This window comes from Streptococcus mitis, from assembly GCF_047459985.1.
In the GTDB taxonomy this organism is placed as follows: Bacteria; Bacillota; Bacilli; order Lactobacillales; family Streptococcaceae; genus Streptococcus; species Streptococcus mitis_DZ.
Genome location: NZ_JASHHD010000002.1, coordinates 115,344 through 173,014 on the forward strand (window position 1 = coordinate 115,344; position 57,671 = coordinate 173,014).

General features: G+C 39.8%; 54 protein-coding genes (2 of these 54 cut by a window edge). 16 read left to right on the top strand and 38 right to left on the bottom strand.

Features of this window, described 5'->3' with window-relative positions; all coding sequences use genetic code 11:
• A protein-coding gene (locus tag QM959_RS02110; RefSeq protein ID WP_414371113.1) for a DegV family protein crosses the window boundary here: on the bottom strand, positions 1 to 100 show its start. It extends 740 nt beyond the left edge of the window; only the first 100 of its 840 coding nucleotides appear in the window; it begins with the start codon at positions 98 to 100; its stop codon lies off the left edge, out of view.
• 141 nt (positions 101 to 241) lie between these two features.
• On the opposite strand from QM959_RS02110, the gene QM959_RS02115 reads away from it, so the two are divergent.
• Positions 242 to 1,090 carry a YitT family protein gene (locus QM959_RS02115; RefSeq protein WP_247934277.1) on the top strand — a complete coding sequence of 283 codons (849 nt, stop codon included), beginning with the start codon at positions 242 to 244 and terminating at the stop codon, positions 1,088 to 1,090.
• A gap of 179 nt (positions 1,091 to 1,269) precedes the next feature.
• On the opposite strand, the gene QM959_RS02120 is transcribed toward QM959_RS02115, so the two are convergent.
• The 5 genes from QM959_RS02120 to eno all read right to left on the bottom strand — a co-directional run bounded on the left by QM959_RS02120 (position 1,270) and on the right by eno (position 6,817).
• On the bottom strand, positions 1,270 to 2,130 hold the full coding sequence (locus QM959_RS02120) for a methionyl aminopeptidase (protein WP_000631543.1): 861 nt from the start codon (positions 2,128 to 2,130) through the stop codon (positions 1,270 to 1,272).
• A gap of 15 nt (positions 2,131 to 2,145) precedes the next feature.
• On the bottom strand, positions 2,146 to 3,423 hold the full coding sequence (gene spxR, locus QM959_RS02125) for a CBS-HotDog domain-containing transcription factor SpxR (RefSeq protein ID WP_414371115.1): 1,278 nt from the start codon (positions 3,421 to 3,423) through the stop codon (positions 2,146 to 2,148).
• Positions 3,416 to 3,967 carry a GNAT family N-acetyltransferase gene (locus QM959_RS02130; RefSeq protein WP_414371402.1) on the bottom strand — a complete coding sequence of 184 codons (552 nt, stop codon included), beginning with the start codon at positions 3,965 to 3,967 and terminating at the stop codon, positions 3,416 to 3,418. Before QM959_RS02130 ends, spxR begins: the two co-directional genes overlap by 8 nt.
• Positions 3,968 to 3,982: 15 nt before the next feature.
• Complete coding sequence (locus tag QM959_RS02135) at positions 3,983 to 5,242, bottom strand: UDP-N-acetylglucosamine 1-carboxyvinyltransferase (protein ID WP_414371116.1); 1,260 nt, start codon at positions 5,240 to 5,242, stop codon at positions 3,983 to 3,985.
• A 270-nt stretch (positions 5,243 to 5,512) separates the two neighbouring features.
• Complete coding sequence (gene eno, locus QM959_RS02140; RefSeq protein ID WP_000022825.1) at positions 5,513 to 6,817, bottom strand: surface-displayed alpha-enolase; 1,305 nt, start codon at positions 6,815 to 6,817, stop codon at positions 5,513 to 5,515.
• Positions 6,818 to 6,980: 163 nt separating this feature from the next.
• Between eno and QM959_RS02145 the strand changes: the two genes are divergently transcribed.
• On the top strand, positions 6,981 to 7,427 hold the full coding sequence (locus QM959_RS02145; RefSeq protein ID WP_414371118.1) for a YueI family protein: 447 nt from the start codon (positions 6,981 to 6,983) through the stop codon (positions 7,425 to 7,427).
• Here the strand turns inward: QM959_RS02145 and QM959_RS02150 are convergent.
• The 11 genes from QM959_RS02150 to QM959_RS02200 all read right to left on the bottom strand — a co-directional run bounded on the left by QM959_RS02150 (position 7,424) and on the right by QM959_RS02200 (position 23,808).
• Complete coding sequence (locus QM959_RS02150; protein WP_414371120.1) at positions 7,424 to 8,539, bottom strand: glycerate kinase; 1,116 nt, start codon at positions 8,537 to 8,539, stop codon at positions 7,424 to 7,426. The genes QM959_RS02145 and QM959_RS02150 overlap by 4 nt on opposite strands.
• Before the next feature lie 8 nt (positions 8,540 to 8,547).
• Positions 8,548 to 9,192 (bottom strand): phosphoserine phosphatase SerB, encoded by a 645-nt coding sequence (gene serB / locus QM959_RS02155; protein WP_414371122.1) that lies wholly within the window; start codon positions 9,190 to 9,192, stop codon positions 8,548 to 8,550.
• Positions 9,193 to 9,403: 211 nt separating this feature from the next.
• Positions 9,404 to 10,837 (bottom strand): glycogen synthase GlgA, encoded by a 1,434-nt coding sequence (gene glgA / locus QM959_RS02160; protein ID WP_414371124.1) that lies wholly within the window; start codon positions 10,835 to 10,837, stop codon positions 9,404 to 9,406.
• On the bottom strand, positions 10,834 to 11,973 hold the full coding sequence (gene glgD / locus QM959_RS02165; RefSeq protein ID WP_247934752.1) for a glucose-1-phosphate adenylyltransferase subunit GlgD: 1,140 nt from the start codon (positions 11,971 to 11,973) through the stop codon (positions 10,834 to 10,836). Before glgD ends, glgA begins: the two co-directional genes overlap by 4 nt.
• Positions 11,963 to 13,105: a glucose-1-phosphate adenylyltransferase gene (locus QM959_RS02170; protein ID WP_247934753.1), complete on the bottom strand. Its 1,143-nt coding sequence runs from the start codon at positions 13,103 to 13,105 to the stop codon at positions 11,963 to 11,965. Before QM959_RS02170 ends, glgD begins: the two co-directional genes overlap by 11 nt.
• Positions 13,095 to 15,023 carry a 1,4-alpha-glucan branching protein GlgB gene (gene glgB / locus QM959_RS02175; protein ID WP_414371126.1) on the bottom strand — a complete coding sequence of 643 codons (1,929 nt, stop codon included), beginning with the start codon at positions 15,021 to 15,023 and terminating at the stop codon, positions 13,095 to 13,097. The genes QM959_RS02170 and glgB overlap by 11 nt, the downstream gene beginning before the upstream one ends.
• A 319-nt stretch (positions 15,024 to 15,342) precedes the next feature.
• The gene (gene pulA / locus QM959_RS02180; protein ID WP_414371127.1) at positions 15,343 to 17,622 is read right to left on the bottom strand and encodes a type I pullulanase; all 2,280 of its coding nucleotides are present in this window, start codon (positions 17,620 to 17,622) and stop codon (positions 15,343 to 15,345) included.
• A 111-nt stretch (positions 17,623 to 17,733) separates the two neighbouring features.
• A complete protein-coding gene (gene ligA, locus QM959_RS02185) occupies positions 17,734 to 19,692 on the bottom strand; it encodes an NAD-dependent DNA ligase LigA (RefSeq protein ID WP_414371129.1) in 1,959 nt (652 codons plus the stop codon).
• Positions 19,693 to 19,783: 91 nt separating this feature from the next.
• Positions 19,784 to 20,962 carry an MFS transporter gene (locus QM959_RS02190; protein ID WP_414371130.1) on the bottom strand — a complete coding sequence of 393 codons (1,179 nt, stop codon included), beginning with the start codon at positions 20,960 to 20,962 and terminating at the stop codon, positions 19,784 to 19,786.
• Positions 20,963 to 21,040: 78 nt separating this feature from the next.
• On the bottom strand, positions 21,041 to 21,904 hold the full coding sequence (locus QM959_RS02195; RefSeq protein ID WP_414371404.1) for a MutR family transcriptional regulator: 864 nt from the start codon (positions 21,902 to 21,904) through the stop codon (positions 21,041 to 21,043).
• A 2-nt stretch (positions 21,905 to 21,906) separates the two neighbouring features.
• Positions 21,907 to 23,808, bottom strand: a complete 1,902-nt coding sequence (locus QM959_RS02200) for an ABC-F family ATP-binding cassette domain-containing protein (RefSeq protein ID WP_414371132.1) — start codon at positions 23,806 to 23,808, stop codon at positions 21,907 to 21,909.
• A gap of 153 nt (positions 23,809 to 23,961) precedes the next feature.
• On the opposite strand from QM959_RS02200, the gene QM959_RS02205 reads away from it, so the two are divergent.
• Positions 23,962 to 25,680: a phospho-sugar mutase gene (locus tag QM959_RS02205; RefSeq protein WP_000121686.1), complete on the top strand. Its 1,719-nt coding sequence runs from the start codon at positions 23,962 to 23,964 to the stop codon at positions 25,678 to 25,680.
• 111 nt (positions 25,681 to 25,791) lie between these two features.
• Complete coding sequence (locus tag QM959_RS02210; RefSeq protein WP_414371134.1) at positions 25,792 to 26,139, top strand: thioredoxin; 348 nt, start codon at positions 25,792 to 25,794, stop codon at positions 26,137 to 26,139.
• A 32-nt stretch (positions 26,140 to 26,171) separates the two neighbouring features.
• Here the strand turns inward: QM959_RS02210 and QM959_RS02215 are convergent, their stop codons facing one another.
• The 12 genes from QM959_RS02215 to QM959_RS02270 all read right to left on the bottom strand — a co-directional run bounded on the left by QM959_RS02215 (position 26,172) and on the right by QM959_RS02270 (position 39,779).
• Positions 26,172 to 29,426 (bottom strand): DEAD/DEAH box helicase family protein, encoded by a 3,255-nt coding sequence (locus QM959_RS02215; protein WP_414371136.1) that lies wholly within the window; start codon positions 29,424 to 29,426, stop codon positions 26,172 to 26,174.
• Positions 29,423 to 31,300: an Eco57I restriction-modification methylase domain-containing protein gene (locus QM959_RS02220; RefSeq protein ID WP_414371138.1), complete on the bottom strand. Its 1,878-nt coding sequence runs from the start codon at positions 31,298 to 31,300 to the stop codon at positions 29,423 to 29,425. The genes QM959_RS02215 and QM959_RS02220 overlap by 4 nt, the downstream gene beginning before the upstream one ends.
• Before the next feature lie 181 nt (positions 31,301 to 31,481).
• Positions 31,482 to 31,736, bottom strand: coding sequence for a type II toxin-antitoxin system RelE family toxin (locus tag QM959_RS02225; RefSeq protein ID WP_004239453.1), 255 nt, complete (start codon positions 31,734 to 31,736; stop codon positions 31,482 to 31,484).
• Between the two features lies 1 nt (position 31,737).
• Positions 31,738 to 31,980 (bottom strand): type II toxin-antitoxin system RelB family antitoxin, encoded by a 243-nt coding sequence (relB, locus tag QM959_RS02230; protein WP_007284772.1) that lies wholly within the window; start codon positions 31,978 to 31,980, stop codon positions 31,738 to 31,740.
• Between the two features lie 90 nt (positions 31,981 to 32,070).
• Positions 32,071 to 32,880, bottom strand: a complete 810-nt coding sequence (locus tag QM959_RS02235; RefSeq protein ID WP_049531713.1) for an MBL fold metallo-hydrolase — start codon at positions 32,878 to 32,880, stop codon at positions 32,071 to 32,073.
• Between the two features lies 1 nt (position 32,881).
• On the bottom strand, positions 32,882 to 34,231 hold the full coding sequence (vicK, locus tag QM959_RS02240; RefSeq protein WP_414371141.1) for a cell wall metabolism sensor histidine kinase VicK: 1,350 nt from the start codon (positions 34,229 to 34,231) through the stop codon (positions 32,882 to 32,884).
• Positions 34,224 to 34,931, bottom strand: coding sequence for a response regulator YycF (gene yycF, locus QM959_RS02245; protein WP_033681745.1), 708 nt, complete (start codon positions 34,929 to 34,931; stop codon positions 34,224 to 34,226). Before yycF ends, vicK begins: the two co-directional genes overlap by 8 nt.
• Before the next feature lie 54 nt (positions 34,932 to 34,985).
• Positions 34,986 to 36,161, bottom strand: coding sequence for an A/G-specific adenine glycosylase (gene mutY, locus QM959_RS02250; RefSeq protein ID WP_414371143.1), 1,176 nt, complete (start codon positions 36,159 to 36,161; stop codon positions 34,986 to 34,988).
• Positions 36,162 to 36,394: 233 nt separating this feature from the next.
• Positions 36,395 to 37,369, bottom strand: a complete 975-nt coding sequence (pta, locus tag QM959_RS02255; RefSeq protein WP_414371145.1) for a phosphate acetyltransferase — start codon at positions 37,367 to 37,369, stop codon at positions 36,395 to 36,397.
• Between the two features lie 43 nt (positions 37,370 to 37,412).
• Complete coding sequence (locus QM959_RS02260) at positions 37,413 to 38,309, bottom strand: RluA family pseudouridine synthase (RefSeq protein ID WP_414371147.1); 897 nt, start codon at positions 38,307 to 38,309, stop codon at positions 37,413 to 37,415.
• The gene (locus tag QM959_RS02265; RefSeq protein ID WP_218493459.1) at positions 38,306 to 39,124 is read right to left on the bottom strand and encodes an NAD kinase; all 819 of its coding nucleotides are present in this window, start codon (positions 39,122 to 39,124) and stop codon (positions 38,306 to 38,308) included. Before QM959_RS02265 ends, QM959_RS02260 begins: the two co-directional genes overlap by 4 nt.
• Entirely contained in the window at positions 39,108 to 39,779 is a 672-nt protein-coding gene (locus tag QM959_RS02270) for a GTP pyrophosphokinase (protein WP_414371149.1), read from the bottom strand. Before QM959_RS02270 ends, QM959_RS02265 begins: the two co-directional genes overlap by 17 nt.
• A gap of 128 nt (positions 39,780 to 39,907) precedes the next feature.
• Between QM959_RS02270 and QM959_RS02275 the strand changes: the two genes are divergently transcribed.
• The 7 genes from QM959_RS02275 to QM959_RS02305 all read left to right on the top strand — a co-directional run bounded on the left by QM959_RS02275 (position 39,908) and on the right by QM959_RS02305 (position 44,680).
• Positions 39,908 to 40,477, top strand: coding sequence for a CYTH domain-containing protein (locus QM959_RS02275; RefSeq protein WP_414371150.1), 570 nt, complete (start codon positions 39,908 to 39,910; stop codon positions 40,475 to 40,477).
• A gap of 112 nt (positions 40,478 to 40,589) precedes the next feature.
• A complete protein-coding gene (locus tag QM959_RS02280; protein ID WP_247934816.1) occupies positions 40,590 to 41,549 on the top strand; it encodes a ribose-phosphate diphosphokinase in 960 nt (319 codons plus the stop codon).
• A gap of 9 nt (positions 41,550 to 41,558) precedes the next feature.
• Positions 41,559 to 42,674 (top strand): cysteine desulfurase family protein, encoded by a 1,116-nt coding sequence (locus tag QM959_RS02285; RefSeq protein WP_414371153.1) that lies wholly within the window; start codon positions 41,559 to 41,561, stop codon positions 42,672 to 42,674.
• A 4-nt stretch (positions 42,675 to 42,678) separates the two neighbouring features.
• Positions 42,679 to 43,026, top strand: a complete 348-nt coding sequence (locus tag QM959_RS02290) for a DUF1831 domain-containing protein (RefSeq protein ID WP_414371155.1) — start codon at positions 42,679 to 42,681, stop codon at positions 43,024 to 43,026.
• Positions 43,027 to 43,033: 7 nt separating this feature from the next.
• Complete coding sequence (locus QM959_RS02295) at positions 43,034 to 43,249, top strand: DUF4649 family protein (RefSeq protein WP_414371157.1); 216 nt, start codon at positions 43,034 to 43,036, stop codon at positions 43,247 to 43,249.
• A gap of 82 nt (positions 43,250 to 43,331) precedes the next feature.
• On the top strand, positions 43,332 to 43,973 hold the full coding sequence (locus QM959_RS02300; RefSeq protein WP_000653417.1) for a redox-sensing transcriptional repressor Rex: 642 nt from the start codon (positions 43,332 to 43,334) through the stop codon (positions 43,971 to 43,973).
• Positions 43,974 to 43,990: 17 nt separating this feature from the next.
• Positions 43,991 to 44,680: a gamma-glutamyl-gamma-aminobutyrate hydrolase family protein gene (locus QM959_RS02305; RefSeq protein WP_414371159.1), complete on the top strand. Its 690-nt coding sequence runs from the start codon at positions 43,991 to 43,993 to the stop codon at positions 44,678 to 44,680.
• Here the strand turns inward: QM959_RS02305 and radC are convergent.
• The 3 genes from radC to QM959_RS02320 all read right to left on the bottom strand — a co-directional run bounded on the left by radC (position 44,677) and on the right by QM959_RS02320 (position 49,563).
• Complete coding sequence (gene radC / locus QM959_RS02310) at positions 44,677 to 45,357, bottom strand: RadC family protein (protein WP_414371161.1); 681 nt, start codon at positions 45,355 to 45,357, stop codon at positions 44,677 to 44,679. The genes QM959_RS02305 and radC overlap by 4 nt on opposite strands.
• Positions 45,358 to 45,399: 42 nt before the next feature.
• Positions 45,400 to 47,691 carry a DNA helicase PcrA gene (pcrA, locus tag QM959_RS02315; protein WP_414371163.1) on the bottom strand — a complete coding sequence of 764 codons (2,292 nt, stop codon included), beginning with the start codon at positions 47,689 to 47,691 and terminating at the stop codon, positions 45,400 to 45,402.
• A 201-nt stretch (positions 47,692 to 47,892) separates the two neighbouring features.
• Positions 47,893 to 49,563 (bottom strand): formate--tetrahydrofolate ligase, encoded by a 1,671-nt coding sequence (locus tag QM959_RS02320; protein ID WP_414371165.1) that lies wholly within the window; start codon positions 49,561 to 49,563, stop codon positions 47,893 to 47,895.
• 232 nt (positions 49,564 to 49,795) lie between these two features.
• On the opposite strand from QM959_RS02320, the gene coaB reads away from it, so the two are divergent.
• From coaB to QM959_RS02345, 5 genes are all read left to right on the top strand, one after another.
• The gene (gene coaB / locus QM959_RS02325) at positions 49,796 to 50,485 is read left to right on the top strand and encodes a phosphopantothenate--cysteine ligase (protein WP_414371167.1); all 690 of its coding nucleotides are present in this window, start codon (positions 49,796 to 49,798) and stop codon (positions 50,483 to 50,485) included.
• A gap of 11 nt (positions 50,486 to 50,496) precedes the next feature.
• The gene (gene coaC / locus QM959_RS02330; RefSeq protein WP_414371168.1) at positions 50,497 to 51,048 is read left to right on the top strand and encodes a phosphopantothenoylcysteine decarboxylase; all 552 of its coding nucleotides are present in this window, start codon (positions 50,497 to 50,499) and stop codon (positions 51,046 to 51,048) included.
• Complete coding sequence (locus QM959_RS02335; RefSeq protein ID WP_414371170.1) at positions 51,032 to 51,595, top strand: ECF transporter S component; 564 nt, start codon at positions 51,032 to 51,034, stop codon at positions 51,593 to 51,595. The genes coaC and QM959_RS02335 overlap by 17 nt, the downstream gene beginning before the upstream one ends.
• A 176-nt stretch (positions 51,596 to 51,771) precedes the next feature.
• Positions 51,772 to 52,299 carry an ECF transporter S component gene (locus tag QM959_RS02340; protein ID WP_247934823.1) on the top strand — a complete coding sequence of 176 codons (528 nt, stop codon included), beginning with the start codon at positions 51,772 to 51,774 and terminating at the stop codon, positions 52,297 to 52,299.
• A gap of 11 nt (positions 52,300 to 52,310) precedes the next feature.
• Positions 52,311 to 52,826, top strand: a complete 516-nt coding sequence (locus QM959_RS02345) for a transcription repressor NadR (protein ID WP_414371172.1) — start codon at positions 52,311 to 52,313, stop codon at positions 52,824 to 52,826.
• Here QM959_RS02345 and QM959_RS02350 read toward each other — a convergent pair.
• The 6 genes from QM959_RS02350 to uvrB all read right to left on the bottom strand — a co-directional run.
• Positions 52,823 to 53,290, bottom strand: coding sequence for an 8-oxo-dGTP diphosphatase (locus tag QM959_RS02350; RefSeq protein ID WP_414371174.1), 468 nt, complete (start codon positions 53,288 to 53,290; stop codon positions 52,823 to 52,825). The two genes, QM959_RS02345 and QM959_RS02350, sit on opposite strands and share 4 nt — an antisense overlap.
• Before the next feature lie 12 nt (positions 53,291 to 53,302).
• Positions 53,303 to 53,836, bottom strand: coding sequence for a hypothetical protein (locus QM959_RS02355; protein WP_414371176.1), 534 nt, complete (start codon positions 53,834 to 53,836; stop codon positions 53,303 to 53,305).
• A 492-nt stretch (positions 53,837 to 54,328) separates the two neighbouring features.
• Positions 54,329 to 54,772, bottom strand: coding sequence for a hypothetical protein (locus QM959_RS02360; RefSeq protein ID WP_414371178.1), 444 nt, complete (start codon positions 54,770 to 54,772; stop codon positions 54,329 to 54,331).
• 74 nt (positions 54,773 to 54,846) lie between these two features.
• Positions 54,847 to 55,473, bottom strand: coding sequence for an NAD(P)H-dependent oxidoreductase (locus QM959_RS02365; RefSeq protein ID WP_414371180.1), 627 nt, complete (start codon positions 55,471 to 55,473; stop codon positions 54,847 to 54,849).
• Between the two features lie 94 nt (positions 55,474 to 55,567).
• Positions 55,568 to 56,065: a GNAT family N-acetyltransferase gene (locus tag QM959_RS02370; protein ID WP_414371182.1), complete on the bottom strand. Its 498-nt coding sequence runs from the start codon at positions 56,063 to 56,065 to the stop codon at positions 55,568 to 55,570.
• Positions 56,066 to 56,079: 14 nt separating this feature from the next.
• Positions 56,080 to 57,671: the 3' portion of an excinuclease ABC subunit UvrB gene (gene uvrB / locus QM959_RS02375; protein ID WP_414371184.1), read on the bottom strand. 397 nt of this gene lie beyond the right edge of the window; 1,592 of the gene's 1,989 nt are visible here — the last part of the coding sequence; its start codon lies beyond the right edge, outside the window — the gene reads right to left on this strand; it ends in the stop codon at positions 56,080 to 56,082.

The following is a 57,671-nucleotide window of genomic DNA, read 5'->3' on the forward strand; positions in this document are numbered from 1 at the left end:
CAATCATTACAGATAATGGAATAATTGTGATATCTAATTGCTTTACTAGTTCTGGTTCAATAGTAACAGATGAATCGGTTACAATCTTAATTTTAGTCATAGTATCAATCTTTCTATTTTAGGATTCAGATTGGTTTTCTTACTTTTAATTATATCAAAAAAAGATTAAAAATCCTAATGGAGTCATTCAAATTTTCCCTAAAAATTTGATATAATCTACTTATAAGAAAAGAGGTGTCCTATGATTAAAAAAATTTATCCCATTTTAACCATTTTACTAGGTGCTGCTATTTATGCTTTTGGTCTGACTTATTTTGTAGTTCCTCATCATCTCTTTGAAGGAGGTGCGACAGGTATTACCCTTATCACTTTTTATCTTTTTAAAATCCCTGTTTCTCTCATGAATCTGCTGATTAACATTCCCCTTTTCATTCTAGCTTGGAAAATCTTTGGAGCTAAATCCCTCTATTCTAGTTTACTAGGAACCTTAGCTTTGTCCGCTTGGTTGGCTGTTTTTGAGCGTATTCCCCTTCATATTGATCTTCAAGGTGATTTACTAATCACTGCCCTTATAGCTGGGATTCTATTGGGAATTGGTCTTGGAATTATCTTTAATGCTGGTGGTACAACTGGTGGAACTGATATTCTAGCTCGTATTCTCAACAAATATACACATATATCCATGGGAAAGTTGCTCTTTATCTTAGATTTTTGTATTCTCATGCTTATTCTCTTAATCTTCAAAGATTTGAGATTGGTTACCTACACGCTCTTGTTTGATTTTATCGTTTCTCGTGTTATTGATTTGATTGGCGAAGGTGGCTATGCAGGTAAAGGATTTATGATTATCACAAAGCGTCCTGATCAACTTGCTAAGGCGATTAATGATGACCTAGGAAGAGGTGTTACTTTTATATCAGGACAAGGCTACTATAGTCAAAAAGATTTGAAAATCATCTACTGCATTGTCGGACGAAATGAAATTGTGAAAATGAAGGAAATGATTCATCGAATCGATCCTCAAGCCTTTATAACTATTACAGAAGCCCATGAAATCCTTGGAGAAGGATTCACCTTTGAAAAAGAATAAAAGACCTCAAAAGTTAGGCTCAATAATATTGGTAGTGGGTAAATCCCCTATGGATATTATTGAGCCTATTTTGTTGTCTTCAAAAGTCTGAAAACATCAAAATAATGCATCTATTTAATATAAAAAGATCTACTGGATTTTTTATCAAAATAAACATCCAGTAGCCTTTTTACTTTTTATTAATAAGTCCCTTCTTCACCTTGACTAGTCAAGATAACAGGTCCATCTTTCGTAATGACAAATTGGTGCTCATACTGACATGACAATCCACCGTCAATGGTCTTATGCGCCCACCCTGTTTTCATATCTGTATCAATTTCCCAGTCACCTGTATTGATCATCGGTTCAATGGTCAAGACCATTCCTTCACGGAGACGAAGCCCACGACCAGCAATACCATAGTTGGGAACCATTGGTTCTTCGTGCATGGTTGGGCCAACACCATGACCAACCAAATCACGCACTACACCGTAACCACGACTTTCAGCGTATTCTTGAATCGCTGCTCCAATATCACCGATACGGTTTCCAACAACAGCTTGTTCAATCCCCTTGTACATAGCTTCTTTAGTTACATCCATCAAGTTTTTCACTTCTTCGGACGGTGTACCAACAGCATATGCCCAACAAGAGTCTGCTAGGCCACCAGAGTAACTCTGGGTGTATTTTTTCATTTGCTCAACATTGTTAAAGTTTAATTTTGAGACATTCAGGTCAGATTTAGCAATTGGGCCTCCCAAAACCATATCAACTTTGAGCAAATCACCATCTTTCAAGATATAGTGACGAGGAAAAGCGTGAGCCACTTCATCATTAAGAGAGCAACAGGTAGCATAAGGATAGTCCATCATTGCACCGTCAACTCCAATCTGAAGCGGAAGGAAATTTTCTTCCTTACAACGACGGCGGACATACTCTTCAACTTCCCACATATCTACGCCAGGCTTAATCAAATCACGTAAGCCGATATGAATACTTGCTAGAAAATCACCGGCCTTATCCATAGCTTCGATTTCACGAGCTGATTTTAATGTTATCATTTTTTCTCCTAGTTTCTAATTAATTTTAACGGTTACATTTGCTTTTGAAACAATCTGATGACCATGATAAATATCGTAGTCAATAATAGCTGACCGTCTAGTATGATGAATAATGCGTGCTTGAATGCGCAATATATCATCTATTTGAACCGCTTGCAAAAAGTAGATTAGCATCTGCTCGATGATAAGATTACGACCACTATTAACAACTAAATCTTGGGTCATATGGGTCAAAATTTCTGCCAATATACCATTAGCCAAAACTCCGTTCTTCTCAAGCATAAAGGGTTCAACTGTAATTACCACCTCGTCGTGGTGATAAGAAAGCTTCTGTCCAATCTGCTCAGAAAAAGTTGGGAGAGCAGAAACTTGAGAACGACTCATCTTCTCCATAACATCTCGTCTAGTTACAACGCCAAGCAAAGTTTGATTGCTTCGAACAACTGGTACCATTTCAAAGTCTTCAGCAATCATCCGTTGACTCACATTGGCAATATTTGTCGATAATCCAACCAAAAATAAACTACGAGACATGACTTTGTCAATTGTCGTACTTGGTGACTTATCACCAGCATCTCTCATGGTAACAACTCCAACAACAACCTGATGTTGATTGATAACAGGGAAACGACTGCTACGATTCTTACGTACCAAATCTAAATAATCTTTAACAGTATCTGTCTCTCTCAAAAAACCATATTCATGACTCGGGCGATAAAGTTTCTCAACTGTCAGAATATCAGTCTTAATTTGGACATTTGACAAGGCTTTATTGATCATGGTCGCAACGGTGAAAGTGTCGTGCTTGCTTCTTAAAACTGGAATTCCTTTTTGATTGGCCAGTTTAAGCACATCATCATGGATCTGAAATCCACCTGTAACCAGAACTGCATTTTCATTTTCCAGCGCTAATAATTGGATACGGGTACGGTCTCCGACAATCAAGAGTCCCCCATCATGAAGGTAAGACAAGATATTCTGTTCGGTCATGGCACCGATTGAGAACTTACTAAATTCTCTCTCTAAACCTTCTTGCCCAGCCAGAACTTCAGAAGAAGTCACTTCTGCAATTTCAGCAAAAGTTAATCTCTCTATAGCAACTTTCTGAGATTTAACACGGATAGTACCACTTCTTGGGCGAGTCTCTACAATTCCACGGTTTTCAGCTTCTTTGATGGCCCGATAAGCCGTTCCATCACTGACTCCTAGATGGTTGGAAATGCTACGAACACTGACCCTTTTACCAACGGGTAATTCTTCCAAATAGCTTAGAATTTCTTGGTGTTTACTCATTGAATTCTCCTTTTACATATCGAAACTCAAGATAATCACGCATTTTCCTTGTATAGCGATCACTTCCTTTAAACTGACGAATCAATCGAAATCCAGACTTAAGAGCAACTCTTTGACTAGCTTCATTTTCAAGGTGGGTTATGATGGATAATTGTTTTAAACCAAATTCCTCAAAAGAAAGCTGACAAATTTTTCTAACAACCTCTGTCATAAATCCTTGAGACCATGCATCTTTTCTCAAAAAATAGCCAAGTTCTGCTTCTTTTTTAATTTCATCTAGCTTTTCAAACTTAATTGAACCAATCATTTTTTCAGTTTTCTTATCACAAATAGCCCATACTCCTAAAGGAGACTTCATAAAATAATTGGCCAGTGCATACTGACTCTCTTGCAAGCTAGCTTGACTTGGAAAAATGAACTGTAAATTTTCTGGATTTGAAGCTATCTCATAGAAGTCCTTACTATCACTAAAAAAGAAAGGACGCAAATACAAGCGATCCGTTTCAAAAAAAGAAAACATAGCTAATTTGGTCCAAATATTCATAAACACCTCTACGGTTTAATCCTCAACAAGTGTAATATCCGCTCCTAGATTACGTAATTTTTCAATAATATCTGAATAACCACGTAAGATAAACTCAATATTTGTAATTTCAGTTTTACCTTCAGCCATCAAACCAGCAATGACAAGTGCAGCCCCAGCTCTAAGGTCAGTAGCTTTTACATTTGCACCGTGTAAACTACGACCACCGGTATATAAAATATGGTCGTTTGTAGTCGTAATATCCGCGTCCATCTTTGCTAGTTCAAAAACATGGTTTACTCGTTTTTCATAAATGGTATCAATAATGGTACCACGCCCTTCTGCTGTTAACAAAAGAGGAGTAATTGGTTGTTGCAAGTCAGTAGCAAAACCAGGATAAGGAGCTGTCTTAATATTGATTGCTTTCAAATTAGACTGCTCCTCAACAAAAATGCTGTCTTCAGATACAGTCATTCTCACTCCCATTTCTTCCAACTTAGCAATGAATCCTTCTAAGTGTTCATAAAGAACATTATTAATACGAATTCCCTTACCAACTGCAGCAGCTAGGGAAATATATGTTCCTGCTTCAATACGATCTGGAATCACCTGATGACGAGTTCCATGTAATCTTTCAACACCATCAATAATGATAATATTGGTTCCAGCACCACGGATATGAGCACCCATATTATTCAAAAGAGTAGCAACATCAATAATCTCAGGTTCACGGGCTGCATTTTCAATAATAGTACGTCCCTTTGCTTTAACAGCAGCAATCATCGTATTAATCGTTGCACCGACACTAACTGTATCCATGTAAATACTTGCGCCATGAAGTCCTGTTTCTTTAGCAGATAACTTCATGTTATCTCCCTCGTAGCTAACAGTAGCACCCATAGCTTCAAAAGCCTTAAGGTGTAAGTCAATCGGACGAGGACCAAGATCACATCCTCCCGGCAAGCCAACAGTGGCTTCACCAAAGCGTCCTAAAAGACTTCCATAAAAATAATAAGATGCACGAAGACTATTGATTTTTCCATAAGGCATTGGAATATTTTGAACACCTCTTGGATCAATCTCTAACACATCGTCATAACGCTTAACGGTAGCACCCATTAACTCCATGATTTCGACAAGACTAGCAACATCAGAAATATCTGGTACACAATCCAAAGTTACAATATCGTCTGCTAAAATAATAGCCGGAATCAAAGCTACTACACTATTTTTTGCGCCACTAATGGTAATCTCACCTTGCAGGGGCAAGCCACCATTGATAAGAATTTTTCTCATTTTAAATTTTTTATACTCTTTCAAAATTTCTAAAAAGGTCCTATACTAGAGTATATCATAAATTCACCTTTTTTTCCATCATTTTCAATTATATTAGCTGAATCGTATTTATTGCGTAACTGAGCTTTCTTAAAAAGTTATGCCCCTTTTTTGCCTCCTGAACAGAAAAAAGGCCCTCCGGATAAAATCCGAGGGGCTAGAAACGTTGTTAAATCAACGGCCGAACTTTTGAGTTTCAAGGTTCGGAATAAAATAGTTCACTGAACTATTTTATTTTTTCAAGTTGTAGAATGATTTCAATCCACGGTATTCAGCTACTTCACCAAGTTGGTCTTCGATACGAAGCAATTGGTTGTATTTAGCGATACGGTCTGTACGTGAAAGTGAACCAGTCTTGATTTGTCCTGCGTTAGTTGCAACTGCGATATCAGCGATTGTTGAATCTTCAGTTTCACCTGAACGGTGTGATACAACGGCAGTGTAACCAGCTTCTTTAGCCATTTCGATAGCGTCGAATGTTTCAGTAAGAGTACCGATTTGGTTAACTTTGATAAGGATTGAGTTAGCAGCGCCTTCAGCGATACCTCTTTCAAGGTAAGCAGTGTTTGTTACGAAGAAGTCGTCACCAACCAATTGAACTTTACCACCAAGACGTTCAGTAAGAGCTTTCCATCCATCCCAGTCGTTTTCGTCCATACCATCTTCGATAGTGATGATTGGGTATTTGTTTACCAATTCTTCAAGGTAGTCGATTTGTTCTGCAGAAGTACGAACAGCAGCTCCTTCACCTTCGAATTTAGTGTAGTCGTATACTTTACGTTCTTTATCGTAGAATTCTGATGATGCACAGTCAAATCCAATAAATACGTCTTTACCTGGAACATAACCAGCAGCTTCGATAGCAGCAAGGATAGTTTCAACACCGTCTTCAGTTCCTTCGAAACGAGGAGCGAATCCACCTTCGTCACCTACGGCTGTTTCAAGACCACGAGATTTAAGGATTTTCTTAAGAGCGTGGAAGATTTCAGCACCCCAACGAAGAGCTTCTTTGAATGTTGGTGCACCAGCAGGTACGATCATGAATTCTTGGAAAGCGATTGGAGCATCTGAGTGAGAACCACCATTGATGATGTTCATCATTGGAGTTGGAAGAACTTTAGTGTTGAATCCACCAAGGTAGCTGTAAAGTGGGATTTCAAGGTAGTCAGCAGCAGCACGAGCTACAGCGATTGACACACCAAGGATTGCGTTAGCACCCAATTTACCTTTGTTAGGAGTTCCGTCAAGTGCGATCATAGCACGGTCGATAGCTTGTTGATCACGTACATCGTAGCCAATGATAGCTTCAGCAATGATGTTGTTTACGTTGTCAACAGCTTTTTGTGTACCAAGACCACCGTAACGAGATTTGTCACCGTCGCGAAGTTCAACTGCTTCGTGTTCACCAGTAGAAGCTCCTGATGGAACCATACCACGTCCGAAAGCACCTGATTCAGTGTAAACTTCTACTTCAAGTGTTGGGTTACCGCGTGAGTCTAGGACTTCGCGAGCGTAAACATCAGTAATAATTGACATTTTTTACTCTCCTTATGAGTTAAATTTTTTACACCTCTATAATACCTTAAAACCCCTCCTTTTTCAAGAAAAAACGTTATCTTTGTGCAAATTTTCCTTAACTTTATAAAGTAATCGCTTTCTTTTGTCTGTTTTATTCTAACTTTTATGATATACTGTTTTCATGACAGATTTATCAAAACAATTACTTGAAAAAGCTCATGGTGGGCCAAAATTAAATCCGGATGAGCAAAGACGCTATCTTGGTACTTTTGAGGAAAGAGTTCTTGGATATGCAGATATTGACACAGCAAATAGCCCTCAGCTAGAAAAAGGCTTTTTATCTATTTTAGAAAGCCTTCAGGAAAAAGCAGAGCCACTATTTGTGAAGATCTCACCAAATATCGAATTTGATAAGCAAGTTTTCTACTTAAAAGAAGCAAAAGAAACTGATAGTCAAGCAACCATAGTATCTGAAGAGCATACTTCTTCTCCTTTTGGCCTGATTATCCATAGTAATGCACCAGTACAAGTAGAAGAAAAGGATCTTCGACTTGCTTTTGCAAAACTTTGGGAAGTTAAAAAGGAAGAACCAGCCAAAACATCCTTATGGAAGAAATGGTTTGGCTAAATATTGCGCATACTTAATAAACGCCCAATATTGGCAGCTGAGTGCTCCAGATAGAGACTGGCATTTCTCAAACTATCTTCCAAAGGTTCACATTTCTCCAAAATTGAGAAGGCAGCTTGGATATTTTCAAATGGTAGGGAAGGTAAATCTTCAGCAAGACTACCGCAAATCGCAATAACAGGAACTCCAACAGGGGTTCTTTTTGCAACACCAATAGGTGCTTTACCTGCTAAACTTTGACGATCTAGTCTTCCCTCTCCAACGATAACCAAATCAGCATCTGAAACTTTCTTATCAAAGTTGATTAAGTTCAAGCAGGTATCAATACCAGACACAATATTGGCCTGAGCAAAGGCACACAAACCGCCAGCAAGGCCTCCACCAGCTCCTGCTCCTTTAATTTCCAATGTTGCAGATGAAACTTTTTCATAAAAATCTTGGATTGCCTGATCTACGGTCTCAAACATAATAGGATCTAGGCCTTTTTGTTTGCCAAAAGTGTAAGTCGCACCTTGATGACCACATAAGGGACTCACGACATCTGCTAAAATACGAATTTTAACATCTTTAGGAATTTCATAGCGATTTTCTGTTGACATAGAAGCTAAGTTTAATAAGGACTGACCGCAAGCGGGCAAGATATTTCCATCCCTATCATAAAATTGATAACCCAAACCAGCAGCAATCCCAATACCGCCATCATTACTAGACGTGCCACCAACGCCGATATAGATCTCTTTAATCCCTTGAGCAATGAGATGGCGAATCAACTCTCCAATACCACAAGTTTTGATTTGAAGTGGATTTCGTTTCTCTAGCGGAATCTTTCCAAGGCCAACCAAGTCGGCAACTTCAAAGAGTGCCAGTTCCCCTTTTTGAAAATAGCGCATGGCTTCTTTTCGTCCAAAAGGTCCTGTAACTTGGATCCATTTTTCTTCTAGATCAAGAGAATGTCGAATGGAATCTACTGTACCTTCGCCACCATCACCAACAGGGCAGAGGACACATTCTACATCTGCTATCGATTGTTGGAAGCCTCTTTTAATAGATTCAGCTACCTCTTCGGCGGTCAAGCTTTCCTTAAATGAATCTGGTGCAATTACAATCTTCATATTTTCCCTCATTCTAAAAAATCAATCAAAGGAAGAACTTCTAAAAAATCCCTCTTGTCAACATGATTCGGTATTTCTTTTTTGAGTACTTCTTTGGCACAAAAGGCGATTCCTAGCCCTGCCGACTTCAACATTAATAGATCATTGGCCCCATCACCGATTGCAACTGTTCTTTCTCTAGGAAGTTGCAGTTCCCTTCTCCATTGTTCCAGAGTCTCTTTTTTGACCTGGGGACTGATAATTTGTCCAACTAATTTCCCTGTTAGATGATCGTCTTTGACTTCAAGTTGATTGGCAGAGAGATGGGAAATGCCGAGGGATTTTGCTAATCTGTCAACTATTGGTGTAAATCCACCTGACACCAGACCAACTAGGATACCGTTCTTTTGGAGAATAGAGACGAATTCCTGGGCATTTGGCGATAGATGAATAGAGTTGAAGACTTTATCGAAGACCGAGACAGGAAGACCTTCCAACAAGGACACTCTTTTTCTTAAACTGCTTTCAAAGTCTAACTCTCCCCTCATTGCCCGACTTGTAATCTGCGAAATTTTCTCCTCACAAGCTGCCTCTCTTCCCAACAAATCAATCACTTCTTCTAGGATTAAGGTCCCATCAACATCCATGACACACAAGCCTTTTACTTGATACATCAGTTCTCCTCTCTAATACTCTTCGAAAATCTCTTCAAACTACGTCAGCGTTTCCTTACCGTAGGTATAGATAACTGACTTCGTCTGTCTTATCTACAACCTCAAAGCAGTGCTTTGAGCAACCTGCGGCTAGCTTCCTAGTTTGCTCTTTGATTTTCATTGAGTATAAATAGCCCAAAAATCGTATGAAATTATCATACGATTTTATCTATTAATTAACTAAACTATGATACAAGTCTAGGTATGACTTGCATGCTGTATCCCATGAGAAATCACACTCCATAGCTTGTTTTTGTAGGTTTCTCCAAATGTCTGGATGATTTCTATACAAGTCCAAAGCTGTTTGGAAAGTCCAATTTAACCAATAAGGAGATAGATTGTCAAAGCTAAAGCCAGTACCGCTTCCTTCAATCGGATTAAAGGCTTGAACAGTATCTCGCAAGCCACCAACTTCATGAACCAATGGCAAGGTTCCGTAACGCATAGCCATCATTTGAGACAAGCCACACGGTTCAAAACGACTCGGCATGAGGAAGAGATCACAGGCAGCGTAGATTTCTTGAGCTAGTTTGACATCAAAAGTGATATTTGCTGATAGCTTGTCAGGATAAATCTGAGCAAACCATGAGAAAGCTCCTTCAAAGGCTGGGTCTCCAGTTCCCAAAAGAACAATCTGAACATCTTCTTGCAAGATATGGTGCAGACTTTCCACCACCACATCAAAACCTTTTTGACGTGTCAAACGAGAAACAATTCCTACCAGAGGAACATCAACTCTAACTGGCAAACCAACTCTCTCTTGTAATTTTGCCTTATTCTGGGCTTTTCCAGACAAATCTTCCTGACTAAAATGATAGTCTAAAAGGGCATCCGTCTGAGGATTATAAAGGTCAGCATCAATCCCATTCACGATACCAGAAACTTTACCAGACTCCATTCGAAGAATCTGATCCAAGTTACATCCGAACTGGCTGGTCATAATTTCATGAGCATAGCTAGGTGAAACGGTTGACACACGGTCTGCGTAAAGAATACCTGCCTTCATCCAGTTCAGACAGTTGTTCCAGCGAAGGGTACCATCAGCATAACGCTCAAAGCCAACTCCAAATAAATCCCATAACATTCCTTCTGAGAATTGTCCTTGGAATTCCAAATTATGAATGGTTAAAACAGTTTTAATTCCATGATAGGCTTGAATCCAACGGTATTTTTCCTTTAACAAGAACGGAATCATAGCTGTATGGTAGTCATGAACATGGAGAAGGTCAGGGATAAAGTCAATTCTTTCCATAGCCTCAATGGCAGCAAGTTGGAAGAAAGCAAAGCGTTCTCCGTCATCAAAATCACCGTAAACATGACCACGGAAGAAATAATATTGGTTATCAATAAAGTAGAAGGTTACACCGTTTAAGACTGTTTTCTTAATTCCACAATACTGTCTGCGCCAACCAACACTCACTTCAAAATGAAGAACATCTTCAATCTGATCTCCAAATTTAGCCTCTACCATGTCATAGTAGGGTAAAATCACTGCAACTTCATGTCCAGCTTTTACCAGTGATTTAGGAAGAGCGCCAATGACGTCTCCCAAACCACCTGTTTTTGAAAAGGGTGCACCCTCAGCTGCTACAAATAAAATTTTCATGAATGAATATCCTCTGTTACTTTAGCACCTTTCTTAACGACAACTGGATGTTCTGCAGTTCCTCGAATCACAACGCCATCCGCAACTTCAACACCCTTATCCAAGATAGCATATTCGACTTGAGCACCTTCTCCAATAACGACACGAGGGAAGAGTAGGCTATCTTTAACCAAGCTATCCTTATGTACATGAATATTACGTGATAAAACAGAATTATCCACTTGACCCTCAATGATACTACCAGAAGCAAACTGAGAAGTGCTTACCTTAGATGTGTTAGCGTAGTAAGTTGGTTCTTCATTCTTAACCTTTGTATAAATCTTTTGGTTTGGTGAGAAGAGTGAGTAGAATTTTTGAGATTCAAGCATATCTTTGTTAGCTTGGTAATAAGACTCTACAGAATGAATATTTGCCAGATAACCTGTGTACTCGTAGGCAAAAGCTCCTTCTTTAGCAGCTAAATCACGTAATACATAGCGCAATTTCTCTGGATGTTCTTTCTTAGCTTCTTCTTCCAAGCGTTCAATCAACCACGGTGTATCAACTACGAAGATATCTGTAGACATGTTGTAAACTTCATCTGTTGACTTGCTATCAAAAAGTTTATGAGAACGGACATGGTCTGTTTCATCCACTTCTAAGATTGCATTTACTTCTGAAATATCTTTTTTAGCTAGTTTTTTATAAACTACAGTGATAGGCCCTTTTGCTGCATTATGTAGGTGGAATACTTGATTCAAATCAATATTAATCAGAACATCGCAGTTTAGGGCAACCGTTTGGTTTGACCCAGAACGTTTCAAATAAGTAAGAAGCTGTTGGTAGTATTCTTTTCCAACTGTGCTACTTTCCACACGGGTATTGTAAATACCTAGATAGTAGTGGCTAAGAAGAGTTGATAAGCCCCACTCACGCCCAGAACGGATATGGTCAAAGACTGAACTGATATTGTCTTGTTGGAAAATACCAAAGATACTACGGACACCAGCATTAGCAAGACTTGAAAGCGGGAAGTCAATCAAGCGATATTTCCCACCAAATGGCAAACTAGCTACTGGACGGTGATCTGTCAATGTTGACATATCATGAAAACCAACTGTGTTTCCTAAAATGGCAGAATATTTATCAATCTTCATCTGTTGCTACCCCCACTACTTCATCATATCCTACAACTTGTACTTCTTCTGTTCCATCAATTTCGACACCATCGGAAATAACTGCACCTTCACCAATAATAGCACGTTTGATTTTAGCTCCCTGACCAACAATCGCGCCACTCATGATAACTGAATCTACTACTTCTGCCCCTTCGCGAACTTGCGCTCCTGTTGAAAGGATAGAATGTTTAACAGTTCCATCTACGAAACAGCCATCAACAACCAAAGAATCTTCCACATGAGCATTTGCCCCAAGGAAGTTGGGTGGTGAAATTAAGTTTCTTGAGTAAATCTTCCATTGACGGTTACGACTGTCCAAGGCATTTTCTGGAGAAATGTACTCCATGTTGGCTTCCCAAAGCGACTCAATAGTACCAACATCTTTCCAGTAACCACTAAATTCATAAGCATAGACACTTTCACCTGACTCAAGGTAATTTGGAATGACATTTTTACCGAAGTCTGACATATCGACATTGCTCTTTTCAGCAGCAACAAGCATATTGCGAAGACGTTGCCAATCAAAGATATAAATCCCCATAGAAGCTTTGGTAGATTTAGGTTGAGCTGGTTTTTCTTCAAATTCAACAATGCGATTGTTTGCATCTGTATTCATGATACCAAAACGACTTGCTTCTTTAAGAGGAACATCAAGAACTGCTACTGTCAAGCTGGCATTATTATCCTTATGAGACTGGAGCATATCATCATAGTCCATTTTGTAGATGTGGTCCCCAGACAGAATCAAGACATACTCAGGATTAACACTGTCTATATAGTCGATATTTTGGTAGATTGCGTGGCTAGTCCCCTCAAACCAACGATTTCCTTCACTTGCAGAATAAGGTTGAAGAATAGAGACACCAGAATTGATACCGTCTAGTCCCCAGCTTGAACCGTTCCCAATATGGTTATTGAGAGCAAGTGGTTGGTACTGTGTAATGACTCCAACATTGTTGATGCCTGAGTTGGCACAGTTTGAAAGAGCAAAGTCAATGATACGGTAGCGCCCACCAAATTGCACAGCTGGTTTTGCGATGCTTTGAGTGAGTTTACCGAGACGAGTTCCTTGCCCACCAGCAAGAATCAAAGCTAACATTTCATTCTTCATTTTCTACTCCTTTTTGGTTTTTACTTGTGACAGTTTTAGTAGGTTTCAAGCGACGCTTGATTTTCCATATACTTGCTCCCATAGCCGGTAGGGTAAAGGTCAAGGTTTGCTCATAATCTTTCCATAGTCCTTCTTGCGTTTGAACAGTTTGGTTATGTTCTTTCCAGACACCGCCCCACTCTTCTAATTCAGTATTCCAGACTTCTTCGTAGATCCCTGCAACAGGTAGTCCGATTGTAAAATCTTTTCGTTCAACAGGTGCCATATTAAAGACACAGACTAACATATCATCCTTCTTACCCTTACGGATGAAGGAAAGAACACTCTGGTCTCGATTATCCGCATCGATGATTTCAATACCATCATAGCTGGTATCAATTTCCCACAGACAGCGGTGGTCTTTGTAAAACTGGTTTAGCTGAGAAGTGAAATACTTCATCTTAGCATTCATTGGATCTTCTAGGTTAGACCATTCCAACTGTTCTTCGGATTTCCATTCTAAAAATTGACCATATTCGCTACCCATGAAGAGCAATTTTTTACCAGGGTGACAAATTTGGTAAGTGTAGAGATTGCGCAAACCTGCGAATTGATTGTAGCGATCTCCCCACATCTTGTGCATCATACTCTTCTTGCCATGAACCACTTCATCATGCGAGAATGGTAGGAGATAGTTTTCCTTGAAAACATACATAAAGCTGAAAGTCACTAAATTAAAGTCATACTTACGGTAAATTGGGTCTTCTTCGTAGAATCGGAGGATATCATTCATCCAACCCATATTCCATTTGTAGTCAAAGCCAAGACCATCTGAATCCTTGGTGTCAGTAATCTGAGTAGCTGATGAACTTTCCTCAGCTATCATCATAACGTCTGGATGAGCTTGTTTAATGACATCATTCAAACGTTTTAAGAAATAATAACCCTCATAGTTGAGATTGCCTCCATCTTTATTAGGTGTCCATGGAGCATTATCATAGTCCAAATAGAGCATGTTGCTAACAGCATCCACTCGAATACCGTCCAAATGGTAAAAGTCAATCCAAAACTTAATACTAGAAATCAAGAAGGACTGGACTTCATTCTTTCCAAGGTCAAAATTGAGTGCACCCCAACCATAGTTATGAGCCTTATTATGGTCTTGATATTCAAAAGTCGGTGTTCCATCATAATAGGCCAAAGCATCATCATTAATAGTGAAGTGACCAGGTACCCAGTCAACAATAACCCCGATATTGTTTAAGTGACATTCCTCTACGAAATCTTGAAATTCTTCAGGGCGGCCATAGGCATGCTCTAAAGCAAAGTAACCCATAAGCTGATATCCCCAACTCAAACCGAGAGGGTGAGACATCAAGGGCATAAACTCAATGTGAGTATAATTCATCTCAACCAAATAAGGAATGAGTTCATCTTTCAATTGAGCGAAACTATAAGGTGTCCCATCGGGATTTCTCTTCCAAGAGCCAGCATGAGCCTCGTAAATATTGACAGGACGCTCTTCAAAGCTCAAGCGTTTTCTACGAGCTAACCAGAGGCCGTCCTTCCATTTTTTCTCTGGGATTTCTGTTAAAATAGCCCCAGTACCAGGTCGCGCCTCATACCGTACAGCCAAAGGGTCAATCTTCATAAGCTGATGACCATTTGCACGTGTGATATGATACTTATAAATTTGGCCTTCATAAGCAAGACTGGTAAAGACTTCCCAGACTCCAAATTCATTCCGTTCCATTGGAATTTGATTTTCAACCCAGTTAGTGAAATCCCCTACCAAGTGAACAGCCTGAGCATTAGGTGCCCAGACACGAAAAGTGTAGCCATACTCACCATTTTTTTCTTCCCTATGTGCTCCCAGATAATGCTGGAGGTGAAAATTTTCACCTGTCATAAAGGTTTCTAAAGCTTTTTTCTTATCCATACATCCCCCTATTTCTGTAAGCGTTTTCTATAGATTTATTATACTACCTTTTTAGGTAAGATTCAAGTAAATTACGGAATTTGCAAAAAATTCTTTTGAAAGTCTTCAACAAATTCACTGATGTATTCACTTGTAAATCAAGAAATTTCAAGAAACGCTTTGAAAACAGATTGTTTTTTTTATTATACTATCATAAAGTTCGTTATTTTCCTAACAAAAATGTGATTTTAAGTAAAAAAATAAACCAGGAAACGAATTTCCTGATTTTATTGTTTTAAGAGAAACGGTACTGCAAATGAATTTAAACTGTAAATCTACTCTACAAGACTTTAAAGACGCTGGCACTGACACCACCAACCATGTCTTTATCAGCTAAATGGCTATTAGTCACCAAGAGTTTGAGATTTCCTGCATTTTCAAACTGGAAATCTTGCCCTTTAGCATTCAAGACAACCAATAGATGTTCTTCACCATGAATCTCATAGACAATCCAACCGCTATGTTCGTGGGCTGAATGAACAAAGACATGATGGTAAATGTCATCATAAGTAGGGTAAGAAAAGGCACTGGTTTCTGTCTTCAATCGAATCATCTGACGGATAAAGTCAATGCTGTCTTGACGCTCATTAAGAAAGTCCCAGTTGACTTGATTCACACTGTCTGGAGCATTATAGCTATTCATAGCACGCTCTCTATCGTCATGGGTTAACTCATCATTTTCGCCAGTCGCAACCAGTTTGGTACGACCAAATTCTTGACCGATTTCCATAAAGGCCATCCCTTGCATGAGCAGATTCATGGCTGTGGCAGTTTCGACCTTACGCATGATTTGCTCTGAACTTTGATCTGGATGTAGGGTTGCCAACAAATCGTGAAGGTTGTAATTATCATGGGCTTCCACATAGTTAAGCACTTGGTTTGGATGTGTATAGGTTCCTAATTCACGACTACCTAGAATTGCTTTGGCTAGAATTGGCTCTGTCGCAGCACCACTGACAAAACCTGACTTGATAGCACCGTAAACTTCTCCTCCTTTAACAGCATCACGCTGATTGTCATTAAAGAAACCAATATTTGGCATCTGGTAGGCATTGTCTTTCTTGGCCTTATCATAAGGCGCAAGACCTGTTCCCATATCCCATCCTTCTCCATAGAGGATAATGTTAGGATCAATTTCATCCAAGATCTGACGAATCATTTGCATAGTCTTGACATCATGAATTCCCATCAAGTCAAAACGGAAGCCGTCAATATTGTATTCCTGCACCCAGTATAGGAGGGAATCAATCATATACTTGCGGAACATTTCGTGTTCACTGGCTGTTTCATTTCCAACACCCGTTCCATTCTGGAAGGTACCGTCTGGATTCATACGATAGTAGTAATCAGGAACAGTTGTTTGGAAAGGTGCATCAACAACTGAGAAGGTGTGGTTATAGACCACATCCATAATGACACCAATACCCGCATCGTGATAGGCTTGAACCATGGTCTTCAAATCACGAATAACCTGAGCTGGATCATCTGGATTAGTTGAAAGGCTCGTTTCTGGTGCATTATAGTTTTGTGGATCATAACCCCAGTTGTAGGTTACATTCCCATCCGCATCATATTCTTTATGACGGTCTGCAATTGGTTGCAACTGAACATAATTGTAGCCCAGCTTCTTGATGTAATCAAAAGCAGTTGACTGACCGTACTGGTTAACTGTTCCAGTCTGAGCAGCACCCAAGAAAGTTCCTCGAAGATGTTCATCCACACCTGAGGTCGGTGATTTGGTCAAATCACGAATATGCATTTCACAAATAACTGCCTTACATGGATTTGCCAAGCGCCAAGTAGCCTCAGAACCGTGCTGAACCTCAAAGTTTTCAACTTGCTTTTCTTCATGACTCAAAATAGCTGAACGTTTGCCATCAGGACTGGTTGCGATGGTGTAAGGGTCGCGTGTCAGTGTTTGGTGATGGGGGAATTGGACTTGATACTGATAAGCTTTACCAGTCAAATCTTCTTCAAGATCCAAACTCCAGACACCGATTGTATTGTCTTTATGGTTATAAGAGTAGCTATTGCCTCTCTCCATTTCAAAAGTCTTCCAAACAGGAGCATCGTTAGCAGCTGATTCATAAACCACAACCTGCACTTCTGTCGCTGTTGGGGCCCAAAGGGCAAAATGAGCCTGATTGTCCTCTACACGGCAACCCAATTCCCCTTGGTAACCCCAATGATGATCAAAACTAGCACTGTTAATAGCCTTATCAAAGGCAAACGGATTTTGATTTTTATAGAAAGGACTTGCAATAGCAGGATTTTCAGAATAATAAATTCTATCATCTCCTTCCAAAATCCAGACCTCTGTTAAAAGAGGATAGTGATTGAAACGGATAGCATATTCTTTACTGGTTTGACCTGTATGAACCACAAAATTCAAGCTTTCCAAAGCGTGGGCACTTGGATGTTCAAAACTAAATGAAGCACCAAAATAATCTTCTTTGTAGGTCAGTAAATCAATTCGCTGGTCCTGACTTTTTATAAAAGAGCAAGTGTCGTATTCTCCATTCTTGCGATGGTAATGAATACGCATAGGGTAGTTATACATATTTTATTTTTCCTTCTTAATTTGTTTCTATTTCACTAATAAATGCTTGACAGATTTTGTTCCAATTAACAAGCATTGTCATACTGTCTAAACTCTGCTTTTAAACGATCATTACAGACTTTCGAGCCAAGCTTCATCTCGAACTTCGATACCAAGTTCTTGTGCCTTTTGAAGTTTACTTCCAGCATCTGCTCCTGCAACGACGAGGTCGGTCTTTTTAGAAACACTGCCTGTCACCTTGGCACCTAGACTTTCGAGTTTACTTTTAGCTTCTGAGCGCTTGAGACGTTCCAATTTTCCAGTCAATACAACGGTCAAACCTGACAAGGCTGCATCTGCTACTACTGTCTGACCTTTATAGTCCAGATTGACCCCAGCTTCTTTTAATTCTCTTAGGAGAATTTCCGACCCTTCTGTCGCAAAATAGGTCTGAAGACTCTTGACAATCACACCACCTAGACTTTCAATACTAGCTACTTCATCTGGATCTGCCTGAGCTAAGTTTTCAATAGAGTAGAAATGTTGGATCAAGAGCTGACTGGCCTTGCTTCCGACATGGCGAATTCCCAAACCAAACAAGAGCTTCTCGGCAGAATTTTCCTTAGATGCTTGAATGGCCTGATATAGTTTTGCAGCGGACTTTTCCTTAACACCTTCTAAAAGGAGAAAATCTTCTTCTTTCAAACGATAAATATCCGCCACATCCTTGACTAAATTGGCAGCAAAAAGTTTCTCAACAATAGATGGACCAAGTCCTGTAATATTCATGGCATCTCGAGAGGCAAAGTGAATCAAACCTTCCATAATTTGGGCAGGACAACGTGGATTGATACAACGGAGAGCCACCTCATCTTCAAAATGAAGCAAGTGACTGTCACAACTTGGGCAGTTTGTTGGAATATCTAGTTTCTCTTCAGAAAGACGTTTAGACTCTACCACACGCAAAACAGCAGGGATGATGTCCCCAGCCTTATAGACAATGACCGTATCCTCTTTGCGGATATCTTTTTCAGCAATATAATCCACATTATGTAGAGTCGCACGGCTAACAGTTGTTCCCGCTAGTTGTACTGGAGTCAGATTTGCAGTCGGAGTCACAACACCGGTACGGCCAACTGTCCAGTCAACTGATAAAAGTTGGGCTTCTTTTTCTTCAGCAGGGAACTTGTAAGCTACTGCCCACTTTGGAGCCTTAACGGTAAAGCCTAATTCTTCTTGGCTTGCTAGGTCGTTGACCTTGATCACCACCCCATCAATATCATAAGGAAGATGTTCCCGTTCTTGTCCTACTTCTTGGATAAAATCCCAGATTTCATCTATATTTTCAGCCAAAATTCTCTTAGGATTGACCACAAAACCTAGTTGTTCTAGGTGCTTCAAAACCTTTTCTTGACTATCACGAGTTGAAGGACTGGCTTCTTGATAGAGGAACGTCGCAAGATTGCGCTTGGCTACTACTGCTGTATCCAACTGTCGCAGAGTTCCTGCTGCCGCATTACGAGGATTAGCGAATTCAGGCTCTCCATTTTCTTGGCGAGCTTGGTTGACCTGGTCAAAAGAAGCGCGTGGCATATAACATTCCCCACGAACTGTGATATCTATTTCTTCTGGCAAAGTTAAGGGAATGTCCTTGACACGCTTGAGATTTTCTGTGATATTTTCACCAATAGAACCATCTCCACGCGTTGCTCCAGCAACTAAAATCCCCTTTTCATACGTCAGCGAGATAGATAAGCCATCGATTTTCAGTTCACAAATATAGGTTGGATGAGCTACTTCCTTACGAGCACGCGCATCAAAAGCTTCAAGCTCCTCACGTGAAAAAGCATCCTGCAAACTATAAAGAGGATACTGATGACTATATTTTTCAAAACCATCTAAAACCTTGCCACCAACACGATGGGTCGGACTGTCTGCTAACACTTGATCTGGATAGGCAGTTTCTAACTCAACCAACTCTCGGTAAAGGCGATCATACTCACTGTCTGAAACCGACGGATTATCGCTGGTATAGTACTCAGCCGCGTAGCGATTTAGCAAGGCGACTAACTCATTCATTCTTTTGTTCATAAAACCATTTTACCATAAAGTAAGCCCTCCTCACAAACGAGAAGGGCTGAAAAAATACTTAGATTGGAATTATTTTCAAAACTCAACAGACTTATGTCTCTTTTTCAAAATGAGTTCGAACATACACGAGGGATAAACAAGACAGAATGATAACCCCGCTTCCAATTATCAAGAAAGAAGAGAGATGTACACTTGGTAGCACTGTCATAAAGCCTTTCGCAATCGGCATAAAGAGAATGGCCAGTGTAAAAATTGTACTCAATACCCTTCCCAGATATTCTCCGTCAACCTTGGTCTGTACCTGAGTGAAAAAGTGAATATTAAAAATTGTCATAAACAATTCACAAATTAAATTTCCAGCAAAAGAAAGGAAAGTTGGCAATGGTAAACCCATCATAAAAACTCCAATACCAGTCAAAGCTAGTAAAATCAAAAGGCTATGAACACTTGCCTTTACTTTGCTAGCTAGAATAGCTCCCACAATGGAACCAATTGCCCCCATAGTTAAAATGCTTGCGTAAGCTCCCTCTACTCCGTAAAGCCTATTTGAAAAAGGAAGAAGAAATTCAAAAGCTGCAAAAAAGAAATTGACACTGGAAGCTACTAACAAGAGAAAGAAAATTTCTTTTTGATGCCAGATATAGTGCAAGCCATCTTTGATATCTGCAAAAATATCTTTCCCTGTAAAACTCTTCTGCTCTTGAACCTTTGGTTCTTCTTTGGGAAGTAAAGCGACTAGGGCAAAAGCGATGAAAAAGGTCAAAGCATCTAATAAGAGCGTCAGATGGAGACTTGCAAATTGTAAAACAAGGAAAGAAAGCACCGGAGAACTGACTCCTACAACCTGTAAAACTAACTCCAAGCGAGAATTATAGGTCACTATCTCGTCTTTTTCTACCACCTCTGTGATAATAGCTTTATTGGCAGGCCTAGAAAAAGCAAAGGCAATGGCCTGAACAATATTAGCAAAGATCAAAGCTCCAATCATCCAGCTATCATTTCTGATAAAAGAAATGACCAGACAGAGAATCCCACAAACCAAGTCGGTTGTCATCAAAATCTTGCGGCGAGAAAAACGATCTGAAATCACTCCACCAAAGGGATTAACTAGTATGGATGTAACGAGCTCAGAGATCTGATAAATTCCTAGAACGGTTTGCCCAATCGTTCCCATCGATGCCAACCAAACACTATTTCCATAATCATAGAGCATATTTCCTAGTTTGTTAATAGCTCCGCGACTAATCAACTGCACCGCATAGCGATTCATATAAAAACTCCTCTCAAATTTTGAAACTATTGTATCAAAACTGAAAGGAGTTTCTTATTTTTTCCCGTATTTGGGAAATTAATCTTTTACAAATTTATCGTAATGTTCCTGATAGTAAGCTACTTGCTCCGGAAGACCTAGCAGGTCAAAAATATGCATGGCTTCCTGCATTTGTTTACAACCTTCTTCTTTTTGTCCCTTCTGATAAAGAGCAAATCCCTTTAGAAAGTGGAAAACATTACGCTCATAGAGTTTGATGCTCTTACCTATGATCTTCTCTATATAAGCTTCAAAGTAGTTGGCATTTTCAAAAGCAAGATGTTCTAAACAATGCTGGTAACAGTTAAGAGCTAAAATCAAGACCAGTTTTCGATGGCGTCCAATTTCTTTGTAGAAATCCTCCCTCTCCATCACTTCTCTACCAAGGCGAGTAACATATTCCACATCATAAAAGCTATAGAGATTGCCAAAGAGGATCAACTCATACATGGTCCATTCTTCCGTTCGGAAAAGATAATCTACCACCTTATCCAAATCATCCTGCTTCATCTCATAACTCGAATCTCTTTGACAAATCAGACCTTGTAGCAGAATCCAGTTCAGCTCAAAATAGAGGGGAGTTGTCGAACTCTTGGCCTTTTCAAGTTGTTCTTTTTGAATCTTTTGGAAACCTGCAATATCATTTGAATAGTAAAGGGGCACAATTTGTCCCATCATGGCAACATGTTCATGATTATGGAAATCCCTAGCCTTATCCATGAAATTTTCGATTGTGACATGAATATTATCCAAAATATCAAAGAAACGTGAGACTGCTAGGTCAGACTCGCCAAGCTCAAAGCGAGATAACTGAGAAGTTGAACAGGACTCCCCTGCCGCCTCCTTTAAAGAATAATTTCCACTTGTTCGAAATTCACGAAATACTTTTCCAAGATGTTCCATCTTTACACCTGCTCTGATAATTCTTCCCATTCAAGCATAGCTTCTTCCTGACGTTGGCTAATTTTGTCCAGCTCAGCCTGCAATTCCATCAGTTTGTCGGCATCGTTTGTTTCCAACATTTGTTCTGAAATAGCTTGGCTTTGACTTTCTAGCTCTTCAATTTCAGCTTCTAGACTTTCGATTTGTCGCATGAGCTTACGAACTTCTTTTTGACTTTCTTTTTGGGCCTGGTAGTCATTGACTGAAGTTGCTTCTTTTACTTGATTGCTAGTTGAAACTTCCTCAGTCTGACTCATTTCTACTTCTGCTTTCTTCTCAACATAGTAGTCGTAATCTCCTAGATAGAGAGTTGAACCATTCTCAGACAATTCCAGTACATGAGTTGCCACACGATTGATAAAGTAACGGTCGTGGCTGACAAATAGAAGAGTTCCATCAAAGTCAATCAAAGCATTTTCTAGCACTTCCTTGCTATCAATATCCAAGTGGTTGGTCGGCTCATCCAGAATCAAGAAGTTGTTGTTTTCCATAGACAATTTAGCTAAAAGCAAACGAGCTTTCTCGCCACCTGACAGCATGCCGACTGATTTTTTAACATCATCTCCTGAGAAAAGGAAGGCGCCAAGGCGGTTACGAATTTCAACTTCTGGTGTCAATTTAAAATCATTCCAGAGTTCATCCAGTACCGTATTACTTGGTGTCAGCTTGCTTTGGGTTTGGTCATAGTAACCAACCTCAACATTGGCGCCAAAGCGCTTTTCCCCCTTGATAAAAGGAATCTGATCCACAATAGACTTAATAAAGGTTGACTTGCCGATTCCATTTGGACCAACGATGGCGATAGCATTCATCTTGCGAAGGTCTAGGTTGATAGGCTCTGACAATATTTCCCCATCATAGCCAATAGCAGCATTCTCCACCGTCAAAACAACATTACCTGATACTCTATCAGAGTGAAAAGTCATATTAGCTGATTTCTTACCAGCTTCAGGCTTGTCTAAACGCTCCATTTTTTCCAGTTGTTTGCGACGAGATTGGGCACGTTTGGTCGTTGAAGCTCGGACTAGATTGCGATTGACAAAGTCTTCCAGAGCTGCGATTTCCTTCTGTTGCTTTTCATAGTTTTTTGCCTCAGTAGCTAGCTTTTGCTCCTTCAGCTCAACAAAACGAGAGTAATTGCCCACATAGCGATCCAAGGAATGTTTAGTCAAATCCAGCGTAATTGTCGCAACCTTATCCAAGAAATAACGGTCGTGGCTGACAATAATAAGGGAACCACTATAGTTTACCAAGTAATTTTCCAACCAGGCAATCGTTTCAATATCCAAGTGGTTGGTTGGCTCGTCTAGTACCAAGAGATTAGGCTTTTCAAGAAGCATTTTGGCTAGAGCCAAGCGAGTATTTTGACCACCCGAAAGCTCAGCAATTTTCATCTGCCACATAGATTCGTCAAACTTGAATCCATTCAAGATAGCTCGAATATCAGCTTCATAGGTAAAGCCGCCTGCTTGGCGAAAATTTTCAGATAAGCGGTCGTAATCTGACATCAGTTTATCCAAATCCTCACCAGACTTTTCCCCCATCTCCAACTCCATCTGACGAAGTTGTTTCTCCGTCCGACGCAAGTCATCAAAGACATGAAGCATCTCATCATAGATGGTATTTTCAGACTCAAAACGGCTATCTTGGGCTAGGTAAGACAGCGAAATATCCTTTTTCTTATTGATTTCTCCACTAGTTGGCTCCTCTTCTCCAACCAAAATCTTCAAAAGAGTAGACTTACCTGCACCATTTTTCCCAACAAGGGCTATCCGATCACGTTCATCAACCTGCAGATTGATATTATCAAAAAGAACCTCTCCTGCAAAAGAACGTTCAATTTTATTAGCTTGTAAAATAATCATACAAGTAGTATAGCATGTTTCCCTAAGGCATTCAAGACTTGATAAAGAGGCATATATCACTACTTTTCTGAAAATTATGCTACCGTTTTACTAAAGTGCTAAAAAGTGCTATAATGTGAACGGTTAAAACAATTTACAAAAAGGAGAATTTCAATGTCTTACCAAGAAAATTACCAGAAATGGGTTGATTTTGCGGAGCTTCCTGACTACCTTCGTCAAGATTTAGAAAATATGGACGAAAAAACAAAGGAAGATGCCTTCTATACCAATCTTGAATTTGGTACTGCAGGTATGCGTGGCTTGATTGGTGCTGGTACAAACCGTATCAATATCTACGTTGTTCGCCAAGCTACTGAAGGATTGGCTCGTTTGATTGAGTCAAAAGGTGGAAACGAAAAAGAACGTGGTGTGGCAATCGCTTACGATAGCCGTCACTTCTCACCTGAGTTTGCTTTTGAATCTGCGGCAGTTCTTGCTAAACACGGCATCAAATCTTACGTATTTGAAAGCCTCCGTCCAACTCCAGAACTATCATTTGCAGTTCGTCACCTCAACTGTTTTGCAGGTATCATGGTTACAGCCAGTCACAACCCTGCTCCATTTAACGGTTACAAGGTTTACGGTGAAGACGGTGGACAAATGCCTCCACACGATGCAGACGCTTTGACTACTTATATCCGTGCAATCGAAAACCCATTTGCAGTTGAAGTTGCTGATGTGGAAGCTGAGAAAGCTTCTGGCTTGATTGAAGTCATCGGCGAAGCTGTCGATGTGGAATACCTCAAAGAAGTTAAGGACGTTAACATCAACCCAGCCTTGATTGAAGAATTCGGTAAAGACATGAAGATTGTCTACACACCACTTCATGGTACTGGTGAAATGTTGGCACGTCGTGCTCTTGCCCAAGCAGGATTTGACTCTGTTCAAGTTGTTGAAGCGCAAGCAACTGCTGACCCTGACTTTTCAACTGTAAAATCTCCAAACCCAGAAAGCCAAGCAGCCTTTGCCCTTGCTGAAGAACTCGGTCGTCAAGTTGGTGCAGATGTTCTTGTGGCAACTGACCCAGACGCTGACCGTGTTGGTGTAGAAGTTCTTCAAAAAGATGGTAGCTACCTCAACCTTTCAGGTAACCAAATCGGTGCTATCATGGCTAAATACATCTTGGAAGCCCACAAAAATGCTGGAACTCTTCCTGAAAATGCAGCCCTCTGCAAATCTATCGTTTCCACTGATTTGGTAACGAAGATTGCTGAAAGCTACGGCGCAACTATGTTCAACGTCTTGACAGGTTTCAAATTTATCGCTGAGAAAATCCAAGAATTCGAAGAAAAACACAATCACACTTATATGATGGGATTTGAGGAAAGTTTCGGTTACTTGATTAAACCATTCGTACGTGATAAAGATGCTATCCAAGCCGTCCTTGTAGTTGCTGAACTTGCAGCTTACTACCGTTCACGTGGTTTGACACTTGCTGATGGTATCGAAGAAATCTACAAAGAGTACGGCTACTATGCAGAAAAAACAATCTCTGTTACCCTTTCAGGTGTCGATGGTGCTGAACAAATCAAAGCAATTATGGCTAAGTTCCGCAACAATGCTCCAAAAGAATGGAACGCAACAGCTATCACTGTCGTAGAAGACTTCAAAGCTCAAACTGCTACTGCTGCAGACGGCACTGTTACAAACTTGACAACTCCTCCAAGTGATGTGTTGAAATACACACTTGCTGACGGTTCATGGATTGCCGTTCGCCCTTCAGGTACAGAACCAAAAATCAAGTTCTACATTGCAGTTGTAGGTGAAACCAACGAAGAATCACAAGCTAAGATTGCTAACATCGAAGCAGAAATCAATGCTTTTGTAAAATAAAGACCTAAAAAAGATGAGAGAAACCAATCTCATCTTTTTTTCGTATCAAATCTAAGCAATTTTAGAAACTTTATGGCATACTAGACTTATCAATGAAAGCGAGGTAATCTCATGGAACAATTTTTAGATAATATCAAAGACCTTGAAGTCACTACAGTTGCGCGTGCGCAAGAAGCTCTTGATAAGAAAGAAACTGCAACCTTCTTTATCGGTCGCAAAACTTGCCCTTACTGCCGTAAATTTGCTGGTACCTTGGCAGGTGTAGTATCTGAAACTAAAGCTCACATCTACTTCATCAATAGTGAAGAACCAAGCCAACTCAATGAGTTGCAAGCATTTCGCTCACGTTACGGAATCCCAACTGTACCAGGATTTGTTCACATTGCGGATGGACAAATCAACGTCCGTTGTGACTCTTCAATGTCAGCACAAGAAATCAAAGATTTCGTAGGATTGTAAAAGATATAAAAAAGAAGGTACTCGCCTTCTTTTTAATTATTTTCAAAATAGGAATCAACCAACTCCTGAATTCTTCCTTCTTTAGCTGCTGGAATAGTATCTTCTAAAACAAAATTCTTCCTACTGATATCTTTAGAAAGATTTCCAAAGATAAAATTAGTCGAGATGTTATAGATAATCTCTGAAGGTGCAAATCCATAAACTTGATTTTCCAGGATATGCTTTAAGCGTTCCTCAGAATTTGGAAAAGCATCTTTCAAACCTTCGCTATTATATAGCCGCTTAACAAGTTCAGCAATATAGAGACCAGACTTCATGTACAAATCAATGAATGTCTTAAATGGATCATCAAATATTCCTGGATTTTCTTTTTCAAGATCATCTACCATCCTCTTCACTACCCGTTTAGGAGTGAAAATCTGATTGGTTTTCTGTGGTGGAATATAGTCGAAAATATCTTCTTTTTGGTCTTTAAAATAATCCGCCAACTCCTCTTTCTTGCGAAGAAATTCTTGGATTGCTTCATCAAATGTTGCTCGATCAAAGAGATGTCCTGCAAAATCTTGTCCACCATCTCTCAAATAACGAAATTGATCAATCGTAATACCAGTCACCCCAAAGAAGACTTGCTCAGGAACAAAGGTATCAAAATTATCAAGTGTTAGAGATTGATTGCCATAGGCCATGATGAAACTTGGGATGGTTCGTGCAAATCCACGAAGATGGTCACGAATCTCATCTTGAGCTGATTGTTTCAACTGCTCAACACGTTTTATCTCAACCTGTTCGATAATCTTCTCAGGCATTTTTTCCACTTCTTTTTTAAGTGTTTGCTCTAGTTTTTCTTTGTGGATGAGATTATTTTCTTCTATTCGTCTTTCAAGATCTTCTTGAATCTTATCTTTCTGCTCCTTATCATTTACTTCCTTGAGCTGTTGCTGCAACTCTTCCTTGATATGAGCTTCAGTAATTTTACGTTCTATCTCATTTTTTCGAACTTCATTCTCAAATGTTGCTGTAATTTGTTTCTTGATTTGATCTGTTTCTCGAGTTTTAAGGTTGTATTCACCTTTCAAATCTTCTACAATCACTGAAGAAACTGTCTTGCTCAAATCATTAACCAGCTGTTTTTGAGTTCTGTCCTCATCCTTAGTGAACAAATCTGTCACAGATTGACTAAGTCCATAGACTTTTTCACCAAAAAGTCGCATTTGCTGATTAATTACAATTTCATGGTCTACTACTGCATTTCCTTCATCATCTACTGTAACATCTGAAAAATCTAGTAAATCAGAAGGTGTTTGTAACTTGCCTTCCTTTTCAACTGGCAGCTCATTTAAAATATCTAGAAATGTTTGACTAGCTTGGAAAATACCGCTGATATTATCAAATAATAGATTGGACATAAAGCCTCGTTTAAGAACTTCTCTAGCTTTAATCTGACGAGGGATAGTTAGAACCGCCTTGGCATCAATTTTAACCATCTTACCAGCACGATCTTCAGCTATGACAGGGAAGAAATTTAGTAATTCTCTGATGTTTTCTTCACGAGTTGTCGAAGTCCCGCAGCCTCCTGCAGTAGCAAGCGATAAGTTGTTGGCAAACTCATCAAAGAGAATCAAGGTTCTTTCCGGTGCAAAGTCAAATACATAGGCTTTTTCTTTGCGGAAATGATTTCCTTTGCTATCGGTCCATGAATATGGGTTCTGAGCACGAAATGCAGCTTGCATATAAAGAGCTGGTGATTTCAAGTTTGATAACATCAATACGCCCGTCCATTCAGGGATGGTGACCCCTGTCGTCAACTGACCGACGGATAGGGTAATAGTTTTATCATTATCTGCTATCGCTTGTCTAACCAAATCTAAGGATTTGAGTTTGACTCTATCGTCTTCTTCGGACATACGTCCGTCACCTGCAGCTAGAACAATCTCATAGTTTTCATAAATTGGGTGTTCTTCTAGTAGGGATTTTAAGGCTTTAGCTGAGGCGACACGTTCCAAAAGCCAAAAAGTATGCTTGAGTTCATTACGAAGTTCTTTGGTTGAAAATGGATACTTTTCATTGCTTGATAGAGTATTTATCCAATTTCTGACATCTTGCTCATGGATAAATTTCCCTTTATCATCTGTAGCGAAAAATTCACTCAAGTCAAAAGCATAGTCGATGTTCTCTCCATCGAGTTGAGCGCCTTTTTCTAACTCCTCACCAATCATCTGAGACATTTGATACGTAAAGAGATTTAACTGAGGCAAGCTCTCATATGGATTTTCCTCTTCTTGCTCAGGCGACCAATTCGTTTTGGCTGCCTGCTCATCAGCATAAGACCAGTTGTAGATCTGCTCCTCTGTAAACTCTCCTTTAGCCAATGCCTTAAATGGAGTTCCAGAAAGATGTAAAGTAAAGTTTCTACGAATCTTATTAAAGGTTTGGTCAGTCTTGAAGGTATCAACTCCTTCGTGAGCCTCATCGATAACCAATAAATCCCAATGCAAATCAGTCACCCACTTGAGTTTATCGTGCTCTCCACCTAAATAAACAGAACCTTTCAAGTCTTGAAGACTGATAAAAGCAAGTTGTCTTACATCGTCATCTAAAATACCAACAAATTCTTTACGTGATAAGGTTGGACGACTCTTAAGGCTATCCGATTCAGAAACAAACTTATAAGTCGTTTGACCTGCTATGAATGTTTCAAAATCATCATACCATGAATTAGCAATGGCAGGCCTGTTGGTTACAATTAGAACATTAACAGCTTCCATTCGACGAGCTAGGTCATAGGTAGACAAGGTTTTACCAAATCGTGGCTTGGCATTCCAGAGAAATTTGCCTCCAGCATGTTCTTGGAAATAAGCTAATGTCTTAGCAACTGCTTCTTCCTGCTCTTGTCGCAAGGTATAGTCCTGTCCTTTTCCAGGCTGATAACCTGACAAATCATGCTGAACAAACTTATCAAAGAGATTTTTAGATTTTTCAGGAGTTCCATTAAAGTAAAACCATTCAGTCTTGGGACGACGTTCTACATCATGGAAAGAAAGGAAATGATGGAAATCATGATCCTTGAAAGTTTTCCCCTTATCAGGATCTTCTGTATAAGTAGCTTGTCCAGTCCACAATATGTCTGTAGCTATATGAGCAGTATGCGTTTGCTCCTTGATACGTTGTGTGACATCACGTTCTGTATAACCAATCTTAATCCAGCCTTCATTACTGGTTACCGTAGGAGTGGTGTAGGCATAGATTTTAGGATGAATCTCTTTAGAGGTTTTAATTTCTACCATCAATCCATCTCCCTTACATGAGTCTCAATAAAAGCAATTTCTTCAGGAGAAAGATCATATTTTTGATAGAGCTGGCGGTCAATATCAGCCACTGATTGTGTCCAATCAATGACCGAATTGACCGTAAAGTCTTGGAGTGGGATATAATGCCATACTGCTTTCGTATTATCTTGAGTAATTTTCAAAACTCCAAGCATTGTGCGCAAAAACTTAGATTTAATGTATTTTAAACAAGCCTCTGCTTCTTCTAAAGAATTAAATTCACCAACAGAAATAAACGTTTCTGTATACCCGATGACGGGGTACCCGATGACGGGGGTCGATAGGACTTCGCCAATCGCCCCACTTCCATTTGCTTTTGGAAGAATTATTTTATACTTTTCAAAATTTGATGGACATGTTACATAATCTTTTCTAAACCATTTATATACACGTTCATTATTAAAACGCCCATATATTTTAATATACTCATTTCCATCTTTAGGTTTAACATCAAAAAATAATTCAGGCAATTTTTCAAAAGCATTAGAAGCAACTCTCCTATCTGAAACTCTCTTCATAAGATTAGGAAAATCTGTATAAATCAAATCAGAATATCGATATGATCCTCTATTAGTAACAAATTGATCAATAGATTCAAAATTTTTCTTAATAACTTTTTTTCTAATTGAATTCATTTCTATAAAGGGAACAAAAACTTCAATTGATTCAAATTCTTGTTCAGTATCATAATAAGTAACTGCTACCCCACCTTTAATATCAGTTCCAGGAAAAACATTGCCACTTTTTTGTTCAAAAAAAGATACCTTTACATGTTGATTATTCAACATTTGTTGATTCCAAGTTTTTGGAGTCCCTCCAGCATTTGATAAAAATCTAGCAGGAGTTATTAAAGATACTTTTCTAGAAATTTTGTATGATTCTGAAATAAATTTGTGATATATAGGCATATCCTTCGTACTTGTTCCCTGCGCCTCCTCTTGGTAAGGCGGATTTCCTATCACGACATCAAATTTCATTTCACTTTCCTCACTAGATAGGCGCTCAAAACCTATCATCTTGTTCTTTTTCCAGTCTTTGATTTGGGTTTTAGATTCTTCTGCTTGTTCTACTTCCAGCTCATCTGAAAACAAGCTTAACTGTTGAGATTGCTTTTGTGTAGCTGAGTAAGGACTAATTTTTTTCAATCCATCCATCTGAAAGACATTGTAGGATATAATAGTCGCAATTTCTTTCTTTTGCTCTAAGGTCGGTTGATTTCCAGTCTTTGCAAGATAGTAGTCTTCAAATGTTGCTAAAAGATTTTCACGCGCCAAAAGCAGAGAATCCCCTTGATACTCATAGCCATAAGAAGCATGATAGGCATCTTTTACAAGTTCATAAAAGGCGACTTCATCTGAAGCCTCACGACTAATACGCTGTAATTTTCTATCAACAAAACCAACTCGCTCAGATAACGGAATTTCCTCACCAGTTACTGTATCATAACGCGTTACCATATAAGGTGCTTCACCACAGGTGATTTCTAGCCAGCGTAATTGGATATAATCTTCAAGATCCAGAGATTCAAGCTCAGCTTCCACGTAGCCATTTTGCTTTTTAACTAACCAAGTTGGCGTAAAGACTTCGGCTCTAATCTTGGTTCGGTCTTTTTGCTCATACTTAGACTTTTCTGATCGGGGTTGAATCAAGTTTGCATAGGCTCCCGTCACCCTACTTGGAGTGATGCGATCACTTGGAGCAAATCCCTTTCCTAACAATTCATAAGAATGCGTCGCCCAAACAATATTTTTCTTGGTCGTTCGATCTTTTAAAATAATTTTTAATAAGTCAGCCGATTCTTTAGATAAACTTTCTTCACTAATATCTATTGTCATAAGCAACCTCTCCTATATTGTAAGCCCTATTATATCACATTTTAATACTCTTCAAAAATCAAATTCAAACCACGTCAGCGTCGCCTTACCGTACTCAAGTACAGCCTGCGGCTAGCTTCCTAGTTTGCTCTTTGATTTTCATTGAGTATAAAGAATGAAAATTTACTTGGAAAAAAGTAATTCAATAAATATCTCTCCGATGACCAACTTCTAAAGTAGCAATGACTAATTCATCATCTACAATTTGTACGATAACTCGATAATTACCAATTCTATAGCGCCATTGACCAACGCGATTACCAACCAAAGCCTTTCCGTGTCGTCTCGGGTCTTCCAAAACATTGGTTTGTAAATAGTTTGTAATTATCTTCTGCGTATAACGATCCAATTTTTTTAATTGCTTGATGAAACGTCTTGTTGGAACTAATTTATACAAATTATTCATCCTCCAAGCCTAAATCATGCATCATTTCTTCCCAAGTAATGGGTTCAACTCCTTTTTCCAAGTCGTCTAAATACTCTTGATAGGCTAAATCTGCCACACGAGCGTCGTATTCGTCTTCTAGAGCTTCAAGAGTTTTGGTACGGATAAGTTCCGACAGGGAAACTCCTTCAAACTTAGCCATTGCTTTCATAAATGTTTTATCAGCTTCAGAAACTTTTAATGTAATAGTAGTCATCTTTTGTGCTCCCTTTTTTAATGGTAACACCATTGTATTACTTTTTAGGTCTTCAGTCAATATAAAAAGAACACCTTCTCAGCGTTCTTTCTATATATCTGTCAATGGTGTTGCGGTATCTGGTGAGGTATCATAAACTTTAAAGTCTACTCCAACTCCCAGATCAGCTTGTGCTAGCTGATTGACCATGGTCATGTGAGCCAGTTCCTTGATATTATTTTCCTTAGATAAATGTCCAAGGTAGATTTTCTTCGTGCGGTTTCCCAAGGTACGAATCATTGCTTCAGCGCCATCCTCGTTAGAAAGGTGACCCAGATCCGATAGGATTCGTTGTTTAAGTCGCCAAGCGTAAGAGCCAGCTCGCAAAATCTCCACATCATGATTGGACTCGATGAGATAGCCATCCGCATTTTCGACAATACCTGCCATACGGTCACTCACATAACCTGTATCAGTCAGCATGACAAAACTCTTATCATCCTTCATAAAGCGATAGAACTGCGGTGCGACCGCATCGTGGCTAACACCAAAACTCTCGATGTCGATATCTCCAAAGGTTTTGGTTTTGCCCATTTCAAAAATATGCTTTTGAGAAGAATCCACCTTCCCCAGATACTTGCTATTTTCCATAGCCTGCCATGTCTTTTCATTGGCATACAGATCCATACCATACTTGCGAGCCAAAACACCCACACCATGGATATGGTCTGAATGCTCATGCGTAATCAAGATGGCATCCAAGTCTTCTGGTTTGCGATTTATTTCAGCAAGTAGGCTAGTGATTTTCTTACCAGATAAACCTGCATCCACTAAAAGCTTCTTTTTTGGGGTTTCCAGATAAAAAGAATTTCCACTGGAACCCGACGCTAAAATACTGTATTTAAAGCCTATTTCACTCATTCTAGTCTTCTACTTCATCCTCCCATACTTCTTCTTTCACTGCATCCTTATCATAAGGAAGCACAATGGTAAAGGTTGATCCCTTACCATATTCACTTTTGGCCCAAATAAATCCCTTATGTTGCTTGATAATTTCTTTAGCAATAGCTAGACCCAGCCCTGTTCCACCTTGAGCACGACTTCTAGCACGATCCACACGGTAGAAACGGTCAAAAATACGTGGCAAATCTTGCTTTGGTATCCCCAATCCTTGATCTGAGATAGATAAAATCATCTGATCATCAGTTGTCTTCATAGTCACTGTGATTTTCCCACCGTCTGGAGAATATTTGATGGCATTGTTGAGAATATTATCAATCACCTGTGTCATCTTGTCTGTATCAATTTCAATCCAGACAGACGTAATCGGATAATCTCTAACCAATTCGTATTTCTTCTCTTCATCTGGTCCCCTCATCTTATCAAAACGGTTAAGAATAAAGGTAATAAAGGCTGTGAAGTTAATCAATTCCACATCTAGGTGACTGGTTGCATTATCAATACGTGAAAGATGAAGAAGATCCGTCACCATCCGCATCATACGGTTGGTTTCGTCTAGAGACACCTTGATAAAGTCTGGCGCGACAGGTTCTGACAAGGCACCTTCATCCAAGGCTTCAAGATAGGATTTCACACTAGTAAGAGGCGTCCGTAGCTCATGACTAACGTTGGAAACAAAAAGTCTACGCTCGCGTTCTTCCTTCTCCTGCTCCGTCGTATCGTGCAAAACAGCAACCAGACCAGAAATAAATCCAGACTCACGACGGATCAAGGCAAAACGTACACGAAGGCTCAGATACTCTCCATTGGAATCCTGAGAATCAATCATGAGCTCAGGAATTTGGGTAATCAAATCACGAAGTTCATACTCATCTTCAATCTTAAGCAATTCAAGGATGCTTTTATTGAGAACATCTACTTTCTGAACACCTAACTGTTTCTTAGCCGTGTCATTAATCATAGTAATCTTACCACGGCGATTGGTCGCAAGGACTCCATCCGTCATGTAAGATAGGATACTATTCAACCGTTTACTCTCTTGTTCCAGATTTTCTTGGGTTAAACGGATTACTTCTGATAAATCATTGAGATTATTGGTAACATTAGTGATTTCAGAGCTTCCCTGCATATCCAATACCTGAGAATAATCTCCTGCAATCAAATCTTTCACCTTTTGATTGATTTGCTTCAGCCGAATATTATCACGACGATTTTCTAACAAGAGCAAGGTCACTACTAAAATAAAACCAAGTAGAATGAGGATAAAGATAAAATCACTGGTTAAAACTGTGTCTTTAATTAATTCAATCATTATTTCTCATATAATAACCAACACCTCGACGTGTTAGGATATACTCAGGACGACTCGGTGTATCTTCAATCTTCTCACGCAAACGTCTAATAGTTACGTCAACAGTCCGAACATCTCCGAAATAATCATAACCCCAGACCGTTTCAAGCAAGTGTTCACGTGTAATCACTTGACCAATATGAGAAGCCAAGTGGTACAAGAGCTCAAATTCACGGTGGGTTAAGTCTAGTTCTTCACCGTATTTCTTAGCAACATAGGCATCTGGAACAATCTCCAAGTCCCCAATTTGCAAAGGCTGAGTTTTCTTTTCATCAGATTCTTGATTATCTACAGAAGCCAAGTCCGTGCGACGAAGAAGAGCTTTGACACGCGCCTGCAACTCACGATTTGAGAAGGGTTTTGTCACATAGTCATCCGCTCCAAGCTCTAAACCGATAACCTTATCAAATTCGCTATCTTTAGCCGACAGCATGATAATAGGCACACTACTGGTCTTGCGAATAGTCTTCGCAACTTCTAAACCATCAATTTCTGGAAGCATCAAATCCAGAATAATAATATCTGGTTGCTCTGCTTCAAATTGTTCTAGCGCTTCACGACCATTAAAAGCAGTTACAACTTCGTAACCTTCCTTGGTCATATTAAACTTGATAATATCCGAGATTGGTTTTTCATCATCTACAATTAATATTTTTTTCATTTGTTCACCTTTTCTCTACTATTATACCAAAAAAATAACAAGAAGACACAATAGCTAGTCTTTGCTACTATCTAAGTTGGCTTGTGCATAAGCCTGCCAGATTTTTTGTTGGGGTTTGGCAAGTGGAACATCCTTGAACTCTTCTGGTGAAAGCCAGCGAACTTCCCTATCTGAAAAATCATGGAAGTCAGTCACCTGACCTGCTAGAATCTGTACATGCCACTTGCGATGGCTAAAGACATGCTTGACAGTCTCAAAATTCAGATTAACCCAATCAACTTCTAAGTCATAGTCCTGCTGGAAACTCTCTTCTGGACTAGGACCAAAGTTCACACTTTCTTCCGCGACCTGATGAAAGAGGTCAAACTGCTCTTCTTGCGAAAAGTCATCAACTTCTATCAAGGGGAAATGCCAAAAACCTGCCAATAGCTTTTCACTTTCATTCTTTTCAAGTAAAAATTGTCCCTGAGTATTTTTAACCACCAAGGCTTTAAGATAAATAGGAACTGGCTTTTTCTTAGGAGCTTTAATTGGATAACGTTCCATTGTGCCATTCTGATATGCCGCACTAAAGTCCTTAACTGGGCTTTCTTCTGGTCTGGGATTTACAGGCGCCTCAATATCCGAACCCAAGTCCATCAAGGCTTGATTAAAGTCACCAGGCCGTTCTGGGTCAATCAGGATTTCCATCATTGCCTGAAAAATTTTGCGATTACTTGGAATGCCAATATCGTGGTTGACTTCAAACAGACGAGCTAGAACACGCATGACATTACCATCTACAGCTGGCTCAGGCAAGTTAAAAGCAATACTGGAAATGGCTCCTGCTGTGTAAGGTCCAATCCCTTTCAAGATGGAAATTCCTTCATAGGTGTTTGGAAATTGACCACCAAAGTCAGCCATAATCTGCTGAGCCGCAACCTGCATATTACGAACTCGAGAATAATAACCCAAACCTTCCCAAGCCTTCAACAAACCTTCTTCAGGTGCAGTTGCCAAACTTTCCACTGTTGGAAACAAATCCAAGAATCGTTCGTAGTAAGGAATAACCGTATCCACCCTGGTCTGCTGAAGCATGATTTCAGACACCCAAATATGATAAGGATTTTTACTTCTACGCCACGGTAAATCTCGTTTATTTTCATCATACCAGTTGAGAAGTTTCTCACGGAAAGAAATGATCTTTTCCTCTGGCCAGATGACGATACCGTATTCTTTCAAATCTAACATATCTCTAGTATAACACAGAAGAATCTAACTGTCCTTTTCCTAGTATTCATACTCTTCGAAAATCTCTTCAAACCACGTCAGCTTCGCCTTGGATTATATATGTGACTGACTTCGTCAGTTCTATCTACAACCTCAAAACAGTGCTTTGAGAAACCTGCGGCTAGCTTCCTAGTTTGCTTTTTGATTTTCATTGAATATAAAAAGCCTCTTTCCAGGGGAAAGAGGACTAAATCTTATTGATGAACTGCTTGAGCTGCTGTGATAAGAGTCAACTTGTACACATCATCAGCATTACATCCACGAGAAAGGTCGTTAACTGGCTTGTTCAAACCTTGTAGAACAGGTCCAACAGCCGCAAAACCACCAAGACGTTCAGCCATCTTGTAGCCGATATTTCCTGCCTCGATACCTGGGAAGATGAAGACGTTTGCTTGTCCAGCAACCTTGCTTCCTGGCGCCTTAAGAGCAGCTGTTTCTGGAACGAAGGCAGCATCAAATTGCAATTCACCATCAATTTCAAGGTCAGGACGAAGATCATGAGCAATCTTAGTTGCTTCAACGACCTTATCAACGCTTTCACCAAAACCAGAACCTTTAGTTGAATAGCTCAGCATAGCGATTTTTGGTTCGATACCGAACATTTTAGCTGTGATTGCAGAGTTAATCGCAATCTCTGCCAAAGCTTCAGCATCAGGATTGATATTGATGGCACAGTCACCAAAGAGGTAACGTTCAGTACCACGAACCATGAGGAAGGCACCTGAAGTTCGGCTAACATTCGGACGAGTTTTAATGATTTGAAGGGCTGGGCGAACAGTTGCCGCAGTAGAGTGAATAGCTCCTGAAACCATTCCATCTACCAAGCCCATGTAAACCAACATAACACCAAAATAGTTCACGTCTTTAACCAAGATTTCGCGAGCTTCTTCTTCAGTCATTTTTCCTTTACGACGTTCTACAAGTGATGCTACCATTTCTTCAAACTGAGGATAATGTGCTGGATCGATGACTTCATAACCATCCATGATTCCTTCGATTTCAAGATAAATTTTAATTTTTTCAGGATTCCCAAGCAAAACCGGAATCACTTCTGTTTCTTTTACCAGGCGTTTAGTTGCTTGAAGAATACGAGGCTCTTCCCCTTCAGGGAGAACGATACGAGCATTTTTACCAACAAGGTTGGCTTTGAGACTTTCAAAAACTTCCATGAGTTTTCTCCTTTAAAATAATAATTATACTCTGAATCAGTTGTTATAGAGTATTAGTTGATAACTGAGTAATAAGGTTGCTAAAATCATCCGGCAAGGGACTTTCTAACTGTAAGTCTTGCTCTAAAAATGGATGATAAAAGGATAGATAATGGCAATGCAGGGCCTGACGTTGGATACCGTCGTCCAGACTACCACCATACAAATCATCTCCCAACAAAGGAAAACCAATATGAGAAAAATGGACTCGAATTTGGTGGGTTCGACCAGTGTGCAGGCGAATGTCAACCAAGTGAATATTCCCATAAGAACCTACAATTTTATAGGATGTATGGGCATACTTTCCACCTTTAGCCACCCGTCTAGTGATAATAGAGTCCTCATCACGCGCAATCGGAGCAATAATTTCTCCTTCTGGCTCCAAATATTCATCACCTTTAACCAAAGCAAAGTAGCGTTTTTCAATAGATTTCTTCTGCAACTGCTTGTCTAATCGTGCATGGGCATAGCCGTGCTTAGCAAAAAGCATCAAACCAGAAGTATCTCTATCAAGCCTAGTTACAATGTGAACCTGCTGATTCTCATAATTTTGCTTGACATAGTAACCCTTGATAAAATTGGCAATGGTGTTGGAATGATTAACACTAGGAATAGAAGCCACTCCATAGGGTTTATTCAAGACTAGAAAATGGTCATCCTCATAGAGAATATCTAGCGGGCGCTCGATAGCTTCCAGAGTTTCAAAGCCTTCCTCAGCGGGAATATAGATAGTAACTCGGTCTCCAATATCCAGTAGATAAGTTGCATTTTGCGGTTGGTCATTGACCAGAATAGCTCCCCCTCGAAACTTAATCTTGGCCAGAAGCCCCTTCGAAACCTCATGCTTTTTTAAGAAGGTCTTAACCTTGACATGCTCATCTGCGATAAATTCAAACCTCATTCGTCCACCTCGCCGATGAAAGCATCCTTAACACGATTCCAGAAACTGGTGTGACTCGGCGACGCGACAAAGTGAATCTTATGATGGTCAATTTGATACTCGATTCGCTCAATATTTCGGAAGGAATAAACGCTATTGTCAACCGAAATGGTATGGTAATCGTTTCTTGTAGGAATGAGTTCAATCTTATCCTTCTTGGGAACAATAATAGATGAACCCAGTGTTCGATAGACCCGATTATTAAGGCTGGCAATTTCCGTCAACTGAAGAGCTTCAATAGTAGGGTGTAAAACAGCTCCACCAAGCGACTTGTTATAGGCTGTACTACCAGTCGGTGTCGAAACGGTTAGCCCATCTCCACGAAAACGTTCAAAGGGGACACCGTTGATCACAACATCCGCCACCATGGTTCGATCTGACCTGCGGATGCTGGCTTCGTTGAGTGCTCTAAAAATCTTAACTTCACCATTTTCAAGAAAGACCTTCACATTTAGAACAGGGTAAGAGACTCTTGCACCGGTATCTAACTGCAAATTAGTCACTAGTTTGTCCAACTCAAAATCACGGTAGTCCGTATAGAAGCCCAAATGTCCAGTATGAACACCGATAAAGCGTACCTTATCAAGTTGGTTTTCGTACTTATGAAAGGCTGATAAGAGCATGCCATCCCCACCGATGGAAATGACAATGTCCGGGTTGGTATCATTGAGTATAAACTGATTTCTCTTCAAACGATCTCGCAACTCATACAAAACCCTTTGACTCTGTGGTTTTCTATTAGCTATCAGGTCAATTCGTTTACCTGTATTCTTCATCTGTATCGTCACTGTTTCCTACACCATCATTTAATTTTCTACTCAAAGGATCAAAAAGTGCCTGGGCTTCTTGGATATCATCTCGAATTTTACCCATTTCCTCATCCAACTGATGGGCAATTTTGGCCGTGATTTCCAGTCGCTCCTTAATCTCCTCTGGGAAATCCCCTTGGTACTTGTAGTTGAGAGAATGTTCTATCGTTGCCCAGAAATTCATGGCCAAGGTACGAATTTGAATTTCCGCTAAGATAGTCTTAGCACCATTGATAGTATCAACAGTATATTCTACTACCACGTGATAGGAACGATAGCCTGAAGCCTTTCGATGAGTGATGTAATCTCGCTCCTGTATAATCCGCATATCCTGACGTTTGCGCAGAATAGCCACAACTTCTTTGACGTCATCTACAAACTGGACCATCACACGCAAACCAGCAATATCCTGCAAATCGTGTTCCAAGGTCGCATAAGTAATGCCACGCCGAGCCATTTTTTCCTTGATACTCTCAATCGGCTTGACTCGACCAGTCACAAACTCAATCGGAGAATGCTTATTTTGCTTACGATATTGCTTACGAATACCACGAAGTTTAATCTTTAACTCACCAACAGCTTGAATGTAAGGATCTAGAAATTCTTCCCATTCTATGGTCATATATTCTCCCTTGTTCTCATATTATCCTTCAAAAATATCTTTGATTTTTTCTCCAGATTCATATACAATAAATACAATGCTTATTATACCATAAATCCGCTTTCAACGATAAAGAAAAGGTAAGAAAAATGAAACATTTAGAAATTGAATTGAAAACACTCTTGAAAAAAGATGAATACAATCGTCTAAAAGACCAGTTCACAGGTGTCACTCCTGTTCTTCAAAAAAATTACTACATGGACACGCCTGATTTTGAACTTCGAGAAAAGAAAGTTGCTATGCGCATTCGCACCTTTGAAGACTGGGCAGAATTAACACTCAAAGTCCCACAAAGTGTTGGAAACATGGAATACAATCAAAAATTGCAACTAAAAGATGTTGAAAACTATCTGGCTAAGCAAAAACTTCCTCAGGGACTGGTGCTAAATGAATTAGCCAAACATGGCATCCAAAGCAAGAACTGGCAGGTTCTTGGTTGTCTAACAACGCTTCGCTATGAAATGCAAACAGCTATTGGCCTTATGGCACTTGATGAGAGTCAGTACTTTGATATAACAGATTACGAATTAGAGCTTGAAGTGGAAAATCATGAGCAAGGCAAACAGGATTTCCAACAATTTTTAGAGAAAAATCAGATTTCCTACCAAAAAGCTCCTTCAAAATTGGTTCGATTTGTCAAAAGCATGAAAAATAGCTGAAATAATCTCCATTTTTTGGTAAAATAGAAAAGATAAAAATACACAAATTCCAGTTCATATATGTAAGGCAAATATAACTAGGATTTATAAAGTTTACAGAGGACGGTCTATAATGTCAGATAGAAAAAATATGAAGCTTTTCGCACTCAACTCTAACCAAGAGATTGCACAGAAAATTGCCCAAGCTGTTGGTGTCCCACTTGGCAAACTATCATCACGTCAATTTTCAGACGGAGAAATCCAAGTAAATATCGAAGAAAGTGTCCGTGGTTATGATGTGTACATCATCCAATCAACAAGTTTCCCTGTTAACAACCACCTAATGGAATTGCTAATCATGGTTGATGCTTGTGTTCGTGCAAGTGCCCACAGTATCAACGTTGTCCTTCCGTATTTTGGCTATGCACGTCAAGACCGCATTGCTTCACCTCGTGAGCCACTTACAGCTAAACTAGTCGCTAATATGCTGGTTAAGGCAGGTGTTGACCGTATCCTTACGCTTGATTTGCATGCTGTTCAGGTTCAAGGCTTCTTTGATATCCCTGTTGACAACCTCTACACAGTACCCCTATTTGCAAAACATTACTGCGATAAGGGCCTACTCGGTTCAGATGTTGTTGTCGTTAGCCCTAAAAATTCAGGGGTGAAACGTGCTCGTAGCCTGGCTGAATATCTTGATGCTCCTATCGCCATTATCGACTACCCTCAAGACGATGCAACTCGCAACGAAGGCTATATCATCGGTGATGTTGAAGGTAAGAAAGCCATCTTGATTGACGATATTTTAAATACAGGACGTACCTTCTCTGAAGCTGCTAAAATCGTTGAACGTGAAGGAGCTACAGAAATTTATGCTGTTTCTAGTCACGGTCTCTTCGTTGAAGGTGCAGCCGAACTTCTTGACAATACTAAGATTAAAGAAATTCTTGTGACTGATTCAGTAGCAACAAAAGAAAAAACTCCTAAAAACGTATGCTACATCACTGCTAGTGAGTTAATTGGTGATGCCATCGTCCGTATCCACGAAAGAAAACCAGTCAGCCCACTCTTTGCCTACAACAAAAAGAAATAAGGTGATTCTTTGATTTATTTGGACAATGCTGCAACGACTCCCATGTCAGCAGTTTCAATTTCAGCTATGACCAAGGTTATGCAAGAAACCTATGGAAATCCTTCTAGTATTCATGGGCATGGTCGTCAAGCTGGCAAGCTCTTGCGAGAAGCCCGTCAGGAACTAGCTCAGTTACTGGGGACAAAACCTCAACATATCTTTTTCACTTCTGGTGGGACAGAAGGCAACAATACTGCCATCATTGGCTACTGCCTTCGTCACCAAGAACAAGGAAAACATATCATCACAACTGCTATTGAGCACCATGCTGTCCTTGAAACCATTGATTACTTGGTTCAACACTATGGTTTTGAACCAACCATTATTCAACCAGAGAATCAGGAAATCACAGCCCAGCAAATTCAAAAGGCCTTACGTGACGATACAATCTTGGTTTCTACCATGTTTGCCAATAATGAGACAGGTAACCTACTGCCCATTGCTGAAATTGGCCAAATACTCAAGCAACACCCTGCTGCCTATCATGTCGATGCAGTTCAAGCTATTGGTAAAATCCCAATTCATCCAGAAGAATTGGGTATCGATTTTCTCACTGCTTCTGCCCATAAATTCCATGGTCCTAAGGGAATCGGTTTCCTCTACGCTTCTAGCATGGACTTTGACTCCTATCTACATGGCGGAGACCAAGAACAGAAAAAACGTGCAGGGACTGAAAATTTAGCTGCAATCGTAGGCATGGTTGCAGCCCTAAAAGAAGACCTAGAAAAGCACGAAGACAATTTTCAACATATACAAAATCTAGAAACTGCCTTTCTGACAGAGCTAGAGGGCATTCAATATTACTTGAATAGGGGACAACATCATCTCCCTCATGTTCTCAATATTGGATTTCCTGGCCAGAAAAATGACCTCTTACTCCTTCGTCTAGATTTAGCTGGAATTTCAATTTCTACTGGCTCAGCCTGTACGGCAGGCATTGTCCAATCCAGCCATGTTCTTGAAGCCATGTACGGGGCAAATTCAGAACGTCTGAAGGAATCCGTTCGCATCAGTTTCTCGCCACAAAATACTGTTGAAGACCTACAGACCCTCGCAAAAACCTTAAAAGAAATTATCGGAGGTTAGCCATATGGCATTTGAAAAAACCATTCAGTTAAAAAATTGTCGTTACGACTACACTCTTAGCCCTTCTGTTAAAAAATTCACCCTCAAAGATAACACCTTTTTTGAGACTAAGGTTGGTAACTATGAACTGACTCGCCTGCTTGAAAAGGTTCCAAACAGTGGTGAAGGCTTCCAACTCAAAATCATCATTAACAAGGAACTTACAGGTGCTAAAATCAATATCACTGACAAGTTTGGTCTTCGTCTAGTTGATATTTTCAAATCAGAAGACCACCATATTCATCAGGAAAAATTCTACTTCCTCATGGATAGCTTGGTAGAACGTGGTGTCTTTACAAAAACAGAAAGATAGAGCCAAAATGTTTGAACTGATCTATAAGGACAGCTATCATGTAGAGCGGACTCTCAAGTATGAGGATTATGAATCTCTCATGCTGGCTCTGTCAGGATGTGTGACCCTACCAGATACACTTTATGTGACTTCTTTGACTTTTGAGGGACAAGAAGTTTACCAAGGACTGGTCGGAGACCTCTACCGTTTTCTATCACATGCAGATTTTTTACATCAAAACTAAGATTTTTCTTAGTTTTTTCTTATTTTTGTTGATTTTTTCACAATGTTTCTATAAAATAGAAGAATAGAAAGGTTGTGATTTTGTGAAAGATAAACAGTCCGCTATTCCAAAAGCTACAGCAAAAAGACTCTCTCTCTACTATCGAATTTTTAAGAGATTTCATGCAGAAAAGATTGAACGTGCCAACTCTAAGCAAATTGCAGAGGCTATCGGTATTGATTCAGCAACCGTACGTCGTGATTTTTCCTATTTTGGTGAACTAGGTCGTCGTGGTTTTGGCTATGATGTCAAAAAACTGATGACGTTTTTTGCCGATTTACTCAATGATAACTCCATTACCAATGTCATGCTGGTAGGTATTGGAAATATGGGCCATGCTCTTCTCCACTACCGCTTCCACGAACGTAACAAGATGAAGATTATCATGGCCTTTGATCTAGATGACCATCCCGAAGTTGGTACCCAAACTCCTGATGGAATTCCCATTTACGGAATTTCTCAAATCAAGGATAAAATCAAGGATGCTGATGTGAAGACTGCTATCCTGACCGTTCCCAGCGTTAAGTCACAAGAGGTTGCCAATCTCTTGGTGGATGCTGGCGTGAAAGGAATTCTCAGTTTTTCACCAGTCCATCTGCATTTACCAAAAGACGTGGTTGTTCAATATGTCGATTTGACAAGTGAACTCCAAACTCTCCTCTACTTCATGCGAAAAGAGGATTAGAAAGCGAAAATCATTTTATGAAAAAACCAGTTATTGGGATTACAGGAAACGAAAAAACTCATCCAGATGATGACATCATGATGAGCTACGCAGCAAAAGGCTTTGTTGAAGGCGTTAAAGACGCTGGAGGGATTCCCATCATCCTACCGATTGGTGATCAAGAAATGGCTAGCCACTATATCAGCATGATTGACAAGCTCATCTTGACAGGTGGGCAAAATGTTGATCCAAAATTCTATGGTGAACCGAAAATCATTGATAGCGATGACTACCACTTTCAAAGAGATATCTTCGAACTGGCCCTTATCAAGGAAGCTATTAAACAGAAAAAGCCTATTTTCTCCGTCTGTCGTGGGACTCAACTCTTTAACGTTGCCATGGGTGGAACTTTGTACCAAGATATCGAAGACCACTGGCAGGATTGTTCTGCTGAGTACACAACCCAACGCTTGGTGACAGAACCAGATACTGTTCTCCGAGAAATCTATGGAGAAATTTCCCATATCAACTCCTTCCACCACCAGAGCATCAAGGATTTAGCACCAAATTTAAAAGTTGTGGCTCATGATCCTAAAGATGGTATCATTGAGGCTGTCATGAGTACGGATGATATTGCCTTTCTCGGTGTCCAATGGCATCCAGAATTTCTATTTGAAAATCGTCCCAAAGATAAAAACCTCTTTGACTATGTCGTAAATGAACTTTAGATTAAATCTGTTTTTTCACGGTAACTAAAGTAACTAGAATGAGAGACAATCAAATGGTCTAAGAGGACAATCCCCATCAGGTCACAGGCGTCTTTGATAAGTTTAGTGACATGATCATCATTTCGGCTAGGCGCTACCGCTCCTGAAGGATGATTGTGAACTAAGATGAGAGAGCTCGCCATATGCTTAATGGCATAGTGAAGAATCTCACGTGGTTCAGCAATACTGCGAGTAGCTGAACCGATAAAAATGGTCTGTTGATGGATGATTTGATTTTGAGTATTGAGATAGAGCGCCACTAGGTGCTCTTGTTTTTTATGTCCCAACTCCTGCTGCATCTTCTTGGCTAACTTTTGACTGCTGAGAATACTTTCCATTTCAAGGGTCTCGTGTTTGTGAATACGATGCCCCAGTTCAATCATAGCTTGTAATTCTATGGCCTTCACACGCCCGATACCAGACAAACTCTGCAATTCCTGCAGGGTCATTTTTTTCAAATCCGTCAGGCTTGAAAGATTGCTCAAGACTTTCTGGGCAATTTCAAAAACACTAGCTTGACGAGTTCCTGTTCGTAGTAAAATAGCTAGTAACTCTTGATTACTGAGGGCTTCAACTCCTTCCTTGGCCAGCCTTTCTCTGGGTAATAGTGAATCTTCTTGGAATGAAATACTGTACATAAAAATCCTCCTCACTTTATTATTCGTGAGAAGGATGGAAAATTAGATTTTTTTCTCAATTGGAGCCACACTGGCTAAAAGTTTTTTCAGACCAACTTCTGGGAAATTAATTTTCAATTCCTGTGTAGCACCGCTACCTGACACTTCAAGAACTGTACCCTCTCCCCATTTTTTGTGGAGAGCAATATCCCCAATGGACCAATTTGTCTCGCTAGACGCTGATTTTGCGCCAGCTGTAAATTGACCAAATGGAAGACCGCTTGACTGAATAGTTTTTGGTGCAGCACTGCGTTTACGGTCTTGAAGAGCCTGAGCCAAACTCATTCCTTGACCGAAGGCAAGGCCTCCACTGCTATAAGATGCTTTAAAGCTTGTATTTGCAGGACGAGCTAGACCTTGATACTCAAGTAAGTCTGAACTGATTTCATTGATAAAACGGGTCGGACGGTTGTAGTTGGTACGACCAAAAAGCAGGCGTGAGTTGGCATTGGTCAGATAGAGAATTTTCTCTGCACGCGTAATTCCTACATAGGCCAGACGGCGTTCTTCTTCCAATTCATCTGGGTCTTCAGCCGCACGACTAAGCGGGAAGACATTTTCTTCCATCCCAATTAAAAAGACAACTGGAAACTCAAGACCTTTGGCAGCATGCAGGGTCATCAAAGTCACTTCTGATGTCTCCTGACTACCTGAATCTGTGTCGGCAATCAAGGCCAAGTCATTTAAGAAACGACTCAATTTGTCCAGACCAGTTTCTTCTGCTGACACATCAGAGGTGTCGTCAAAATTTTTCGTCACAGAAAGGAACTCTTCGATATTTTCAACCCGAGCCTTGCTTTCCAGAGTCGCTTGGGCTTTAAGAATATCGACGTAACCTGTTTTTTCTAGAACGGACTCAACCAACTCAGTAATGCTTAACTGGTCTAGTTGCTCCCGCAAATCTAACATCATATTGGAGAAATCCCAGATAGATTGGGCTGCTTTTCCTTTTATCCCAGACAACATGATATTAGTTGAAGCATCAAGCATAGACATGTCCTGCATATTCGCAAAATCACGGATTTTCTCAACCGTTCCTGGGCCAATTCCACGTTTCGGTTCGTTGATAATACGCTCAAAACTGATATTGTCACTCAAATTAGCAATGAGGTTGAGGTAAGCGATAATATCACGGATTTCCTTACGGCTGTAGAACTTAGTTCCACCAACCATGGTATAAGGAATATTAGACTTGAGCAAAGCTTCTTCAATAGTACGAGATTGGGCATTGGTACGGTAAAGAACCGCAAAATCCTTGTGGAGGAAGTTTTGACTGCGACCAAGTTCATCAATAGTTTTGGCTACAAAGACAGCCTCGTCCAGTTCATCATTGGCACGATAGTAAACGATTTGCTCCCCATCAGCATTTTGAGTCCAGAGATTCTTAGGACGGCGGTTTTTATTGTTTTTAATGACCTCGTTGGCCGCTTGCAGAATGGTTTTAGTTGAACGGTAATTCTCCTCCAACAAAACAACCTTGGCTTGGGGATAATCTTTCTCAAAATCCAAAATATTCTGCATGTCTGCACCACGCCAACCGTAGATAGACTGGTCCGCATCCCCAACCACACAAATATTTTTAAAACGGGAAGCCAAAAGTTTGACCAATTGGTACTGGGCATGGTTGGTATCTTGATACTCATCCACATGAATGTACTGAAACTTCTGCTGGTAGTAGGTCAATACATCAGGATTTTGATCAAAGAGACGCAGGGTTAACATAATCAAATCATCAAAGTCAACCGACTCAGACTGACGCAATTCTTTTTGGTAAGCAGTGTAACACTGAGCCACGATTTGTGTGTACATATCACCAGCTTGGGCAGCATAAGCCACATCATCAATCAAATCATTCTTAGCATTGGAAATAGTCCCCAAAATAGTTCGTTCATTCCATTTTTTTGGATCCAAGTTCAACTGCTTGAGAATACGTTTCATAAGGGTGCGTTGTTCACCAGGATCGACAATCGTAAAATTACGGTTGTAGCCAATATGATCCGCATCACGACGCAAAATACGAACACACATGGAGTGGAAGGTCGCAATCAGACAGTCCTGAGTAGCTGGATTGAGGCTATAAGCACGCTCTTTCATCTCACGCGCAGCCTTGTTTGTAAAGGTAATAGCCAAGATATTCCACGGATTGACTAGCTTTTCATCAATCAAATAAGCAATACGGTGGGTCAAAACTCGAGTCTTTCCAGAGCCAGCCCCCGCCATGATTAACAAGGGGCCTTCAGTCGTTTGTACCGCCTCAGCCTGACGGTCATTCATTCCATTCAATAATGCGTTCATTTTCTCTTCCTTACTCTTGAAGTCAATGTTTCTATTATATCAGAAATCAGGAAAAATAGAAACTTTACAGAGAGCACTTTGACAAGCAATTTTTCATCAGAGTTTACAAAACATGTATCTTTCAAATGAAGTTGAGGTTATTTTTTAACATGAAAAAGAGCTTGGAAAATATTTCCAAACCCTTTTAATATTATCTAAATATTAGAATAATCCTAGGACAGTTCCATCACTTTCAACATCCATGTTGAGAGCTGCTGGTCGTTTTGGAAGTCCTGGCATGGTCATGACATCGCCAGTTAAGGCAACGATGAAGCCTGCACCTAATTTTGGTACCAATTCACGGATGGTAATTTCAAAGTTTTCTGGTGCTCCAAGTGCATTTGGATTATCTGAAAAACTATATTGAGTCTTAGCCATACAGATTGGCAATTTGTCCCAACCGTTTTGAACGATTTGGGCAATTTGCGTTTGAGCTTTCTTCTCAAAGTTCACTTTGCTACCACGATAGATCTCTGTAACAATCTTTTCAATCTTTTCTTGGACAGAAAGGTCATTGTCATAAAGACGTGTGTAGTTGGCTGGATTTTCAGAGATAGTCTTGACAAGCGTTTCGGCAAGCGCTACACCACCTTCTGCGCCATCAGCCCAGACACTTGCTAGTTCAACTGGCACATCAATAGAAGCACAAAGTTCTTTCAAGGCTGCGATTTCTGCTTCTGTATCAGAAACAAATTCGTTAATAGCTACGACTACTGGAATACCGAACTTACGGATATTTTCTACGTGGCGTTTCAAGTTGGCAAAACCTGCTCGAACTGCTTCTACATTTTCCTCTGTCAAAGCATCTTTAGCAACCCCACCATTCATCTTAAGGGCACGAAGGGTTGCAACAATAACAACTGCATCTGGAGATGTTGGTAAGTTTGGTGTCTTGATATCAAGGAATTTCTCGGCACCAAGGTCTGCACCGAAACCAGCTTCAGTAACTGTGTAATCAGCCAAGTGAAGGGCTGTGCTTGTTGCTAAGACTGAATTACATCCATGAGCAATATTTGCAAATGGACCACCGTGCACAAAGGCAGGTGTACCGTAAATTGTCTGAACCAGGTTCGGTTTAATAGCATCCTTCAAAATCAAAGCCAAGGCACCTTCAACCTGCAAATCACCTACAGAAACAGGTGTACGGTCATAGCGATAACCAATTACGATATTAGCCAAACGGCGTTTCAAGTCCTCGATATCCGTAGCCAAGCAAAGAATTGCCATGATTTCGGAAGCAACGGTAATATCAAAGCCATCCTCACGTGGAATACCGTTTAGAGGACCACCAAGTCCAACGGTCACATGGCGAAGAGCACGGTCGTTCAAGTCAACGACACGTTTCCAGAGGATACGACGTTGGTCAATTCCCAGCTCATTGCCTTGGTGCAAGTGGTTGTCAATCAAGGCAGAAAGGGCGTTGTTGGCAGTTGTAATGGCATGCATATCCCCAGTAAAGTGGAGATTGATGTCCTCCATTGGTAGAACTTGAGCGTAACCACCACCTGCCGCACCACCCTTAATCCCCATTACTGGACCAAGAGATGGTTCGCGGATAGCGATCATGGTTTTCTTGCCAATCTTGTTCAAGGCATCCGCAAGACCAATGGTAATAGTTGATTTTCCTTCACCTGCAGGTGTTGGGTTAATGGCAGTAACCAAGATCAATTTTCCAACTGGATTGCTCTCAACTGCACGAATTTTATCAAAGCTGAGCTTAGCCTTATACTTTCCATACAATTCCAAATCGTCGTAAGAAATTCCAAGCTTCTCTACAACATCAACAATGGGCTTCAACTCAATACTCTGTGCGATTTCAATATCTGTTTTCATTCAAAACTCCTCTAACCTCTTATATGATAATTTATTATAACACAAAACAAGATTTTTAACATCCCAAAACTCTCTAAACGTTCGTAAATATCCCTGTTTTTAAGGTTTTTAGAGTTCTTTCTTAAATTTTATATGGCTTTATAGTTTAAAACTATAGTAGATTCTTTTTATTTTCTATATATATTCAAGCGCTTTCTTTTGCTTATTATTTTTTTTTTGGTACAATAGTGCTATGAAAATTTTAGTTACATCGGGCGGTACCAGTGAAGCTATCGATAGCGTCCGCTCTATCACTAACCATTCTACAGGTCGCTTGGGGAAAATCATCACAGAAACCTTGCTTGCTGCAGGGCATGAAGTTTGTTTAATTACGACAAAACGAGCTCAGAAGCCAGAAGCTCACCCTAATCTAAGCATTCGAGAAATTACCAATACCAACGACCTTCTACTGGAAATGCAAGAACGGGTTGCAGATTATCAGATTTTGATTCACTCAATGGCGGTGTCCGACTACACTTCTGTTTATATGACAGGACTTGAAGAAGTTCAGGCTAGCTCCAATCTAGAAGAATTTTTAAGCAAGCAGAATCAACAAGCTAAGATATCTTCAACCGACGAGGTTCAGGTCTTATTCCTGAAAAAAACACCCAAAATCATCTCTCTAGTCAAGGAGTGGAATCCTGCTATTCATCTGATTGGTTTTAAACTGCTGGTTGACGTCTCTGAAGATTATCTCATTGAGATTGCTAGAAAAAGTCTTATCAAGAATCAAGCTGACTTAATCATTGCAAATGACCTGACTCAAATCTCAGCAAATCAACACCGCGCAATCTTTGTTGAAAAAGATCATCTTAAAACAGTTAACACTAAAGAAGAAATTGCAGAACTCCTCCTTGAAAAAATTCAAGCCTATCATTCATAGAAAGGAAAGCTATGGCAAACATTCTCTTGGCTGTAACGGGGTCAATTGCCTCTTACAAGTCGGCAGATTTAGTCAGTTCTCTAAAAAAACAAGGCCATCAAGTCACTGTCTTAATGACTCAGGCTGCTACAGAGTTTATCCAACCTTTGACTCTACAGGTCTTATCACAGAATCCTGTCCACTTGGATGTCATGAAGGAACCCTATCCTGATCAGGTCAATCATATCGAACTTGGAAAAAAAGCAGATTTATTCATCGTGGCCCCTGCAACTGCTAACACTATTGCAAAACTAGCCCACGGCTTTGCGGACAACATGGTGACCAGTACGGCTCTAGCCCTGCCAAGTCATATTCCCAAACTCATCGCACCAGCAATGAATACAAAAATGTATGATCATCCGGCAACTCAAGCTAATCTGAAAACATTAGAAAGCTACGGCTATCAGCTGATTGCTCCTAAAGAATCCCTACTAGCTTGTGGAGACAACGGACGAGGAGCCTTAGCCGATCTCACAATTATTTTAGAAAGAATAGAGGAAACTCTCGATGAAAAAACGATCTAATATTGCGCCCATTGCTATCTTTTTTGCAACCATGCTCGTGATACACTTTCTGAGCTCGCTTCTCTTTAACCTTTTTCCATTTCCAATCAAACCGACCATCGTTCATATTCCCGTCATTATTGCTAGCATTATTTACGGTCCACGAGTTGGAGTTACACTTGGATTTTTGATGGGGCTACTTAGCTTGACAGTTAACACGATTACAATTCTACCGACAAGCTACCTCTTCTCACCATTCGTACCAAACGGAAACATTTACTCAGCTATCATTGCCATCGTTCCACGTATTTTGATTGGTTTAACTCCGTACCTAGTCTATAAACTAATGAAAAACAAGACTGGTCTGATTCTAGCTGGTGCTCTTGGTTCACTTACTAACACAGTCTTTGTACTTGGTGGAATTTTCTACCTTTTTGGAAATGTTTTTGATGGGAATATCCAAAAACTCCTAGCCACCGTTATCTCAACAAATTCGATTGCCGAATTAGTCATTTCCGCAGTTTTAACCCTAGCCATTGTTCCAAGATTACAAATTTTGAAGAAATAAAAACAAACTCCGCTTTCAATCCTGAAGGTGGAGATTTTGTTTGAAGTAGTTTCTTTTTAGTGAAATCTTTACCAACTTTTAACTAAAAAACGACCTATAAACCCAAGTAAATGCTTGCTTTATTGTTCGTTTTATTGTACTATACTAGTGTATATACAGTTAAAAAGGAGATTCTTATGAATACACGGCAAAAGACACAATTTATGACAATGACAGCCCTCTTAACAGCTATTGCAATTTTGATTCCGATTGTGATGCCTTTTAAGATTGTCATTCCCCCTGCTTCTTACACTTTGGGAAGTCACATCGCTATTTTTATTGCCATGTTCTTGTCGCCCTTGATGGCAGTTTTTGTCATCCTAGCCTCTAGTTTTGGATTCTTGATGGCTGGCTATCCCATGGTGATCGTTTTTAGAGCTTTTTCCCATATCTTTTTTGGGACTTTGGGAGCTCTTTACCTACAAAAGTTCCCCGATACCCTAGATAAACCAAAATCTTCCTGGATTTTCAACTTTGTTTTAGCGCTTATCCATGCCCTTGCTGAAGTATTAGCCTGTGTCGTTTTTTACGCAACTTCTGGTACCAATGTAGAAAATATGTTTTATGTTCTATTTGTACTAGTTGGATTTGGCACAATTATCCATAGTATGGTAGACTATACATTAGCACTAGCTGTCTATAAAGTGCTTCGAAAACGCCGTTAAAAGGAAGAACTATGACAAAAGATCGCAAACAAGCCCTGCTTCAACTCTTGAAAGAAGCCCCTAAAGCACTCAATGGCCAAAGTTTGGCTGAACATTTTCATGTCACACGTCAGGTCATTGTACAGGACATTGCAATTTTGAGAGCCGATGGCGCTCCTATCCTATCCACTAATCGTGGCTACATCTATAAGCAATTTGATACCAATCCTTATGTTCACAAACTTTTTAAAGTCAAGCACGAGATGGAAGAAATCGGTCAAGAACTTCTAGCTATAGTCGATAATGGAGGACGTGTCCAGAATACCTTAATTGATCATCCTGTTTACGGAGAAATTGAAACTCTACTCAAACTTTCTTGTCGTCGAGACGTTCAGCATTTTTTAGAGCAAGTCGAGAAGTCTGACTTTAGACCCCTTTCTGAATTAACGGATGGTGTCCATTATCACCTAGTCGAAGCTGAAAGCGAACAAGACCTCCTCTATATCGAGCAGGCCTTGGACAAGTTAGGGTATTTGGTAAAGGATTAAAAAGTTCTCTTTTCCCATCCGTCTTCGGTACGATGACGGTAGAAAAATTCTGACTTATCTGGAGCTTCCATCATTTCCATCAAAGGTAACATATCATAGGCCAGATCCAAATTTGGAATCTGGTCTTTTTGTACCCAAGAAACTTCTCCTTCATCTGAAGAACGCAGGCTTCCAGAGAATTCAGTCACTTTATAACAAAAAACAATATAGCGCTCGCCGGTATCTAGCGGCCAATTTTTAATGCCAACCAGTTGAGGATTTCTGATTGTCAGACCTGTTTCTTCATAGATTTCACGAATGACAGACTCTGCAAAGGCCTCTCCATTTTCAACATGACCACCTGGAAAGGCGTAGCCAGACCAGTGCTTGCTTTCGGGCGAACGATACTGCATAACCACGCGCTGCTTTTCAAGGTCTTCAATCATACAAATATTGGTTAGAATGGTTAATTGCGCTCGAGACATAGGACTCACTTTCTATTCAAATGTTTTGATTGACGTTATATCTTTAACTTCAGACTTCATTATGAAAGGATTTAGGCTTTCATGATAATAACATTTGTCCTCAAATAAATATATTACTTTTATTACGATTTCTTGTTCTTGAACTTCAAAATTTGCTATTGGAATCGGAAGCATTGGAAAAAAGTTAAAAATAATCAATGAGATCATCCATAAATAGTAACTACAAATACTACTACGAATCCAACCTAAGATAAAATAGCGTTCTTTTAAATAATAACTAATAATATGTGTGACAACAGTAATGAGTAAAAGACTGCTCCATGTTACAGTCATAAAATACAATCCAATAATAACAAATAGAAGATCAAGAAGGACCAAATGTCTTAAAAAGCGAATATAGAAAGCTAAAATCATAAGGAAAAGCCAACTGTTCCCAAGAATTGGTGTAAATGATAAACCATATAATCTAAGTATAAGTTGAATTATAACAAAAATAGATAGAGCAAAATAGACTACTTTAAATCCTTTAAACTTTCTCGTCATCATGATTGACTCCTTTTCTTTTCAATATAATTCATTACTAGAGTTACAATAGATGCCAAACTGAAAAAGATCAGATAGCTTGCTATAGGAAACCAGATGTAGCGATAATCTAGGGATAAGAGAGAAGGTAAAATTCCTTTACTGTTTTTCCCACCAACTCCTAAAAATAGATGGACTATTAAACCAATACTATTAAGATAGATAAATAATTCTGCATATCTTTTTATTGTCATCTTTGTCCTAGACAAGTCTAGGAACCAATAGTCAAATAATCTATAGACCAGACAAAAAAGATTTATATATAGTGGAAAACTATAGTTGATATCTCTGTATGGCGAAGGAATAGGAAGGAGTTCAAAAATAAGAGTGACACCTAGTCCTATTCCTAAAAAAAGACCAAGGACTAGGAAGAAGCCTAAAAATTTATGAGAATTTAGCCAAATATGAAAACTTTCTTTCCTTTGGTGATTATTCTTTGTGTTTGAATTTCTTTTATTATTTTCTCTTTTTCTTGTCATTATACTTAGAAATAAAAATTATCAAAATCGCTACTAGAAAGAAGAACACATAAGTAAGGATTGGAAACCAGATGTAGCGATAATCTAATGCCCACATTGGAAGTAATCTTCTTCCTCTTTTAGAGGTCATTCCAATCGTTAACTGTAATACACAGGCAATCCCATTAGGATATAAAAACATAACTGCAAAATCTCTCAAGGAAACCCAGTCATTTTTAAAGGTACAAAAAGTTAGATAGGATGCATTCAACAACACAACAAGATTTAGATAGAAAGGAAAACTATAATGCAGTTCCCGATAAGGACTTGGAATGAGAGGTGTTCCGTACAATAGGTAAAATTTTCCTAGAGCAGAGAATAACAAAATACTTGCATCAAGGATATAGGCAATTGTTGAAAGTTCAACAAACCACAAATTCACGCTGTCTAGTCAACCTATTTTCTGATTTGGCTTATGGTATTTTTTTGATTTTTTCTGCCTCTTATTTTCTTGTTTCATGATAGTTTTTTAACTTCTTCTTCTATCTTTTGGAGGTGTTTTTCACGCATACTAGCTGTATTCACCTCCCTACCGACTTCACCCAAAATACAGACACGCTTGGTTTTAATTCCACAGTGATTCAAAACAGCATTTTTCAAAACAGAAATGCCATAACTATCAGGAATGTTAAGAGAACCTGAAAAAACCTTGTACCACCAAGTAGGGGCCATCGAAGTCACATAAATACTGGCTGTTTTGCCTTTGAGCAACTTCTTAAATTGCTTGCCTCTGAGATAATTCCAGATAAAGCTGCCCTGATCGTTGGCCGAGTAGGCTATCCCCGGTGTAAAGACCCGATCAATCCAACCTTTCAGGAGACTGGGCATACTACTCCACCAAATAGGATAAACAAAGATAAAATGGTCAGCCCACTGGATTAATTCTTGGGAACGAAGGATAAACGAATCTTCCTTCATCCGTTTTCGATAACCATAACGTAAAACAGGATCAAAATCTGCTTCATTGAGATTAATTACTTCAAACTCATGATGCGTTGAGTCAATATTTTCTACTATGGTTTGAAAAATAGCCTGACAGTAACTTTCCTTATCAGGGTGCCCATTGATAACTAGAATTTTCATAAGTTCTCTCCTTCAACTCTTTTTTTCGTTCTATCTCTTTCACTCTTTATACTTGATTAATTGATTATGGCTCAAAGATTGATAGATACATCCTCTAGAAATTTTTATTTGAAGAACACATCATCCGCAATTCCTTAACAGGTTTTCCAAGGTCAAGTATTTTTTCTTGACCATCAACAGTAAAACCTATTTTTTGATAGAAAGCAATGGCTCGCTTATTATCTTTCAATACCCATAAGAAAATTTCAGAAAAATAATCAAGAGCTGTTAAAGCCGCTTTCATTAACTTTTGTGCTATTCCTTTTCCATAATAGTCTTTTAAAACATATAAGGCAATGATTTCACCAGCTTGAATAGTCTCATCACGAAAATTTCCATAGCTGATAAATCCAACAACCTTCTTTCCATCCATCGCAATCAATGTATTTTCTGGATATTTTTGACTATAAAACCGGCACTTATCCAAAGTCATTTGTTCTTGAAATTCCTCAGACAAAATCTCATCATAAGCCTCTCTCCACGTTTGCCAGTGAACGAGGGATTTACCTTCTATCTCTCCAGGAGTTTCCATTGATTTGATAATAATCGTCATTTATTTTCTTCTCCTTAATCCAACGCCTTGACTTCCAGCATCATATCTCGAATCTGGGCAGCAAGTTCAAAGTCAAGCACTTCGACAGCTTCTTGCATTTGTTTTTCCAGTTTCTTGACGAGTTCTTTACGTTCTTTCTTATTGAGGCTATTGATATCAACTTCCTTGTCTTCTTCCTTAGCAACTGCCTTGGTTACAGCAATCAGATCACGAATTTCTTTCTTAATAGTTTGTGGAACAATACCGTGTTCTTCATTATAAGCCATCTGAATTTTCCGACGACGGGCCGTTTCATCGATAGCACGTTGCATAGACTGAGTAACGGTGTCCGCATACATGATGACATGTCCTTCGCTGTTTCGAGCAGCGCGTCCAATAGTCTGGATTAGGCCACGTTCGTTACGTAGGAAACCTTCCTTGTCAGCATCAAGTATCGCAACTAAGCTAACCTCTGGAACGTCAATCCCTTCACGAAGGAGGTTAATCCCAACTAAGACATCAAAGACCCCTAAGCGCAGATCTCGAATAATCTCCGTCCGCTCTAAAGTCTTGATATCCGAGTGCATGTACTTAACCTTGATACCCATTTCCTTGAAGTAGTCGGTCAAGTCCTCTGCCATTTTCTTGGTCAAGGTTGTGATAAAGGTACGCTCATTTTTCTCAACACGGGCATTGATTTCACCTAAGAGGTCATCAATCTGTCCCATAGTCGGACGTACTTCCACCTCAGGATCCAAAAGACCTGTCGGGCGAATGATTTGCTCAATCACTGTCTCAGTCTGTTCATTTTCATAGTCACCAGGTGTCGCTGAAACGTAAACAATCTGATGAACATGGTTTTCAAACTCCTCCCGACGGAGAGGACGATTATCCAGAGCAGACGGCAAACGGAAACCATAATTAACCAACATTTCCTTACGAGAACGGTCACCATTGTACATGCCCTTGATTTGCCCCATAGTCATGTGACTCTCGTCAATCATGATTAAGAAGTCATCTGGGAAGAAGTCGAGAAGCGTATAAGGAGGCTCTCCTTCGCTCCGTCCATCCATGTGGCGTGAATAGTTTTCAACCCCGTTGGTATAACCCATCTCACGTAACATCTCAATATCATACTCTGTCCGCTGTTTCAAGCGTTGGGCTTCAAGCAGTTTGCCTTCCTTTTCAAAGACAGTTAGTTGCTCCTCCAACTCAGCCTGAATCTTGGCAATGGCAACTTCCATGTGGTCATCATTGGTCACAAAGTGAGTCGCTGGGAAAATTGCCAAATGATCAACTTCTCCCAAAACCTGACCTGTCAGCGCTTCAACTTCACGAATACGGTCAATTTCGTCTCCAAAAAATTCTACTCGAAAGGCGTGTTCATCTCGGGAAGCTGGAAAAATTTCTACCACATCTCCACGGACACGAAATCTTCCCCGTTGGAAATCAATATCATTACGTTCAAACTGGATATCAACCAAGTCATTCAAGAGTTTATCACGAGAAATTTCAAGACCTGGACGGAGACTAACGACACTATCAGCGTATTCCTTGGGCGAACCCAAACCATAAATACAAGAAACAGACGCTACAACGATAACATCATTACGCTCCAAAAGGGCTG

Bases quoted from the DNA above. Each gene is read 5' to 3' on its own strand.
- QM959_RS02130 (WP_414371402.1), bottom strand. From the start codon at position 3,967: ATGAATATTTGGACCAAATTAGCTATGTTTTCTTTTTTTGAAACGGAT.
- QM959_RS02205 (WP_000121686.1), top strand. From the start codon at position 23,962: ATGTCTTACCAAGAAAATTACCAGAAATGGGTTGATTTTGCGGAGCTT.
- QM959_RS02115 (WP_247934277.1), top strand. From the start codon at position 242: ATGATTAAAAAAATTTATCCCATTTTAACCATTTTACTAGGTGCTGCT.
- QM959_RS02120 (WP_000631543.1), bottom strand. From the start codon at position 2,130: ATGATAACATTAAAATCAGCTCGTGAAATCGAAGCTATGGATAAGGCC.
- QM959_RS02295 (WP_414371157.1), top strand. From the start codon at position 43,034: ATGTTTGAACTGATCTATAAGGACAGCTATCATGTAGAGCGGACTCTC.
- yycF (WP_033681745.1), bottom strand. From the start codon at position 34,931: ATGAAAAAAATATTAATTGTAGATGATGAAAAACCAATCTCGGATATT.
- QM959_RS02350 (WP_414371174.1), bottom strand. From the start codon at position 53,290: ATGTCTCGAGCGCAATTAACCATTCTAACCAATATTTGTATGATTGAA.
- QM959_RS02305 (WP_414371159.1), top strand. From the start codon at position 43,991: ATGAAAAAACCAGTTATTGGGATTACAGGAAACGAAAAAACTCATCCA.
- QM959_RS02150 (WP_414371120.1), bottom strand. From the start codon at position 8,539: ATGAAGATTGTAATTGCACCAGATTCATTTAAGGAAAGCTTGACCGCC.
- QM959_RS02265 (WP_218493459.1), bottom strand. From the start codon at position 39,124: ATGAAGAATACAGGTAAACGAATTGACCTGATAGCTAATAGAAAACCA.
- QM959_RS02210 (WP_414371134.1), top strand. From the start codon at position 25,792: ATGGAACAATTTTTAGATAATATCAAAGACCTTGAAGTCACTACAGTT.
- spxR (WP_414371115.1), bottom strand. From the start codon at position 3,423: ATGAGTAAACACCAAGAAATTCTAAGCTATTTGGAAGAATTACCCGTT.
- serB (WP_414371122.1), bottom strand. From the start codon at position 9,192: ATGTATCAAGTAAAAGGCTTGTGTGTCATGGATGTTGATGGGACCTTA.
- QM959_RS02355 (WP_414371176.1), bottom strand. From the start codon at position 53,836: ATGATGACGAGAAAGTTTAAAGGATTTAAAGTAGTCTATTTTGCTCTA.
- QM959_RS02170 (WP_247934753.1), bottom strand. From the start codon at position 13,105: ATGAAGAATGAAATGTTAGCTTTGATTCTTGCTGGTGGGCAAGGAACT.
- glgD (WP_247934752.1), bottom strand. From the start codon at position 11,973: ATGAAGATTGATAAATATTCTGCCATTTTAGGAAACACAGTTGGTTTT.
- QM959_RS02275 (WP_414371150.1), top strand. From the start codon at position 39,908: ATGAAACATTTAGAAATTGAATTGAAAACACTCTTGAAAAAAGATGAA.
- coaC (WP_414371168.1), top strand. From the start codon at position 50,497: ATGGCAAACATTCTCTTGGCTGTAACGGGGTCAATTGCCTCTTACAAG.
- pcrA (WP_414371163.1), bottom strand. From the start codon at position 47,691: ATGAACGCATTATTGAATGGAATGAATGACCGTCAGGCTGAGGCGGTA.
- ligA (WP_414371129.1), bottom strand. From the start codon at position 19,692: ATGAACAAAAGAATGAATGAGTTAGTCGCCTTGCTAAATCGCTACGCG.
- QM959_RS02145 (WP_414371118.1), top strand. From the start codon at position 6,981: ATGACAGATTTATCAAAACAATTACTTGAAAAAGCTCATGGTGGGCCA.
- QM959_RS02260 (WP_414371147.1), bottom strand. From the start codon at position 38,309: ATGAGGTTTGAATTTATCGCAGATGAGCATGTCAAGGTTAAGACCTTC.
- QM959_RS02270 (WP_414371149.1), bottom strand. From the start codon at position 39,779: ATGACCATAGAATGGGAAGAATTTCTAGATCCTTACATTCAAGCTGTT.
- pulA (WP_414371127.1), bottom strand. From the start codon at position 17,622: ATGTATAACTACCCTATGCGTATTCATTACCATCGCAAGAATGGAGAA.
- QM959_RS02345 (WP_414371172.1), top strand. From the start codon at position 52,311: ATGACAAAAGATCGCAAACAAGCCCTGCTTCAACTCTTGAAAGAAGCC.
- glgB (WP_414371126.1), bottom strand. From the start codon at position 15,023: ATGGATAAGAAAAAAGCTTTAGAAACCTTTATGACAGGTGAAAATTTT.
- QM959_RS02190 (WP_414371130.1), bottom strand. From the start codon at position 20,962: ATGAATCGCTATGCGGTGCAGTTGATTAGTCGCGGAGCTATTAACAAA.
- QM959_RS02220 (WP_414371138.1), bottom strand. From the start codon at position 31,300: ATGACAATAGATATTAGTGAAGAAAGTTTATCTAAAGAATCGGCTGAC.
- QM959_RS02235 (WP_049531713.1), bottom strand. From the start codon at position 32,880: ATGAGTGAAATAGGCTTTAAATACAGTATTTTAGCGTCGGGTTCCAGT.
- relB (WP_007284772.1), bottom strand. From the start codon at position 31,980: ATGACTACTATTACATTAAAAGTTTCTGAAGCTGATAAAACATTTATG.
- glgA (WP_414371124.1), bottom strand. From the start codon at position 10,837: ATGAAAATTTTATTTGTAGCAGCTGAGGGTGCACCCTTTTCAAAAACA.
- vicK (WP_414371141.1), bottom strand. From the start codon at position 34,231: ATGATTGAATTAATTAAAGACACAGTTTTAACCAGTGATTTTATCTTT.
- coaB (WP_414371167.1), top strand. From the start codon at position 49,796: ATGAAAATTTTAGTTACATCGGGCGGTACCAGTGAAGCTATCGATAGC.
- QM959_RS02195 (WP_414371404.1), bottom strand. From the start codon at position 21,904: ATGGAACATCTTGGAAAAGTATTTCGTGAATTTCGAACAAGTGGAAAT.
- QM959_RS02320 (WP_414371165.1), bottom strand. From the start codon at position 49,563: ATGAAAACAGATATTGAAATCGCACAGAGTATTGAGTTGAAGCCCATT.
- QM959_RS02370 (WP_414371182.1), bottom strand. From the start codon at position 56,065: ATGACGATTATTATCAAATCAATGGAAACTCCTGGAGAGATAGAAGGT.
- QM959_RS02335 (WP_414371170.1), top strand. From the start codon at position 51,032: ATGAAAAAACGATCTAATATTGCGCCCATTGCTATCTTTTTTGCAACC.
- radC (WP_414371161.1), bottom strand. From the start codon at position 45,357: ATGTACAGTATTTCATTCCAAGAAGATTCACTATTACCCAGAGAAAGG.
- QM959_RS02200 (WP_414371132.1), bottom strand. From the start codon at position 23,808: ATGATTATTTTACAAGCTAATAAAATTGAACGTTCTTTTGCAGGAGAG.
- pta (WP_414371145.1), bottom strand. From the start codon at position 37,369: ATGGAAGTTTTTGAAAGTCTCAAAGCCAACCTTGTTGGTAAAAATGCT.
- eno (WP_000022825.1), bottom strand. From the start codon at position 6,817: ATGTCAATTATTACTGATGTTTACGCTCGCGAAGTCCTAGACTCACGC.
- QM959_RS02340 (WP_247934823.1), top strand. From the start codon at position 51,772: ATGAATACACGGCAAAAGACACAATTTATGACAATGACAGCCCTCTTA.
- QM959_RS02290 (WP_414371155.1), top strand. From the start codon at position 42,679: ATGGCATTTGAAAAAACCATTCAGTTAAAAAATTGTCGTTACGACTAC.
- mutY (WP_414371143.1), bottom strand. From the start codon at position 36,161: ATGTTAGATTTGAAAGAATACGGTATCGTCATCTGGCCAGAGGAAAAG.
- QM959_RS02365 (WP_414371180.1), bottom strand. From the start codon at position 55,473: ATGAAAATTCTAGTTATCAATGGGCACCCTGATAAGGAAAGTTACTGT.
- QM959_RS02280 (WP_247934816.1), top strand. From the start codon at position 40,590: ATGTCAGATAGAAAAAATATGAAGCTTTTCGCACTCAACTCTAACCAA.
- QM959_RS02135 (WP_414371116.1), bottom strand. From the start codon at position 5,242: ATGAGAAAAATTCTTATCAATGGTGGCTTGCCCCTGCAAGGTGAGATT.